The sequence below is a fragment of the Enterococcus sp. HY326 genome (assembly GCF_026157065.1).
GTDB lineage: Bacteria > Bacillota > Bacilli > Lactobacillales > Enterococcaceae > HY326.
Genome location: NZ_JANLGQ010000008.1, coordinates 57,429 through 114,696 on the forward strand (window position 1 = coordinate 57,429; position 57,268 = coordinate 114,696).

Genomic DNA, 57,268 nt, shown 5'->3' on the forward strand with positions numbered 1-57,268 from the left:
AATAAAATCAGCATGAAAATAAAGGACCAAACAATCCGATAACATAAAATATCAAACGAATTGACTGTCGGCAACAGCCGCCAATACAACGGAATAATTCCCCACAAGACATAAGCACTGATTCCAAATAACAAACCTTTATTTTTTTCCTTCATGTTACACCTTCACTTTTTTAAATTTAAAAGCAGATCCCGCTACTCTAGCTAGTTTTCCAGTAAAATTTTATCTTTTAGTATAGCATATTTTTCATGGCTACTATAAAGAAAGAAAAATGCTAAAGCCAAAAAGACTCTAGCATTTCAAAATTTTATTTATTTCTTCTAAACAATGGGCTCATCGGACGATTTTCATGAATCCGTTTAATCCCCTCGCCCATCAATTCTGAACAGGAAATAATCGTTAAATTTTTGGGATGGCGTTCATCAGGAGTATAAACTGAATCGGTAATACAAATATCTTCAATTTCTGAATTTTCCAGTACCTCTTTAGCAGGTGGAGAGAGCAAGCCATGGGAAGAGCATGCATAGACCTCAATCGCACCGGCTTCTTTTAAAATTTTGGCAGCTGCCGCCAACGTCTCGCCAGTATTTAAAATATCATCGACTAAAATTGCTTTCTTTCCAGCCACATTTCCGATGACATAACCGGTCAGCTCACCATCTTCTTCATACTGATCGACAATTGAAAGTGTTGAATCCAAATAATCTGATAAACTGCGAGCCCGCTGCACGCCACTATTTTTCGGAGAAACGACAACCACGTCATCACCATACAGCCCCTTATCTCGATAATAATCGGCAAACAATGGCATCGTAAATAAATTATCCACCGGAATATCAAAGAAACCTTGCACTTGAACTGTATGCAAATCCAGCGTCAGCAAGCGAGTTGCCCCAGCTTCTTCTAATAGGTTAGCCACTAACTTAGCCGTGATGGGTTCATGGGGACGAGCAGTTCGATCCTGTCGCGCATAGCCGTAATAAGGCAAAATAATATTAATTGTTTTTGCACTCGCCCGCTTCAGCGCATCAATCATAATCAACAATTCCAAATAGTGATCATTCACCGGCGCATTAGTTGATTGAATCAGGTAAACATGATGCCCCCGAACACTCTCTTCAATGTTGATGGCAATTTCACCATCACTAAACTGCTGCACACGACATTTGCCTAACTCGGTTCCAAAAACCTTGGCAATTTTTTCCGCCAATGGCTGATTGGAATTTAAACTAAACAGCTTCAATCTTGAATCGTGGTATTTCTTTCCCATATGAACCTCCGCATTTTAATTTCACCCCCATTCTAACACAGAAATCAGAATTTTTGGGGGTGAAAGGGTGAATCACTCTTTCAGGCACACAGCTTTATTCAAAAAATAAACGCTGCTCAAAATTCAAGCAGCACTAGCTTTCATTACATTTAATTTTTAAATATAGGTGAGACATTAGCAAACACAATACAAATAAAGACAACAATCGTCAACACAATCGCCGAAACATTTTCATTAAAGTCTAAAAAGCGCGTCCCTAGTATTATGAAGTCCGAGAAAAATAACATTGCAGCCATCAATTTCCCCAAATTTCGACCATTTATTTTTTCCCGCTCATCTTTCCCCGCAGTATTATAGCCAGCAATCAGCATCAGCCACTTGCCCCGCAGCAATTGCACCGCAGCTATGAACGTAGCCAAGAAAACAACCAGTAATAAAATATCTGTTCCTTGCATAGCCTCCACCCCTTTTCTTCTATTATATCATGGAAGGAGACTCTGCTCCAAAAATGATAGTTGAAGAACTATTTATGACAAATCAACTTTCCCCATAATCTCCAAGCTAAATTTTCTACGGCAAATAGAGAAATGAACAAAAATAATAAGCAACGAGCTAAAAGAATTCAGACTCATCCAAAAGAAGGTCGAAAATTTTTTCAACTTCAATCAAAAAACCTCAGTGATGACCTACTCAACCTCTTTGAAGTAAAGAATTATTTTATCCTGCAACCATGCGAAGACCAATTAGTGTTTGTCTCAGTCGGTTACCAAGCCATAGACTTTACGCCTCAAAAGACAGATTTATAAAAGCCAGCCCTAAGATAGCATGCAAATTTCTCTATGTACGGATAAATTCAATAAGACTTTGACTAGTAACCTTGTAATGGTGAAGAAATGACATACAAAGTATCACAAGAAAAACTCAGTGTCATACACTTCATTAGTCTTATTGATATGGGATACTAAAAAATCTGGTCTGGCCTCTCTCAATTGGCATAAAGAAAATTTTGATGGGCTAGTTAAAGATTTGTTGAATTTTGAATATGGGCGGATAAATCAATAGATTACTATTGGAAATTAGGAAAATAGTTCATCGTTAAAAGCACCTAAATTCCAACTTGATGACTCAATTAGAGATTTAGGCGCTTCATTAGTTTTAAATTATTTAAGGTGCAGTAATTTTTCCAAAGGTATTCATTTTGTAATCCCAATTATAAAATGGAATGTCGGCACTATTGGCAATAGTCGGCTCAATATAAATCGTCACGTAGTATTTACTACCAGCACTAAAGTCTACAGAAACTGTAGCTGGTGCACTTTCTAGTGTAGCAGCAGCATGACTTTCTTCAGTAGCAGAGATACGATAGCCGTAATATTGATACATTTCTGGTAGAATCGGATTAATCGTAAATAAATCTTTTCCTGTTTCTGTTTGGAGCTGTACCCGTTTAAACCCGATTGCCTCCCCAGTACCTGAATTCACTAACATATTATATTCTTTGCCAGAATCGGTTCCATCGGTATTTTCTAAAGTGAAGTATCCTTGACTTGGAACAACTATCTCATTATTTTGACTAGAAATTACTTGTCGAAGGAATAATTCAGCTTGACTATAATAAATGATAACTTCCATCGTGCTGATATTTCGGTCAGATATTGTGTTAAATACAATTTTTTTATCTGTAAAATTTTGTGGACTCCCGCCATCAACTGTAAAGTTAAGCGGCGTAGCGCTAGGCACATCTACTGGAACTCTAGACACAGTAATCGTAGTACCTGCATTTGATTTTTTAACCGTTTCTTGATTACCAGATATCCCTTCATTTCCTGCAATACCATCCATTGTGTATGGTGTGATATCAATTGAAGAACCATTCAAGCGACCTTTATAATTGATAGTTACCCAACCATTTGGATCTCTTTCATAATCAAAGGTATGCGTAAATTTGTTCGCTAAAAGATAATCAATACTATCTAATGAATACTTTACAGGCGTCAAATTACTATCTAGTAAATACCAACCATCAATATACTGGGTATATTCTGGATCACCGGATTCAAAAGCTCGTATAGCTACTTCATCATATCCAAAAGTTGGATTGACGATAACAGCGCCATTTTTATCCAAAGGTAGACCATAAACCGTCATGTCTTCATCGTCAGAGTCTTTACTTTCGGCCGTTTTAACAATGTATTTCTCTGTCGCAGCATAAATTTCTTCATTAGGCAGATCTACATTTACTCCATCATGGTAAACAATTGTATTTGTATAATAATTGTCATAGACTTTTCGAGAGATATTGGCTGTATCGTCTGAATATCCATGGGTAACGGTCATCACCCATAACACACAATTATCGGTTACTACAATGTGCTGATTGTCTGATAGGCGTTTACTTGTATCTGGACTCTTATTGATTAAATCATCTGCCGTCCATCCATTTAAGGTAATCAAATCACCCTTTTCATAGCCATTAGTTCCATCATTATACGCTGCTTCAAATTGCTGTTGAGTCGGCTCAGTGATTGTAGAGTTAATATCATTAGGGTCGAATGGAATCTTAATATACTTTGCCTGAGTCAATTCTGGCTCAATCGTAATATTTAGTTGGTCATTGACCACTGCTGTTCCCAAAGTGATTCTGACGTCGGTGTTTTGTTTTTGACTCTCTTGAGACTCTGATTTATAAATCTTACGAATCGGACTTTTGATGTCTGTTGTTGTCGGGTTAATTCGCGGTGCTCCCCGCATAAACATCAATTCGTAAGTATACATATCAAATAGTCCGTCTACAGCGTGCCGGGCTTGCAAGCCATTTCCATCGCTATAAAAATGAGAAGCACCGTTCCACTCATACTGTGGCATATAATCCCAACCCCAAGCAATAGTTCCAGAACCATCTAAGGCTGAACGATAAAGATTACCAGATTTATCGAGAATCATGACATAAGATTGATAAGTATAAATTTTATCCGCATATGGAGCTGCTGCGTTTTGAGTACCAGTAAAATCATTGGCTTCTCCATCAGTCACAGCCTCAATCCAACCACGTTCATCTTCTTTAACCTTTGGTAATGCAGTTTCGTTGGTAACACCAGTAGGAAGACTGCTACTAGCTGTACTTGCATTCAAATCAGTAATGCCAGATCTATTAACAAACCAACTACCTGAATAGCTATCCTCCGCGACATAAAAGTTTCCGCTATAGCGATAAGTTGAGGTACTATTACCAGTTCGTAAAACGACATAAACCAATTTCCTACCATCCTCATCAACAAAATAAACTTTGTCATGTGAGTTCGCTTTTACAGCGTCTGACGGTGCAACAGATGTTATATCCAATAAATCACCAGTTGTTTCATAGTATCTTTTATCATAAATCGTCGGGTGGCGATTACCACTATCAGCTGCTGGTAGCAATTGGTTTGACCACATGCCGGCACTACGCCATTTGGACAAGGTTTGACCAAGTTGATAAACTTGATTAGTCCCAGATAGATCACTAAATACTGGTGCCTTCACAGGTGTATTAGGATTAGCCGTTGTCCCTCCCGTTTCGTATTGAGTATCTCCATCGCCTAGCACTGTCAATACCTGTGTTGCTTGTAATAAGCGCTTAGCTAGTTTACCATAGTTTGGATTTTCAAAATGGAATAATAGATTTTCCCCTTCAGTTCCTTTACTGGGGCCATCCGATCCGTACTGATAGGTCATATTGGAAGCCCATGCCCAAACACGACCGTATTGGTCAATCGCTAACTCAGCATATCGACCAGCCTGAATTTTTTTAAAGATTGGTGTATAGTTGGCGGATGTTAAATCAATTTCTACTTTCGTTGGTGTTCTTATGATACTGGCCGCTGAAGCCCCAGTATTATTGTCTGCTTTGATTAACCCAAAATTATATACATCTCCGGTATCTGTTAAAGCAAGAGAATCATCCGTATTAGCACTTACTTGTATCACTTTCAAATTATTATTACTAAAGAAAGGTATCTCATTTAAAGTATAGACTGATGTAAGACTTCCTATTCCCAATTGACCTGTCCCATTTAATCCCCATGAATATGCTTTTCCCGATTGTGTCGCAACTAAAGCATGGGACCCCCCTAATGAAAATGAAACTATTGGATCCGACTTGTTTAGTGTTGACAAGGGCTCAATGTACTGGGGAATCGAAATAGTTGACCCAGTGACACCCGGACCAGTCGCCCCGTTATTTGGCAAAAAGCTATTGGGAATTCTGTAAGTGGTACGACTACCAAAAGCATAATAATTTCCGCTCTCCATCTTAATGTATACAGCTTGATCTTCCTCTCGCCCAACATAAAGCTCATCAACTACTTCTCCTGTTGGCATACCCGTCATCTCTACTGGTTTGTTATTGTGTAATTGAAGAGTGTTATTACCCATATTCCCCTTGTCGCCTCTGCCCCAAGCATACATCTTATTATCTTCCGCTAAGGCATACATTGTATGGTATGCACCCCAGATTTTTTTAATCTTAATATTATTTTCGGTAAAATAAGGTACACGTTTCATCCCACCATTATACCGATTTGTCCCCCCTTGATTCCATGCCATATCAATACCCATAACACCGTACATATTGTAGCCCCACATCCAAACAGCACCTTGATCATCTAAGGCACCGCCACCTAAATAAAGTGCTACCGCATCAATAAATTTAACCGAAGAAAGCAGCCCCGGATCCGTCGCTTCAATCGGATCAGCTAAATCTAATGAATCAAGGTTTGTTACCTGTAATTCCGGTGGTAAATCGATACTATTACCGGCTTTTGTTTCAGTTGGCGAAGTGCTTTTTATCAATAAGACACAAGCTACACTAAACAGAATAATAACTGATAGGATTCGTAAAATTTTATTTTTTTTAATCTTTTTCATTTGACTCTTCACCCCTCTTTTACCCTTATCAACTATTCACAACTGTCGCCAAAGCAGTATCGATTGTTACCAATGGTTCAGCTTGTGGTGTTTCAGTCAAGCCCAAATTAAACCAGGCTTTACGATATTGGTAGTTTGCAGCAGTCACCGTTTCGCTTTTAACTTGAATAGCAAAATCTGCACCATTGTATTCTGTACCTAAATTATCTGCTAGTGAAATATTATTAAAGAGCGAAGTTGTCGTTCCTAAGGCACTAACTTCCCCTAAATAATAGTAGTAGCCATCTTCTCCATACTGCCAATTTGTTCCCACAGTAATTAAGACTTCTTTTCCAATAGATGCTGGTAACCGACCATCATCTATACTCGGATGTTCTATTTCCGGAAAGACCATTACTCGTACTAAAAAACCAGTACTTCCAGTATTTTCGATAATAATATCTTTCGTCTGTGTCCCACCGACAGCAATCGGTTCATTTGGTGTGAAGGTTTCAACGATCTCTCCTTTTATCGTTGGAACAGAGAGCTTATTATGAACACTGTCATTCTTCTGTGTGGCTGCATAAATGACTGCAGCAGCAATTGATGTAATCAAAATCATTCCAAGAAGAAAGGAAACCAACCACTTCTTTTTAATTTTCAACCTCTTCGCCTCCTTATTTGAATCTTGTATCTTCTTGGTACATCGTCAAATAGCCACCGTCGTTCGTCCATGTTTGAAGACCGGATTGAGTTGCTTCCACACCCTCAGCTTCTATCTCAATATCATAAAGAGCCTGTTTGTATTGATTAGGAATGCTTGTATTTGATAACATAACAGACTGTAATAAATCAATTGTTGTCGTCTCTCCACTTTCTAAGACTTGTGAATAATAAAAATATTCACCGTCAAAAACCCAATATGGTGTTGAAACAGCATTTTGAGGCACACTATGAACGGCCGGATTAAGATTCCAGCTAAAGTACTGTAAAGCTACTGGACGAGAAGCATTACTCCGATCAGTTTCACCCGTATATAGTTGGTTTATGATTACCGGGCTGTCAGCTTGATAATAAAGAGAATCAGCGCCATCTTTTAGGCCGGAGTCGAGGATGTTACCACTTTCCCAAGTAGACAAATCATCTAAGCTCAGCTTAGTTTCACCGTTATCTTTCACCAGCTTTATATCTCCATTGCCGTTGCCTTCACCATCGTTCATATCCATCTCAAAGGGTAAAATAGACTCATAAAATCGCACCCGAATAATAGCATTTCGATTGGAGAGGTTCTTGACTTTGACTGATTTTTCAGTTTCTTCTTTAAATGATAAAATACTTTCTTGCTTGAAAGTTTCTGTTACTTTTACCGAAACTGACTCAGGGTTAGACTGGGTATGATTTTTTACCCATTCAGAATAACTCGACCAGGCTAATGTCGCATTTACTAGGATAATCAATGAAAAAACTGTAACAAAAATCCCGAAAAACTTCTTGTTCTTTCTTAGCGACAACCCTCCCCAACTCAGTTTCTTTTTACTCTTCCTTTTCATTTCCCCACTCCCTTTGAATTGAATTCATCAATGAACCGGACATCCGATGGATTCACTCATGAAATCAATTCAATACTAAGATCAAATTGATTTCTTAAGACATTAATTTTGTTGCTCATCTTTGCGTTTTTTTAAAATAATTAAAGCGATGCCGATTAAAATGAATCCGGCAACCATTCCTAATAAGACATTTCGCCAGTCTTCCCCAGTTTGCGGCAATTTTCCAGTTGGTGGTAGTGAAGGTGTTGTAGAAGTTACTGTGGAGCTTGGTTCTCTATTCGCAAAAAAAACCCAATAAAAATCAGCCTTACTTATTTCACGCCAACTTGTATCTGGATACTCGTCACTGACTGTAAAATCTGCTTGAATATTACGAACCTCTCCAACTTCTAAAGTCCCTAAATCAATCGGTTGTTGTCTTTGATTGGCTACAGGTATTCCATTTCCATCAATTGTCCCTTGATAAATAACTTGCCCTTGATAAGTCAATTTGACACTGATGACTTCCAATAGATTTAGCTCACCATTAACCTCTTGCAAGTGGTCTTCATCATTAGGATTCATGACAAATTTCAAAGCAAAATCTCCGTCACTTGTTGAGTAATTGCTTAGTGTTATTGTTCGAGAAAAAGTCTGTCCAGGAGTAACATTATTATTAACTATGAAGTATTCTCCTTCGGTCCCGACTTGAACCCCTGTATCATCACCAACTAAAAAGCCAGGAGGAAGGGTTTCAGCATGGGCACGGCCAGCAAAGCCTAATGAAAGTAGCAGTGACACCATGAAAAAAAGTATGAGTTTAACCATTTTTTTCATATCTTTCTTCCTCCTAACTCATGTACTTATTATTCTACGACTGTTGCAAGCGATTCATAGTAAGCTGTTAATTGTGCATCAGTTAATCCCCAACCTGAACCATTGGAAACCCAAGTTTTGTTTCCTTCAGTTTGGACTGAGCCAATCAAAGCACCATTATTTGAAGCGGCAGTTACTGCACTACGAGCTGCTGGAATAGATTCTAAGCCAACGTACAAGTTGTAACTAGCTAATTTGTAGTCTTCTCTATCAGTAGCACTTGGGAACTTAATTGCATCCATCATTGTTGCTGATGTAGTTGAACCAGATGGCAATACTTTTGTATAGTAGAAGTAACCATCAGTACTGTCAAAATACCAATCAGCAGCCGCTGCAGAACCAGCAGTTGGTTTAGTAGTTGTTACGTTTGGTGTAATAAATGAAATATCACTACCTGCAATTGCAGATGTTGTTGAAACGCCTGGTGTAACAGTCCCTTGAGAAAGTGCTGTTGGATTAGGAACGTTTACATTAGCTCCAGCCCAATCTGCATCTTCTTTAGCACCCAGACCAACACCATAGCCCCAATAAGCTAGAGCAAGGTCAGCAGATGCAGCTGTTTGATAAACAACATAGTTCCCTGCAGCATCTTTGACTACTTCACCAGTCACCTTTTGGGCAACAACAGCCGTATCTGCGTCAAATGAGCCACTTAGAACTGGCATTTTTGCAGAAGCTTTGTTGTAATCAAAGTCTGTAGGTAATTCAGCAACCTTCAAAGTTCTTTCATTGATTAATACTGCATTCGTATCATCAGCAGACACATATAATTTTAAATTGCTAGGTACAGTTTGCGAAGTACCACCAACTGTATCATAGATAACTAAATCTGCAGTTTTATCTGTGTAAGTTGTTACATATTCTGTTGCATTAATAATTACTGGGAATTCCGCTGCTGATTCACTAGCATAACCCATGCCAGCAGCAGTATCTTCCAATTTGTGAAGCATTTCTTCAAATGATACCCGAATAAATGCGTCGGTACTTGAAGTATTTACGACACTTACTTCTTTGGTAATTTCACCATTAACAGCTTCGTCAATTGGTGTTTCAGGATCAAATTTTTCGACGATCGTTACCCGACCTTCTTCATAACCCCTAGATTGCAGATGGTTTTTTACCCATTCTGTGTACGATTGCCATGCAAACGTCCCCGCTAAAACTGTTAATAAGGCTACTGAGGAAGCCACAATAGCAGTTTTCTTTTTTCCGTTTTTCCGTTTCATTGGAAAAACCCCCTTTTTCTTTTTTTATTTGTAATCTTGCAATGCAAGAGAACACACCTAAAAACACTTCATTTTTCAAATGAGTACATAGCCCCATCACGGGCTTCCCATCCGTAATTTTTCCATCGTCCGCTCTCCTTTTTACTTTTTTCAAAACTTCTATATCCATCCAATTATTTCTTATTGGTGTGCTCTCACTTTTCTTTTTTTCTTGTTTACTTGTACAGCTTCATAGTTTCCCAACCCTATGTAATATTTCAATGTAACGAATAGTCCAAAAAGTGTAGCTAAGAAAATTGCCACCACAACCAAATTATCTCGAATAAAATTCAGAAAATTGCCAATGAAAGGGATTGTAAGAACTACTTTTCCCACTACTTGGCTACCACTAATTGGAATATCAGCGCCTGTGTTTGCATCCCCTTGGGTTTGAATGAAAAATCCTTCTTCACCATCTAAGTTGTCCATCGTTTCGACTACCCGGTGAGTTAAATAAGATTCAGTATTTCCTGGTACTGGATAGAAAGTGATAATATCACCATCTTGTAAGGTCTCAGGATTAACCTGCTGAATAATTATGATAGATCCACTTGTAAAACCATTTGTAAGTTCCGGCTTCTCTGGATTAGGTGCCATTGAGTTTGTTAATACAGTCATAAACCGATATCCAAAAAATGATTTATCTGGACTATCATTAAAATTAAAAAAGATTGCTCCACCGATAATCAGAATTAGAAAAGCATAGAACAAAACATCCCATAACACCTTTAAAGCTTTATTAGTTTTTGAGGGAGGAATCTCCCGATATTTTTTCTTTGAAGAATGCTTGCGTGATTTTTTCTTAGGTGTTGCTTGATTTTTAGTTTTTGCGGAACTCTCTAACTTTGATTTATTTGAAGACTTTGTCCTATTTATCGATTTGCTCGGACTTGGCATATTACTTGAATGCATAGCTTTCTTTTTTTTTTCTTCTACCTTGGTAGTACGTTTATTTGCCCGCTTTGTTTTCTCATTGCTATTGCTTCCCATCCAATCCCCCACCTTAAGACAATTTGAAGTCTTTTTATTTCTTAATCGATGAAGTAAATACTTTCCGTCACAGCTTTATCGCTTCTTACCTTTAGTAAAAAAGCAGAAGATTTATTTACTTGAAATCAGATCATCGCCTATTAGGCTCAACCACAAATTAGTTTAACTAACTGCTTTGATGAACTTTTTTTGTGAATCAATTGGTAAAATTTCAAAAAAATCTTGTGATAATGAGTAACCACTGCGCCAATGAGTCTCTAATAGATTGCCATCAACACCGAAATGCTCCATCTTTTTTCTAATTCTTTGAATCAACTGAGATAGTTGAGTTAATGTTGAGTGATTTGCACCTATCTTCCACAACTGTTCACAGACATCAACTCGTAAAATAATTTCACCTTGGGCTCTACATAGGATTTCAAATAAACCTGCTTCCTTTGGTGATAAGTTGTTCAGCAATTTTTTTACAGCCTGTTTACTTTTTTCTTTATCCGCTGTTGAACTCGATTTTTTTAAATCAGAAAAACTTAAGTTTTGGTCAGATAATTCTTCTCTCAACTGTGATAAAGAGACATCATTCGATAGCCACTTCTTTAATCCAAGAGAATGCCAGTTTCTCCACATCTCATCAGTGATACTCTCTGAATCAAGGCGAATAAAATTTACATCCCTATCTTTTGATAATTCCAATAACTGATGAACTTCATGATTGCTTAATGTTTCACTAAATATCACATTGTAAAATAAAGACAAATAGATTTTCCCTTCTCCTTGAAGTAGTTTGTGAACAACCTGTTCTGAGCAAAAAACTTCATAGCCTAATTTCTCTAAGATAGCTTTTAGCAAGTTCTCACCTAGGCTATTCTTAGTTAGAATCATAATCTGCCTCATTAAATATCACCTGCCTGTTTATTCAAAGTTGTTACACAATCCTAAATTTTTTAGTAATTCGAGGAACCAAGATGTTTGTTACAATCTTGAGAACGAATGATTAAGCAAAAATGAATCTTTTCTACAACGAAAAAATTGGAGACTTTAATGGCTTTCTATGGTAAAATAATTGAATTATCCATTTTTAAAAAGACTCAAATTGTCTTTTAAAATAAAAAAAAGAAATTTTTGTTTGTTAGTTTTTCTTGTAAGTATCAATTACAAGAAAAACTAACAAACAACTATTTTTATAGTTGATATTTTATAATCATGACGGCTTTTATGACGGCTTTTAGACAAAAAAACTGCCAGAAAAATCTGACAGCTTTTTTTGGAGACTATTCAAAATCATTTGTTTTGATAAATTGAATCAATTTTTAAGATTTCTTTTTGACGTTGCTCCATTAAAGAATCACTATAGGTATCTAAAGTCAGCTTAATAGATTGGTGCCCTAAAATCTTACTAAGACTCGCAATATCCATTCCCAGCTCTAAACTACGTGTAGCAAAAGTATGTCTTAAAATATGAAAATGAATGTGAGCAAAGGAAGTTTCACTGATTATCTTCTTAAATCGATAATTTATCACTCTTGGTTCAGCTAGACTCCCTTTGGCACTTACTAAATAGTTAGAAGAACTGATTGATTTTTCTTCTAATAAATAGTGTTTTAGAGTATTTGATAATGGAACATAGCGATCTGAGTTCTGGGTTTTAGGATCATCGATTACTATACGTGTTTTCCCATTAGAATTATTTTCATCGGTAATTCGAGCAACTGTTTTGTTTACATGAATTATATTTTGTTCAAAGTCAATATCCTGCCAAGTTAACCCGCTGATTTCACCAATTCGTAGCCCTGCGTATAAAGATAAAATAATTGGAAGCCCATATTCGCTTCTTGATGCTATAATTTCTAGTTCTTTTTGCTGAACTAAACTTAATGGTCGAATTCGAAGTTTCTTTTCTCTTGGAAACTGAATACTTAATAGATGTCCATCCATGACATATTTTCTTTTTACAGCTTCTTTATAGGATTGCTTAACGAGACTAAAAACTAATCTGATAGTATTGCTACTCAGCTCTCGTCCTACTAAATAGTTAATAAATCCTTGGAAAATATTCTCGCTTAAATCATCAAACTTTAATTCATTAAAGTATGGAGCTATGTACTTTTTTATTAAGCGTTGATAATTAGAATATGTTGAAAATTTAACTCTTTGACGGATTCCCAACAGAAAGTCCGTCAATAACCAATCACAATAGCTTGATTGATAATGTGACAAATTACCTTGAGAGCGATTTGCTTTTTGAGCAATAATTAAATTAAGCTTCTGTCTAACATCTTGATACTTTCTGCCATAGATATAGCCATAAACTATTTTTTTATCCGATGTTCGATTTTTTATGTAGCGTCCTTCCCAACGCCCATCTTTTCTTTTGTAAATATTTTCTCCTCTTTTGACCACACGCTTTCCTTCCTTACTTGACAACTTTTTTGACGGCTTTTAATCTGTTTTACATACAGAAAATAAAAAAACACTTGAAAAGACCAGCTTTCTTCTTTCTAATTAATAGTTCTCTCTACATTCACTTTAATTTTCTGTACTGTCTATTTCAAAAGTTAATATCAACTTCATGATATTAAATAATCAAAAATAACAAAATAACACAATAATCTCCAAAATATTAAAAAAATTAAACGAAATAAGATTGACAATACAATGTAAAAACATTAAGATTTAATTGTAAGTTATTTATATTATTTTTTTGTGCTTTTCTTGTAATTGATACTTACAAGAAAAAAATTTTTTGCCCTTACACAGGGAAGCCTTCCATAAAATCGAAACTCTATTCAAGCATTACCTCTTTTATTTACGCTTATCACTAATAAGATTACACTATTTTGAAATAATTGCTATTATTTTTTCGATTTTTATAACATTTAAAGTTGCATATTTACAATAGTGTTTATCTTTTCAGATGACCTCTACTGTTTCATCAACGCATATGAAAAACTTTCATATTGATTTCAAAAAATAAAACCTCATATGCTAGATTGAAAATAATAATCTTCTCTAGCATATGAGGTTTTATTTTTGCTATTATCTTATGAAGTAAATCGAATGCCTAGTCTAATTACTTTGAATTTTTCGATTTCAATTCATTGCTTTTTTTATTCTGTTACAGATATACTTCGACTTCATCCACTAAAGTAACATTATCTAATCAGCTAACAACTCTCTACTCTCCAACTTCACACAAATGAAATCATAAAGCCCTTCTGGAATCATTAAGCGCTCGTTTTCGATAGTTAACTTTTCTTGATTATGCATGAGTGTTGCTTGAGAAAAGTTTTGACTAAAGTCAGCTAGTGGGATACTGTACTTTTTACCGTCTCCTTTGAAAAAAAGGAAAATATTTTGATCTTTTTGAGTTAGATAGCAATGTGCAAGCCTTACTCCATTGACTGGTCTGGTATCATAAATCGCTTCACCATATACAGACAGCCACTTACCTAATTGATTCATTAACTCAACTGCTTCATCGGGGAGGGTGCCATCGGGTTTCGGTCCAACACCCAAGATAATATTTCCACCTAGAGACACCACTTGAATCAAAGTCTCGAGAATCTCGGAAAAAGATTTATAAGTATCATTAGGAACAAAACCCCAATTTTTTGCTAGAGGAATATTCGTCTCCCAAGCCTTCTTTGGTGGGTTATCAGGGACCTTTCTTTCTGGTGTTACATAGTTTTCATAATCACCACCAATTGTCCGGTCAACCACTAATAAATCTGGTTTGATTTTCCTTAGTTTACTTACAATTTGATTCATTTCTAAAAATTCGTGATTCTCACGATTGACCCACCCCCCATCTAGCCATAAAATATCTAACGGTCCATAATTTTTAGTAATCTCAATCAATTGATTTTCAACAAATTGATTAAACCGTTGCCATTTTTCTGGTTTCTCTAATGGATTATAGCTAGCATATCTACCAACTGGGTCAGCATCAGGCTCCCAATAATAAGGATTGTGCCAATCCGCCTTTGAATAATATGCCCCGACTGAAAGACCTTTTTTGTTAAACGCCTGATTGACGTATTTCAAAATGTCAGCTCTGGGATTGGTGTGAAATTTGCTATGACTGCTAGTAATTTTAAAATCACTGTATTGAGTATCATACATGTTAAAACCATCATGATGCTTAGTCGTAAACAGCATATATCTGAAACCTGCATTTTTAGCTACGTCTGCCCATACATCGGGATTAAAATTGATGGGATTAAACTTTTCTGATAATCCCCAATAATCTTCTCTTAAAGTGGTCAGCTTATCACGCCAGGCTCCTTTTTTGCGAGCCCAATCATCTTCTTTTGACAACTGCCAAGATTCAACAATACCGGCCTCTGCATATAAGCCCCAGTGGAAAATCACACCAATTTTTTGATCCTTAAACCATTCAATTTTTTTTTTTATTACTGGAGATAATTCTCCATATCCTTCTTGTTCGCTAAAACTATTTTCTTCGATATCTTCACGAATTTTCGTCATCTCATCTTCATTCCTTTATTGAATCTCGCCACAAAATTTCATTTGGCAGCACAAACGTTTCGCCAGTTAGCTGAGGATTACGGATTCTTTCAAACATCCGTTCAACTGCCATAATCCCCATTTGATTAACCGGCTGACGGACAACTGTCAACTGTGGGTAGACAATGTCACTGACACCCGGATAATCATAGCTGGCAAAGGAAATATCTTCACCAATCTTTAAGCCGCTTTCAAAAATATATTGAAGTGCTCCTAGAGACATATTGTAATTGGTGACAAAGAATGTTCTAATTCCACGTTTAATCAATGCCCGCATTCCTTCGTAACCAGTCTTCTGAGAATAGTCACCATAATAAATTTCCGCATTTTCTAAAGGAAAGCCTTCTTCTTCAACAGCTTCCAAAGCACCAGCTAAACGGTCTTTGGCGACAGAAGCCGTCTGTGGTGCCGAAATAATCCCAATTTGCTGATGGCCGGCTTGGATAATTCGCTTAACAATCTTTTTTGTGCTCTCCCGATTATTTACAACAATTGAGTCAACATTTGGATAGGCGAGTTTTGTATTAATTGAAATAACCGGAATTTCTAAATTCTCCATTCTTGCCAATACTGGCCAATCATTTTCTATTTCAAAAGCAATCAACCCATCCACGTGTCGGTCCACCAAAAAATCAAATTTTTGTTCCAACATTTCTGGTCTATTTCGATAACTGTTCAGTAAAATACCATAATTATGATAATCCATTTCTTCTTCAATCTGACCAATTAATGTTGAAGAAAAAACGCTTTGCATATTATTCATCAAAACACCGATAGATAAGGTCTGGTTGCTTTTGAGACCTTTAGCAAATAGGTTTTCTCGATAATCCAAATCATCAATTGCCTTTTTGATTTTTTTCATATTCTGTTCCTTCAACTGATGTCCATTTAAATATCTGGAAACACTGCCGACTGAAACACCTGCTCGTGCAGCAACCTCTTGAATGGTAACCATAACCTACCTGCTTTCTAATGAGCCGTTTTTATTCTAAAGTTTCGCCTTTAAGTCCTTTATTACTTGCCATTACAAACGGCATGTACAAGAAAATATCAAGTACAAAAAGTACGACTGATAAAAGTGTAGCGGGAATATCCCCTGCCGTTGTCACCCAAGTTGTGATAATTGGAGGTAAAATCCATGGTGGTATCACGACACTTTTGGCTACTAGGCCAAGAGCCGTCAGCGGATATGCGATTGCCAAATTAATTAACGGTACACAGATGAAAGGAATCACTAGGAAAGGATTCATTACAACAGGAATCCCAAACATAATGGGTTCTGAGATATTAAAAATACTTGGTAATAAACCAATCTTACCGATATCCCGATAATCTTTTCGTTTAGAAACCAAGAAGATAGCAATCAACAACGGTAAAATAGCTCCCGTTCCCCCAAATAAAGTATACATCCCAATCCAAGGATTTGTCACAATATTTGGAATCGCATCCCCAGCGGCAAAAGCTTCAACATTTTGTTGGATAGCCGTCAGCATAGGTGGTGATGTGACAGAAGATACAATATTTTGACCGTGTAAACCAAAGAACCAAAAGACTTGGGTAAATAGTTGAACTACGAACAAGCCAACCGGACTTTCCATTGCATATTGTAAAGGAGTAGAAATAATTGATTGGATAATCGCCGGAATTGTCGTCCCGGTTACCTTAACTATTGTAAATGTTATTGCCGCAAAAACCAAGATAACTAAAACTTCTGGAATTAGAGAATTAAAAGAACTCGCAACTGCTGGTGGTACGCCATCCGGCATTTTAATTCTTAGCTTTTCATTTTTTGAAAGACGCAGCAGCATTTCAGTCCCTAAAATCGCAGCTAGAATTCCGACAAATAAGCCACCAGAAGAAGTTAAGCTTTGCAGATAGACCCCAGCAACTTCAACTGAGTCAGTTGCTCCAACTGGTACGATATCATTAAAAAGTGGAAACATTATTAGTGCTAAAGCCAAACTCAAGATACCAGCATGCAGCTCATTAAAATCTTTTCTTTCGATAGTTCCCTTATTTATATAATATCGCGCCAAACGATAGCCAATTAAAAAAGTAACAAAAATTGTCATGACGCCCATTGTTCCATTGTTGACCATAGTTCCCATATCCGTTAAGAAAACTAAATCAACATATTTATTCAAGGTTTCATTCGTAAAGACAACAGCATTTAACAAAGTGAACAATGAACTAGCCATAATGATTGGCATGATATCAATAAAACTATCACGCATAGCAACTAAATGTCGCTGATTCGCCATTTTTGATGCTAAAGGCATAATCAACTTGGTTATTCTATCCGTAAACGACATAATTTCTCCTGCTCTCAACTTTATTTTTGAATCGATTCAAAAATAGTTTATCATCAAAAACAAAAAATGCAAGCGTTTTTTTGAATCGATTCAAAAATACAGTAATTCCTTGTGAATCTCTCTTAGATACTGCTGTGTTTATTAATCAAAATACAGAAAGATTACTTTTTACTTGTTGGTAGGAAATTTTGGGAAATTGCTTCGTAGGATTGATGTGCTCATTAAAATTAGTCACAACAAAAATTAATCAAGTCTGAACTCATTCATCACTTGCTAAATTACTCAACAAAAAAATCTTTGAAAAGTTAGCTCAGATGATGCTATCGTGCAGTATAGCATTATCTGAACTGTCAAATTTATAAGTATAGCTGTTTTTTAAGAAAAGAATTTTTGAAATGATTAAAGATTTATATTACGACATTGCAAAAAATGAGGCAAGTAGCATAGATGAAATAGATTGTTTGATTAAAGAATACAAGAATATTAAAAAGAAAAACATTCCAAATACCTGTGCTTTAATACTTTGAATTGAAAGCCTTTTATTAGTTACTATAACTTCTTTATTTTCAGCTCAATCAAGTTTACAAAGTTCACTTTATTTTAAACTAGTTAATCTTTATGCTCTTGATTGTAACGATGATTTTGAAGTCCTTGCAGATTTTAGTGACTTTGGATTTTCTTAAATAATGGAACTATTTGGAAAAACTTTAGGATATTTAATATTAGCTAGTTCCGTTTTAGCTATTGTTATATGGATTTACAATAATTTTAATCAAAAACATTTGTCAGGTTTCTATCAATATAAATATGAATTGCTAAGAAATAAAGGGGAGTTACAGCTCTTTTTACTTCAAATAAAAAAAAGCTAGGAACACTGTCATATCAGCGTTCCTAGCAAATAAAGTAGACTTACCCCACAGACCCTTCCATTTAAGGATTTTCAACACGGATATTCACAAATGTTGATACATCAGTCATAAATTTCAAATGATTAAAGAATTAAAGTCGTATATTCACTTATATTTTTACAAATAGATAGTTTTTAGATAGCTTTTTTAGCTGGGGGCATTATCTATCTTCTGAAATGGTAGGTATTTCTTTATGTCTTTTCTTCTAATTTTAATTTTACTTTTGTAAATTTTACCGAACGAATCAATTGCTTGAAATTCAAATATTATCTGTTGTTCTTTATTTTTATCAATTTTAGGTATTATTTGCGCCTTAAGGAAGTTCTCAAATAGATATTTACTATACATCCAAGTGTCAACCTCAAATGGTTTAATTACCATTGTCAATTTTGATAATGGCCCTAAATCATCATCTGTAAGAAAGATCCCCCCACTTATGTAATCCTCTTTTATAAATTTTTTTTTGAATACTTTAATTTTTATTGTTGAGATAGTGATAGGAAATTTGCTGTAATTATAAATCTCAAATGAAATAACCTCAATTGGATCTACAATTTTTCTTGTAGGATGCATAATAGCAGTTTGTTTTTTTATTCCATTAACTTTTAACTTCCCTTTTCTTTTATCTTCGCGAACAGCTAACCACAAAGAAACCCAAACAGCCCCAATTGTTCCAATAGCACTTAACCAATTTACTAAATGTTGATTTTCCCAAATATTTTTTACTAACCACTCCACTTATATCACCTCAATTTATTATAACAAATCATATTTACTACATAAAGCTCCTAGGGGGAGGGGGAGGGGGGAAAAACTTCGTTGTATTTGCAGAATCAACCCCATCCACCGGTTCCCCGTTTGATAATTTTTAATCAATTTTTTTCGATGGGGGCATTATAACTATTGATATAAAAGAAAAAAGAGATGTTCTTTCAAAAAGAACACCTCTCTACTTATCTATCTTATAGTTACAATCTTTATAAGCTATTTACTACTAAATAGGAACAAACAGACCTAAACTCCACATGCTTAATCACTATTCTACTTGATATCATCAAGAATAACAAAGTGTGGTTCTTAAATCGTTTGTACATCTGCACGCAAGTATGCACGAATCTTAAACTTAAGATTACTAAAGGCGTCGCCAGCCACACGAGTAACCTCTATTGTCACACCAGTTAGGACACCATACCATAACTTAGTAAAGTCGCCCACTACGGCAAAGCTTCCATCATTCTTAGCTCCTAAGTCATTTGGTACTTGTGTAGTTGTAAGTTTGTGTGTCAAGTTCTCATAACTCTTAGGTGCATTTAAAGGTTGGCCGCTAACATCAGTCAAAGCGTCTAACTCTCCATAGGTTCGTGGTGAATAGATAACGCCGTTTGGTGTTCCGTTTGCTGACAAGATTGAAGTGACCGCTTTGCTAAACTCTTTATAATTTTCTAATGCTTTACCCACTACTTGTTTTTGAATACCATCACGATTATAAATCCCTTTTGGTTCTATCTCTGTTCCAGCACCCAACAACCCGACTCTGTCTAATTCTAACGCTAGTGCATTGACTATGCTTTGAGTAACAACTTGATCAATGTTTAATGCATCTTCTAACAATTCAATGGTGATATCTGACATTCCCACCAATGTTTTTGCTTCAAACTTCACTGGCTCGAAGTCTGCGTCAGTCTGAATGATTGGCTCGCCTTCTTTTTTCCAGTGTGGTTTAATATCCCCTGTTTGTTTGGCAAAGACTAGGGTAGATGAAGTCATGGGAACTGTTCTAGCACCAGCGGTCATTAAGACTGATTGTGCACGTACCATATTAATTAATTCGTTTGATAGTGGAGTTGGAATCAATACGCCGCCACTTCCGTCCCGATTGGCTGCGACTACCTGCTGTTCTTTTTCTGCCCCGTCCCTTTTACCAGTTGCCATGCCTTTTACTAGTTTGCCAATACTCATATCAGAAAATTCTTTTTGTTCATATCTACTTTGATTAGGTACGGTGATTTTTTGTTCAGGCGAAAGAACTTGTACTTTTTTTCCATCTTTGTAGAAATGTTGCTGCTGTTCTTTCACGTTTTCCATTTTTAACTTTTGTTCATCTTCTTCATTCTTTTGTTCTAGTTTTCTGATTTCAGCCTGTTCAATCTTGCCTACCAATGAATTGTAAAATGGGTAGTCATTCAACAATTGTTCATGCGTGCAATCCTTATGCTCGTTGATAAATTCCTCTTGTTGTGCCTTCAAGTCTTCCAATCGATTTCCATTTAATTTGATTGTCATATTTTTTACCTCTTTCTTTTCTTCTAATTTTATTGGATTATTTTTTAAAGCATTAATACATGTTGAATCGTTGAATTTTGCTACTAATTCAACTTGGTTTGTTACTTCATCACAAAAGCCATAATTCTTACATTCCTCAGCGCTAAGCCAAGTTTCATCATCAAGTAAGTCGATAAGTTTTTCTCTTGTGATTTTGCCGTTAGATTTGGATAGATATGCTTCAATTGAGCTTTCTCTAATCTTATCTAACGTATCAGCCATTTTTCTTAGCTCGTTAGAATTACCGTATGATAACGACGACATAGGGTTATGAATCATCATCATACTATTTGAAGGCATGATGACCTTATCCCCAGCCATTGCGATTACAGTTGCAATACTACAAGCCACGCCATCAATGTAAACAGTAACCATAGCTTTATAATTTTTTAGCATGTTATATATCGCTACGCCACTAAAGACACTGCCGCCATAAGATTGCACCCTTACTTCAATTTCACTAACTAAAGGTATGGCTGCTAATTCATTTCTAAAACTCAACGCACTAACATCACTTTCAGAATAATTTTCATCTGTGATATCACCATAAATATATATGGTAGCCTTGGTTCCACTTGTTTCTATTTGAAAATATTTTTCCATGTTACCCCTCTTTCCTATGATAGATTTTTATTAGATTTGGTTTTGCCCTTATCCTATTGATAATCCCACCCCTTTTTTTAGTATTGAATATACTACATAATCAATACTCCTTCTTATTCGTTCTATCCTATGCCACATAAGGCTTTAAGCTTCTTTTTTAAAAATCATTAAACTAGGAAAAAATACAGTGTATCGTCATGGACTTTTTTGTCCAACACGGCTAAATCCACTCCTGTTAGTGTACCCCTGCTAGAAGGTCAATTTTTATGGACATGTTGGACACACCACTATAAAAGCTGATATATCAAAGTTTACAGAGCAATAATTTTTATTTTATCTATTTTTTCGTTGGACACCCACTTGGACACTTTCCTTACCTGTCCAAATAGGTGTCCAAGCGTTTTTTTTTATTAATACAATTTCCAAGCCTACAAAGCCCGATAAATCAACGTTTAAAGATACCTGTCCAAACTGTCCAATAATTATCACCTAGATATAGGGGTATACTCATTTTTTAATTGCAGATGTTTGTACCTCCATAATCTAGTACCTTTTACACTCTGCTTAATCTTAATAATGCCCATTTTTTCAAGTTGCTTACTAAATCTTGGTTGTGATAATTCATGTAAGCTTTCTTGGTAACAGAATTTTTGATATTCCTCATAAATCATTTTTGAGGAGTCGCCATCATTTTTCGTAGTATCAAAAATACATTTTTCTTCAATAAACCGTAAGACGTGATTGGAATCTTTCAACCACTTTTCTTTTGCTTGTTTCATCTTGTCAGAAACGGTCAGCTCTTTACGGTCTAACGCTTCTTTAAACATACTTATGCAATAGGTGGCGAATAGTGGAATCTCTTTTTCAATCGCCTTTAAATCGTGTGCGGTTTTGAAGTCTTCATCTATTACACAATCAAAAGGAACAACGTATAACCGTCTTTCAAAGCCGTGTGTGAAGTCATTGAATGCTGGTAACTCGTTGGCTGAAAATATCAACTTCGCAAAGTTCACAAACATAAAATGGTCTTTCCCTTTAAACTCAGCAGATAAACGATCCCCACCAGTAAGAGCTTTGAGTAACCCTGTTGACTTGAGAAACTCTGAATCAACGTCCGCAAAGAGATTGGCTTCCTTCTGAAATAAATTCGCACTGGCAAACCTATTCTGCTTATTGCCTAAGTCTTGTAAGGTCATGTTGCTAACATTATCCGCCCCTAGTAGTTTCGTTAGAATTTCTAAGAAAGTAGATTTCCCGTTTTCCCCTGACCCTTGTAAAATGGTGATGGTCTGAAAAGGGGCATAGCTCCGATAAAAGCAGTAGCCGATTATTTCCATTAAATACTTAGCGCTGTCACTATCACCAGTTAAGGCTCTCAACCATTCAATTGTCTTGATGGGCGTTTGCTTGGTGGCTAGATCAATAGAATAGTTGTGACTTTGCAAAATATAGTCCTTTGTATCATGGGGCTTTAAAACGCCTGTCTTGATGTTATACGTGCCATTTTTAAAATTTGCCAAGTATGGCTTACTACGATTGAACGGATTTTCTTTTAAGCTGGAATCAAATATTTTAATGAAGATAAATTTCTTCGTCTCGCTTAATTTCTGCTGGCTCCACTTGCCAACGGACTCTAATTTTTTTGTGATATAGCCATCTAAAAAATCACTCAAACTATCTAAGCGCCAAGACCCGATTTTTTTATCGAATCTTGCGCCATAAGCTAATTCATTGGCTCGAATCATAGGAACTTCGTCTATGACTTCATAGCCTAATAATTGAGCGTTGACTTTCATAGTGCCGTTCTCGTCATAGTAAATCCATTTTGGTAGATTGCTTTTTTCTTCTTGGCGTTTCTTTTGAAGTTCCATTAAATCTACTATTTCACTCAATCGGCACCAAGCTCCTTCCTGGAAATTGAAAAGAAGGTTTCTTCCACTTCTTCTTCTGGTAGTGGTTCGTCAAAATATTGATTAGCTACTTTCACCAATTCAAAGATAGCCGTAACATTTACCGCCCTTGCTAATAGCCCGCCCGTAATGGCTGCTATCCGATTGTTGCGGTTTCCCACTTCACCACCAGACACCAGACTTTCAAACAGTTCTGTGGTGGCATTGCGGTAACGTGACCCACCTTTTTTAAACTGGTTCAGGTTCTTAACTGGTTTCCCCTTAGTTTGCGATACAACCCAATTCTTAGCGGTTTCTAACGTCTGACTTAATCGGAATGGTGTTTCTACTTCGTGGATAATAACTTGCCCCTTGTGAACGTGTTGAGTAAAAACTGGTAGCAATTGAATCTGCGACCAAGTGCCATTGGATAAGTCCACATTCTTTAACACGCTTTTAAGCAGCTTTTCAGAGAAGAAACGGACTAACAGCTTATAATCTGCTTCCTTTACAGCACCATCTAGCGGAATAACTAACCGATAGCGGACACCTTTCAACCCGTGGCTGATAGTCGGGTAAAGGACATAAGAGACATCACTTAATAATTTACGGATCGTTTGAATTAAAGTTTCTTCTGATACACTCACATCATCTAAATCTAAAATTAGACAATCCCGATAAACTAAGTTCTCATTCTTACGGACGAGTGCCGACATCTTACCAGCAATAAACCCATCTACGCCCATTGTTTTTAATTTCTTTTGTTCTTCTGGTGCATCAGGTACTTGTACTGTAATTGGTTGATAGTCCTTGAAAAACTCAATCACCTTTTTTTGAGTAGGTTCTTCCATAATAGACGGAATAACTTTTCCTTTATAAATCATTTAACCACCGCCTCACTCTCGATAATATTCGCTAGTCTGTTTAAAAATCCTTTGACAGCTGGAGTATCATTTTCTTGTACTTTATTCCGAATTGAATTTGCTAGAAGAATCTTCCCATCATCATCTAGTTGGATAGCACAAATTAATACTTCTCTAATTAATTCGGAAAGTTCACTGTTGAATAGTTTTTCAATATTCATCAATCCAAACCCCCTACCAATTCAAGATTTTTCTCTACTACAATCGTGTTCCCTTGTTCGTTACGGCATAAGAAAATTCCTTCTTGAAGCTCCATTACAATCTCAACAAACGCCCCTGTAGTTAAATATTTTGACTTTATCACTCGGCAAAAATCACCTTTTTTAATTGTTTTCATGGTCTTTCCTCCTAAAATTTGATATAATAGAGAAAAGAATAATAGGCATGAAACCCTATCGTGTAGCCATTTGCTGAACTCGCCAAAGTTTATACAGCAAAAGGCTTTTTTCTTTTCTCCATTTCATGTTATTCCTCTATAAATTCCACAAATTCTAACTTCTCAACTAACTGTTTAGCTGCCTGCAGTTCATCAATTGCAATCTGAATTTTTTCACTGCTAAGTTCAACAAGCTCGCCGTCTTGCATTATTGCTGAACTAAGGTCACCAGCTGCTTCGAGACACCCTTTTGCCGTTCCCATAATTGATTCCCATTTCGCCCACTCTTGATCATACTTTTCTTCATTGATTTTCATTGTGATGTTCTCCCTTCAAATCCTTATGCAACTAATACTTGACTAACTGACTTCCACTTTTGCCCCCAGCAATTAATTAATTTTCAAATTGTGCCATCCATTCATCAACTTTTTTACGATTACAACGCTTCGTTTGGTTGATTACAGACACTGGAAAATCTAACTCTTTGATAAACTTAGATAGGTTAGTCCGTGATACTTGTAGATAATCGCACGTCGTTTCTAAATCCATCCAATCGGGGACAGTACGTTTCTCAACTTCACACTGCATTGTCTCCGCCCATACACGACTAGCAACTTCTGTTAATTGCTGTTCGATTGTCGGCGATAAATCTACTTCTAATTTCATTAAATCACCTCATTTCAGCAAAACATTTCCCAACTTAGTGATTAAAAAAAATTTCATCAATAGTTACGTTGGGATTAACTAATTTGAATTTTTCTTTCATTATTTCTTTCTCGGAGTCTTTAAAAGGAATATTGCCTCGTTCTTTTTCAGAATAGGCTTGTCTCGATATATTCAAAATGGTAGCCATTTCCTTTTGCTTCATTCCTACCATAACACGATAGCCAGCAACTTTATTCATTAATATCACCTCGCTTTTACTTAAAAACATTTCCCAACTTGACTTTAGTATAAGCCCAATTTATAATGGTGTCAAGAACATTTCCCAACTTTTTTTTATTAAGGAGATTTTTTATGAGTGATAAGCAAAATAATATAGCAATCGGAACACGAATTAAATCTATCAGAATTTCTCAAGGTTTAACTATGGAAGATTTTGGGAAAAAATTTACCCCTAAAGCCACCAAAGGAACCGTTTCGAATTGGGAAAATGGAAACTATCTTCCTAACAATGAAAGACTAAAGCGTATTGCCGAAATTGGCAACGTTAGTATGGTTTACTTGCTTGAAGGCAAATATATGTTAAAAGATATTCATATGATGCCTAAAGAAGAACAAGAAAAATTAGCTCAATCTAGAGGCTCCGCATTTGGAACTGATTCCGAAAACGAGTATTTTTTACAAATGGCCAAGAAGTTTTGTGATTCTGTTGACGATGATCATATTAAAAAAGATTTGGCCTTATTGCTTAACGGATTAATTGAAATTAAAGAAGGTCTTATCCCAAAAAAACAACTTAAAAATGAACTAAGTAATTTATCATCTGAATTATCAAAGATTCCATTTAGAATTTCTGAACTAAAATAACCCTCCACTTGCCCCCAGCAGTACAGGAGGAAATATCATGGCGAAATTTGAACAATACAAAGATAAGAACAACAAAAGAAAATGGTTATTCACTGGATATATTGCTACTGATCCAATATCTGAAAAAAAGATTGTTACTACCCGCAAAGGTTTTGACACTAAAGCAGAAGCTAGCCTTGAATTTGATAAATTGAAGGCAAGTATTTTGAAAGGGTCTAAGAAGAAGCGTGCAATCACCTTTCAAGAACTTTACGCCGATTGGTTGGAACAGCACCGTAAAAGTGTTAAGTCGTCCACCGTAGCCACTAACAGACGTTTTATTGAAGGACATGTACTTCCTAAATTTGGAAAATTAAAATTAGACCAAATAACCGTCTCTTTTTGTCAAAAGTGTGTAAATGAATGGCACAGCAAATTTAAACAATATCATTATATAAGACGTGCTGCTGCACAAATAATGAGTTACGGTGTATCTATGGAACTTATGGAAAGTAACCCTATGAAAAAAACAATTCTCCCTCGTAAGAAGGAGGAAGAAAAGAAGCCGAATTTCTATAGTAAGGACGAACTAAAAGAATTTATGGTGTATGTTGAAACGCTTGATAATTATAAGTATTATGCTTTCTTTCGTCTGCTAGCAATAACTGGTATGCGTAAATCAGAAGCGTTAGGGCTATATATTAAAGACCTAAACATATTTAATAAGACAATAACAATCGGCAAAACGATAGCAATTGATGAATATGGCCAAGTTATTTTGCAGACACCTAAAACAAAAAATTCATACCGCACCATCAGCCTTGATGATGAAACGATACGGATTTTGAAAAAGTGGTTCAGTATTCAAAAAGAAGATTATTTTAAATTGGGTTATAACACATCGAAACCTAAACAGCTTATGTTTAGCAATATGAACAATGATTTGTATTATCCACAAGTTGTAAACGACTGGCTAGATTGGATTTATGATAAATCCGAAAAAGAAGAATTAATTCTAAAAAGAATAAGTCCTCACGGTTTTCGTCATACTGCTTGCTCGCTTATGTTTGAATCTGGTGCAACGATTAATGAAGTTCAAAAACGCTTAGGTCATAAAGACGTGAAAACTACCATGAATATTTATAGCCACGTTACACCGGAACAAGCAGAAAATACCAGTCAAAAATTAGCAAGCTATTTAGGTTTCTAACAAATAGATAGTTTTCCAGATAGTATTTATGAAACAGAAGGCAAATAAAAAGCCAAGAACGCTATAATATCAACGTTCTCAGCTTATAGTTAGGACTTATCCTACACTGCCTTCCATATTGGAATCGGCTTCTCAACTAGTGTCATTAACTATCAAACCAAGTTATTAAGAGTTCTTATAGAAGTTTAAAGAATCAATATTTATCATTGATTGTCAAATTAGGATGGTCAAAATCTGGTCAATTTAGATATGTTATTGGGAGCAACCCTGTCTTTATTTACTAAAGATAGGGATTTCTATTTCTTTAAAGATAATAGTTCACTAACTAACGCAGAAACATTTGTGCAAGGATTTTTTTTTGAACATGGACATCCACAAAAATCATTAAGTAATTTTTCCGAGTTACTTATTGCTATCTCAGTCTTATCAACTAAAAAATCAAAAATCCCTTCATCAGTTTTTGAATATCCTTTATACCCTTCTTTTTGTAAATACTTATCTAATTTTTCCTGATATTGTGCTCTAGTAATTGCAGATTGAAGATATTCAAAATGTAATAAATACCATAATTCAAATGAATCATTAGACCATGCAACTTTATAACCTTTAGATTTTGCCGATTCAATAGCATTATCAAAATAATCTAACGGTATGTCATCTAAATCAAATAAAATCCATATATTTTCATAAATTTTAGGCGACTTTCTCAAATAGTTTTCAACGTCTTCTATCAACCTAAAATTACTTGTTCCTACTCCATGAATATCAAAAGATGGTACATCTTCAATTGAAATTTTCCCATCAAGAGCTTCATACCCATCAATTAGCATTTCACTAAACTTGGTAAAATATATTACCTCTGTCTTCTTCCCTTCACTTCCTATGAAGTAACTTGCAGGTTCTCTTTTTTTCTTTTTTTTTTCTTTTTTTCCTATTTTAGCCAATTAATCATCCTCTATCTTTCTTAAATTAGGGATTGAATTATATCTTCCTAAAATATAGTCTTTTCCATAACTAGCATCATTTCTAATTTTTTTATTGTCTTCATCTACATAGCTATCCAATGAATACAATTCGGAAGATCCAGCATCATCCTTATCTACGAACCAAATTTCATCTCTTCTAAACGTTTCTTTATCTAATGTAAACACTTCTTGTGTAGAAAATATTAACTGAGCATTTTTTTTATTTAAATTATTATCATGGAACATTATGATTATATACCTTAAAAGTAAAGGATGGAGTTTAGCATCTAATTCATCAACAAACAAAGTATGCCCATATTTAAGTGATCTTGAAATATCAGCATATAACAATAACATTTTTATTGTACCACTTGACTCAGATGTAATTGGAGTAATTTTCAATTCTTTAGTATCTGGATTTTTATGATAACTAACTACTATTTTCCTAGTTAGCTTTTCTTCTTCGAATGAATCTATTTCTTCCTTAACACCTAATTTTTCAATACCAACATCTATTGATTTTATGAAATTTTCTAATTTCTCTTTCTCATCAATATCTTCTATAATTTGAACTAAATCCGATTCAATTGAATTACGCATAGGGCCATATCCTCTTAATTTTCTTAGCCCAAACGCTTCTCTATTAGGATTTCCGTAATCTATTGTTTTAGTATCTTTAAACCACTCTATGACATCACTAATACTCTCTATCTTTAATTGAGATAGGACTGAAATATACAAAGTTTCATCGCTTACTAGCTCCAGTAATTTTGATGTTTCGTTTACATCTTTAAAATCATTTGCAACTCTAATCTGACTATTTTTTCTATTAAAAATAGGTTCAAAATCTTCTTTTTTTAATTTAGGATTTCTCTTGTATAAATATTCTTCAATAATTATATCGTTTTTAATAGAGAATCCATACTGATATATATTATTTTTTTTTGAAAAAAGTACACTAAACTCAGTAGGGACTGTTTCTTTTTCAAACCAATGTCCTTCCACACTATGAAATAACTTAAATTCAGAACTAGAAAATGAATTTAATACTAACAACCTCATCATTCTAAAAGCTTCTATAATGTTACTCTTTCCAGAAGCATTTGCACCATAAATTGCTGCAACTTTAAGTACTTTTTCGTCAAAGCAATCAATAACCACATCTTCCACATGCTCTTTTATTGGTGACGCCAACATATCTAAGGTTACTTCCTCTTTAAAGGACTTAAAATTTTTAAAACTAAATTGATGTAACATCTTTAATCACCTCTTATTTCAAATACTACCTTAGTTTATTCCTTTTTACAAGTATTTGAGAAATTTTCTCATATTATTATCTGTAATATTTGCAGGTCTGTTTCATCTGCACTAACTCACACAACTATGTAGTACTTTTTAATGATTTTCAGCCAAAAACTATTTTTCGTTTCATTTACATATGAAACATAGAAACCCTTGTATATCAATATTTATAAAGCTATGTTTCATTTCGTTTCATGTCTCAAAATTTATTAACCTTTTGCAAAAGTCAAAAAAAGAGTACCCCAAGTGAACACTGTAGCTCATTTAAAGGGTACCCTTAGTACGGTCAAATAACAACGGGGTGGGGTTCTCTATCCTATTCAATTCCTTGTATCATTCTGCCAAAGATATGATTAGCTTGAGTTGGTTCTCCATCAGTTAGAGTAAGGGTGTACTCCGTTGCCAGTGGCTCTTTTAAGCTCACTTTTATCCCTTCTCCAACCTTCTGCTGAACAGATAGACTAATTGCTTTCAGATGTTCAATTGCTTCTGATATAGCTTGCTGATCATTTTGAATAGACTCATCAACATAATAAGTAATCCTTGTACCATTGCCATCATTTTCAGTCGTTAGATAGCCTTTATAAGGCAGTTGACCATAGTTGCTGATAAAGTAACTAAGTTGTTCATCTTTGGTAAAATTTGATTTAACATCATCAAAAGTTACACTACTATTCACAATATTACTAAAACCATCTCTAAGCTCTTTATTCTCTGTTTCTTTAAAATATAAGTAATTATTGGGATTTCCTTGATTCTGACTAGTTATTAACACTTTGGGTACTCCCGAATTAATGGTAAAGAAGTAAACATGCTTCGATAAATAACCTTGTGCCCCTGCATCGGAATAAACAGCCACTAAAGAATAACCTGATTCTTCTTCACCATTTTCTGACCAGTTTAAAACTATTGGCGTGTTACCAATAACCGCCTGCCACTTATTGTTATTCAGAACCGAGTCAGGGAGTTTTAAACCGTATAAATCAACATTATTATTCGGACTGTATTGTTTATACGTCTGATTCATTGTTTGTCCCCAAGTATTCATAAAGTCATTGAGCTTTTTATCCTTATCAGCATTCCATAACATTTCATCAACTATCTTATCTTCTGTTGAAGAATTACTGACAGAGCTCTCTTTTACAGAACTAAGTCTGTTAGTAGTTTCACTATAGGTAGATGAGATAGGCTGTTCTTCTTTATTTTGACAGGACACCATCAAAATAGTGGGTAGTAGAGCTAATAACACCAATGCTTTTTTCATTTTGTTACTCCCTATCAAATTTATCTGGATTTTTTTCTATATAATCATTGTAAAGCACAGTTGTCATAGAAACAATCGTTTGCCCTGCTTGAATTTTTTCGATATCTTGCTCCAGTATCCCTGTTCTTATTTTATCTATGCCCTCATAAAGAGTTTCATGAGAATCCTTAATCTCTTTAGGTAAAGCACTTGTAGGTTTGATGTTTTTCAATTTTTTCATTTGTTTACCTAAATAGTCTGCTGTATCCTGCATATCTTCATCAGAATAGACATCTGTCTGCTTGATTTTCACGTCACTATCAACGACTATATTCACAACTTCTTGTACGTATTCTTTTTCTGATAGCCCCTCCGAACTAAATAACATTGAAAAACAACCTAATAATAGCAAGCCCCCCACTATCAGTATTTTTCTTCTATCCTTTGGGTGATGATGTGTTTTGAGAAGCTTTCTTATTGCAATTGCGAAAAAAATAAAACCTATCCCACCTAATATTTTTGTCATCTTTAAACCTCCTCAATATCCAGATGATAAGCCCAGAAGCGTTCCTAGAATACCACCTGCTACACCTGCAATCATTAAAATAGTTCCATGCTTTTCATCATGTTCTCTATACAAATACCCCATAATAACTCCAATAGCACCAAATAATACAGGAATAAATAGGAGTGAGATGACAACTGAAATCCATCCAGCAATCTTATACAGATTTCCACTCTGCTTTCCCTTACTAATCTGGTCTTTTACTTCACTGAGAGATTTTTCTATCTTAGGGCTTATTTGTTCTGTGTATAACTCCTTATTTTCCTGCGATGCACCACATGATGGGCAAAACTTTGCTGATTTCTCCATTTGACTTCCACACTTTCTACAATACATTTGTTTCTTCCTCCCTATTTACATTAAAAATATCATGAAAGAGCTCATCCATATCAACTTCTAACACTTGCGATAATAGCTTCATTTGGTAAGGTTTAGGTACTGTCCTACCAGTTTCCCATGAACTAATTGACTGCTGAGTGACAGACATTTTCTCAGCTATTTCAATTTGAGAATACCCTTTTGCTTCTCTGTATAAACTAAGTCTTCTTTTCTCTTTCATAATCTTTTTCCTCCTCACAAACATTATATACATCGTTTTGTAGTATTTCAACAATAATTTGTGATTAAACACCATTTTTAACAAGAATAAACAACATTTCGTTGTATAGTATAAGTATCGGAGGGATAGACTAAATGAAACAATATGCTAAAACCATACGAGAAAGCAGAAAAAAATTAGGTTGGACTCAAAAACAACTTGCTGAGAAAATCCATGCCTCTCAGCAAGCTATTGCTCGTTGGGAAAATGAAATTACTGAACCTCGAACTGAAAATTTACAAGCACTTTCAGAGGCTCTGGGAGTCCCTCTAAGCCATTTTATAGATAGACAAACAGAAATAGCAGATGACGATTTCAACGCTTTGTATCGCTCCTTATCGCCCGAAGATAAGGTTAAAACCTTAGACTATATGAGGTTATTAAAGAGACAAGAAATGGAACGAAACAAATTTAAAGATCACCCAGCCAATTAAGAAGGGTGATCTTTAGACTTTAAAACTAGATGGACTCATCTCCAAAGTTATTTTCCAAAAAAATCAATTAATAAGCTATACATTTTTCTCCTTCATTTTTTGAAGAACGCCTTTTACTTTGATTTCCAACCTATATACTCTTTTTTTGAAGGTTTCCTTAGAAATTTCATGTTTCTCGCATATATTATCTTCGTTAAGTAATAACAAATCCAATATAAGCTGTTTTTCTCTTGTTTTCAGCACTTCTGATTCTATCAACTCTTTTAATAATTCAACGGTTTCTACCTCCTGCATATAATCAGTTACATTATTATAGTTATTTTCTACGCTCAATATATCTCTTGAGCTTAATTTCAATTTAAGTTCATATTCATTGACAAATATATCTTCATGAGAAAAAATGTCTACACCCATTCCATTGTGAGTTGGGCTCATCACTCTATAATAGTCAGGCTTCTCCTTTTTTTCTCTGGCTAACTGTTCACTAGACTTTCTTCTATATCCATTCCCAAGCATTAATTCTCTTTTTAAATTTCTCTCTGCATTTTGCAGCATATTATATTTTAACTTCATTGACTCTTCAGATTCTCCCTGTAGTAATAAATGAAATTCCCAGATATCTTTATTGTTTTGTTCCTGAAGCTTCACTCTTCTACAATATTCTATCCATAAAGAGGCTACATACATATCGTATGTATCTTTATATTTAGGCATGTTAACAGGTACAGACGTAGAACGATACACTTCATAAACATAAGTTTGGATATATGGCTTAATTAACTTAAAAAAGTGAACCCATACAATTTGTAAATCTCTTACATATTTTTCCCTTGGCGATACTTTTCTATCTAGTAATTTCTCATTTTTTTCAATTTTATTCATAATCTTCTCCTTAATTGTCCAAATTTATATTTTTATTGGGCATTATTTATTTGTAAAACTCTTTTGAAATGTTCTTTCATCTTAGTCCCTTCTGAAAAACCTTCATCATACTAAAAAACTACTAACCTTTTAATCAAAATCCTTTATATATTTGATTGTTTTTGAATCTCTTTAGATTAGTAGTTAAATAGAACTTAGAATTGAAAGCTGAGTGATTTTCTCAGCTTTTTACAGGTTTTTTAAGGGGCGTGCCCCTTGAATAGCTACCTTTGTGTTCTTTTTCAAAAAGAACCCTCAAGCTAACTTCTGTGACTTAGCATAAAAACATCTAAGTCAGATTTAGAAATTCTTTGAATACCATCAATTTTAGTAATAGCTAGATCATACTCAGAAATATATCTTTTCAATGTGTTTAAAGAAACATCTAAATATTTAGATGCATCCTTCAACTTCATATATTCAGAATACTTATTACTAGTGTTCAGTAAAAAATAGATATCCTCTTTTAACTTTTCAATCTCCCCTTCTAACACTTGTTGAACTGTCTTAGTAATGACACTATCAATTGTTATGTCTTCTGTTAACATAAATTCCATCCTTTCATTAGTTTTTTGTATCTCTCTTTTTAAAATCACTAAAAAAGCACAGACTCCCCCTCTCATCAAAATAAAGTAAAAAAACTTTAATTAGACAAGAAGCATTGAAAGTCTGTGCTGTAAGCTTCTTTATATATTACATGATTACTATACCACGAAACAGGGCGTTTGTCAATACCCTGTTTACGATTAATTGCTATTTAAATTAAATCATTTTAAAATACTAGTATTCAGTGTGCTATTTTTCAAAAACGTAATACAGGGTATTTACAAACACCCTATTATATTGTATACTATTTGCAAGGAGATGATAATATGACTAACTCACTTCCTCTAACTTCTAGTGACAGAGACAAACACCGAGGTCAGAGAATTAAAAAAATTCGTAAAGAATTAAAATTGACTCAAGTAGACTTTGGTATACTTGTCTCTAAAAATAAGAGTATGGACAGAAAAACTGTTTACGATTGGGAAATAGGTAAATTTTGTCCTAATGATGAAAGTTTAAAAAAAATAACCAAAATAGGAAATATTAGTATTGAGGAACTCTTGTTTGGATCATTTGACAGCTACATTTTAGGATTGATTCTAAATGGTGATACATTAATTCAAAATGAATTTAGTTCTACAGATTTATCACTCTATGATTACCTAAAATTTTCAAATAGACCTGTAACAGCTAGTCTATTTAAAAATTTAGATATAGAAAAGAAAAAAGATATCTCTTATAAGACACTCGAAATTTGCCGTAAAAAAAAGCTAACACACTATGATACTAAAAAGATTAGCGATATTTTTACTGATGTTGTCACAAACTACACAGAAGGAGATATTTCTTATCTTACCTTTTCAATTTTAGAAAATTTAAACTTAATTGAAACTGAATGGCTACCAGATCAAGTTAGGGATAATTCTTCTGAATCAAATAAGTTTTCTGACGATGGGTTAATTGCAATATCTAATGCCATTACTCATTTTAGACATGAACTAAATATCATTAACAACCAGTACAGTAATCTAAAATAACGGAGGTGTATAAGATGGAGCGATACTAAGCGTAACATCTTAAAATAAACAGAAATTAATACTTAGATTTACTCCTACTATTGCTCCCAATAGACTATATCTATTGACCGATATCTAGGAGGAAAGAAAATGGCAAAAATATCAAAGTACAAAAAGAATAACGGTCAAGTAGCATGGATGTTCAAAGGACATGTGGCCACTGATCCACGAACTGGAGAAAAAGTAAATACCACACGTAGAGGCTTTAAAACTAGGCAAGATGCAAAAAAATCACTTGATGAACTAGCATACGAGATAAAGTATGGGGTCAAGAAGAAAGCTTCTGATATGACTTTCGAGGACTTATATGAAGAATGGATAACCCATCAACGATCAAGTGTTAAGCCTTCGACAGTAGCTATATCTGTTAGATTTGCTAAAAATCAAATACTACCTGAGTTTGGTAAGTTGAAGTTAACGGATATTTCTGTCCCATACTGCCAGAAAGTCTTAAGCAAATGGCATGCAAAATATAAGATGTGGGATTCTATTCGAAAACAGACTGGACAGATTTTAGCCTATGGCGTTTCTATGGAATATCTTGATAGTAACCCTATGAGAAAAACAATGCGTCCTAAGCATAAAGAGTATGAGGAAAAACGAAAGTTCTATACTAAAGATGAATTGAATACCTTGCTAGATGCATTCAAGGACTTTGGAAACACTAAGCAATATGCTTTCTTCCGATTACTAGCATATACTGGGATGAGAAAAAGCGAAGTTCTTGCATTACAGTGGAAAGATATTGATATGTTTAATAAGGAACTGTATGTTAACAAAACAGTTGCGATTGATGAACATAAGAATATCATAATCCAAACGCCTAAAACCAAAGCCTCAAGAAGAACGATTTCTCTTGATAAAGGGACTTTAGCAATCTTAAACGACTGGAAGATGCAACAAAGAACTGAATATTTTAAACTAGGCTATAATACGAGCTCAGAAGAGCAATATGTTTTTACAACACTTAAAAACACTCTATACATTCCAAACACTGTGAATGATTGGTTAAGATATATTTTGAAAAAGTATAACTTACCTCGTATTACGCCTCATGGATTCAGACATACCCACGCTAGTTTGTTATTAGAAGCTGGAGAATCTGTTAAGGTAGTTCAACAACGATTAGGGCATGAAAATAGTAAAGTGACATTAGATATCTATGCACACATTACAAACAACGCACCTAAGAAAACGGGGCAAGAGTTTGCTGATATGATGGCTCATCAGTAAAAAAGCTGGTCAAAAGCTGGTCATTTCTAATATCAAGGTAAAAGAAAAAAGCTAGAACCCTTATATATCAAGGGTTCTAGCTCCTATAATAGGTTTAACCTACACTGCCTTCCATTTCATAACTGATTAAACGATTTAACTCTACCGCATATTCCATCGGTAATTCCTTCGTAAATGGTTCGACAAAGCCCATGACAATCATTTCTGTGGCTTCGCTCTCGGTCAGGCCACGGCTCATCAGGTAGTAAAGTTGTTCTTCAGAAATTTTAGAAACCTTGGCTTCGTGTTCTAAAGAAACTTGGCTGTTGTGGATTTCATTGAATGGAATTGTATCGGATTTCGATAGTTCATCCATGATAATTGTGTCGCATTCAATGTGGGAAATTGAACCGGCACTGTCTTTGTTAAAGGTTACTTGACCACGGTAGTTTACTTCGCCGCCGTCTTTGGAAATTGATTTTGAAACAATGGAGCTGGAAGTGTTTGGTGCGTTGTGAATCATTTTCGCACCTGTGTCTTGAATTTGTTTAGCTCCAGCAAACGCAATTGATAACATAGTGCCACGAGCGCCACGGCCATCAAGATAAACACTTGGATACTTCATAGTAGTTTTGGCGCCTAAGTTTCCATCAATCCATTCCACGGTTGCCCCTTCTAGAGCTTTTGCCCTTTTAGTAACTAAATTATAGACATTGTCTGACCAGTTTTGGATAGTCGTGTAACGCGTGTAGGCATCTTTCAAGGTAAAAATTTCTACGATGGCTGCATGCAAGCTATTGCTAGAATAAGTTGGCGCTGTACAGCCTTCGACATAATGAACGCTGGCACCTTCGTCAACGATGATGAGCGTCCGTTCAAATTGACCGGTATTTTCAGCGTTGATTCGGAAATAAGTTTGCAAAGGAACATCAACTTTGACACCTTTTGGCACATAGATAAAGGTGCCGCCAGACCAAACTGCTGAATTTAGTGCAGCTAATTTATTATCTGTTGGTGGGACTAACTTGGCAAAATATTGTTTGAATAATTCTGGATATTCCTTTAAAGCAGAATCTGTATCCGTGAAGATGATTCCTAATTTGGTGAACTCATCCTTCATATTGTGATAAACAACTTCTGATTCATATTGGGCAGAGGCGCCGGCTAGATAAGCCCGCTCTGCTTCTGGAATCCCGATGCGTTCAAAGGTTTCTTTGATTTTATCCGGCACATCGTCCCAATCTCTTTCGGGACGGTCGCTGGCTTTTTGGTAATATTTTATTTTAGCAAAATCAATATCTGATAAATCTGGACCCCAGGTTTGCATTGGCATTTTGTTGAAGGCTTCTAAAGACTTCAAACGAAATTCCAACATCCATTCTGGTTCTTCTTTTACTCGCGAGATTTCCCGGACGACTTCTTCGGTTAACCCTTCACCCGTAGTAAAAACGGGTTTGACGTCGTCATGGAAACCAAATTTATATTCTTCTAACTCGGGTACTCCCATGGTCCCACGCTCCTTTTCTGATTGGTGTAATGGAAAAGTATTGAGGACTTTTCTTGATTACATTGGAAATTTTATTCTGCCCCGTGAAATTGATGAGCCACGCCATGACCCTCTTCTTCATCGATGGCCTTGCCTAAAGCTTTCCATGCTAAGGTTGCACATTTGATACGGGCAGGAAATTTGGAAACGCCTTGGAGCATGGCGGCATCGCCGAGTTTTTCTGCCTCAGGGACATCTTCGCCTAAAACTAAATGAGAAAAATCATCTGCTAATGCTTCGGCTTCGACCACTGTTTTGCCAACAACGGCGTCTGTCATCATTGAAGCACTGGCGGTTGAGATTGAACAACCACTGCCGCTGAAGGCGATGTCTTTAATCACGCCATCCTCAATGGCTAATTCCAATTCGATGACATCGCCACAGGTGGGATTGTTCATTTCAATTGCATTGGTGGACTCCCCTAATTTGCCATGATGATGGGGATGAGCTGAGTGATCGAGAATGACTTGTCGGTATAAATTATCTAATTTAGATAGCGCCATTTGCAAAAAACTCCTTTGCTGCCATAATCGCTTCGACTAAACGGTCGGCATCGTTTTTCGTATTGTAAAAGTAAAAACTAGCTCGAGCGGTTGCGGGAACGTTTAAATAATTTAATAATGGTTGCGCACAGTGATGGCCAGCTCGGACAGCAACGCCCTCCATATCAAGTGCAGTTGCTAAATCATGAGGATGGACGCCGTCAAGATTAAAGGCGATAACACCGGTATGCTCTTGCGGATTTTGTGGTCCGAAAATCGTAAGGCCTCCAATTTCCTGCAGCCGTGGTAAAACATAAGCAACTAGTTCTGCTTCGTAATTGTGGATATTTTCTAAACCAAGTTCACTGAGGTAATCAACGGCGCTGCCTAAAGCAATTGCATCGCCAATATTAGGCGTGCCGGCTTCAAATTTCCACGGTAGCTCTTTCCAAGTGCTATCCTGCAGATGAACAAAATCAATCATCTCGCCACCGAATTCGACAGGCTCCATCTGATCTAGCCATTGGCGTTTGCCATACAAAATACCAATCCCAGTTGGGCCGCACATTTTATGGCCGCTAAAGCAATAAAAATCAGCATTGATTGCTTGAACATCAACAGGCATATGAGGTACAGACTGGGCACCGTCGACCACCATTACAGCACCATGTTGATGAGCTAATTCTGCTAATTTAGCAACACGATTAATCACGCCTAAAACATTTGAGACATGGGCGATTGAAACAATCGCCGTTTTATCGGTAATTTGTTCTTTGGCACTAGTCATGTCCAAAAAACCTTCTTCGGTGATCTCAATATATTTTAAAACAGCTTTTTTACGCTTAGCTAATTGTTGCCAGGGAATAATGTTGCTGTGATGTTCCATATAAGAAATCACAATCTCATCGCCTTCTTTGACAAAAGCGTCGCCATAGCTGCGGGCCACCCAGTTTAAACTGGTGGTTGTTCCCCGTGTAAATAAAACTTCTGCAGCTTCATTGGCGTTAATAAATTTTTGAACTTTTTGACGAGCCGCTTCAAATTCAGCTGTCGCTCGTTCGGCTAAGGTATGGACACCCCGGTGAACATTAGCATTGTCCCGTTCATAATAACGATTGAGACTTTGCAAAACCGCCCGTGGTTTTTGAGTGGTTGCCGCATTATCTAGATAAACTAAAGGTTCGTCGTTGACTTCCTGATCTAGGATTGGAAACTCTTGACGGATTTTTTGTGCATCGATCATGCATTCAACTTCCCTTCAATAACCTCAATAATTTCATTTTGGACTTCTCGAACTGGAATCGCCGTAATGACTGAACCTAAGAAACCTCGAATAACTAAACGTTCTGCTTCTTCTTTGTGTAACCCACGACTCATCAGGTAATACATTTCTTCTGGGTCAACTCGACCAACACTGGCTGCGTGACCAGCTGTTACTTCGTTTTCGTCAATTAATAAAATTGGATTGGCATCGCCTCTTGCTTTATCTGAAAGCATTAGGACTCGGCTTTCTTGTTGGGCATCAGCGCCCTTGGCTTTTTTCAAAATATGGCCAATGCCATTAAAAGTTAACGTACCACGTTCACGAATCACACCGTGTTGCAGGATATGACCAATCGTATGAGGTGCTTTATTGGTTACCCGGGTATCAATCCCTTGTGTTTGGCGGCCGCTGCTAATCGCAACAACTTTCACTTCAGAATGGGCACCGTCACCAACTAAATCAGAATCAAAATCGGCAATCACATCGCCGTCATTCATCACGCCAATTGCCCAGTCAACGGAAGCGTCCCGCATAATGTAGCCACGACGATTTAAATAGGTCGTCATCGTTTCGCCTAATTGGTCAACGGCGGAATATTTGACTTTCGCACCGGCTTTGGCGATTAATTCAACCACGATGTTAACAGAAGCTTTGGTTGTATCTTCACCAATTGTTTGAAAACGTTCCAGGTAGCTGAACTCACTATGTTCGTCAGCAACAATTAAAACGTGTTTGAAATAATGTTGCTGGCTGCTAGTATCATTTAAAAACAGTGCTTCAATCGGTTCATCAATCACGACATTTTTAGGTACATATAAGAATACGCCACCGTTTAAAAAGGCGGTGTGGTAAGCTGTCAATTTATCTTCGTCTGCTAAGACAGCCTTGGTCATAAAATATTCTTTGACTAATTCAGGATATTCTACTAAGGCTGTTTCTAAACTGGTGAAAATCACGCCTTGATTGGCTAATTTTTCTGAAATTTGTTCAAAAATGGTTTCGGAACCATTTTGCACGACCGTCGGATTGTCTTTCATTTGATCAAAGACGGGCACCGTGCCCGCTGCTGTGGTGACCATATTTTCTGGTGTCACCTTGAAGAGCGGCCAACGGTGAAATTTCACCCGTTCAATTTTTGGTAACTCTAGCTCATCCATTTTGGCTAAAGCCGCTTTACGCAATTCTAAAAACCAAGCTGGTTCGTTTTTTTCAGCAGAAAAAGCGGTAATGGCCTCTAGATAAGCTTCATTTGTTTTTGTCATCAAGCTTGGCCTCCTTATGCTTCTTCTTCTTTGTATTCAATACCTAATTCTTTACTGATGCCAGCGTAGCCTTCTGCTTCTAGCCGTTTTGCTAAATCGGCATCACCGGTTAAGACAACCCGACCATCCATCATAATGTGGACAACATCTGGTGTGATGTAATTTAATAAGCGTTGGTAATGGGTGATGATTAACGAGCCGAAATTATCCCCTCGCATGTCATTAACCCCTTTAGCCACCACTTTTAAGGCATCGATATCTAAACCAGAGTCGATTTCATCTAAGATGGCAAAGGTTGGCTCCAACATTAACAATTGCAAAATTTCGTTGCGCTTCTTTTCTCCACCAGAGAAGCCTTCATTTAAATAGCGTTCTGCCATTTCTTCTGGCATGTTCAGCAATTCCATTTTAGCATCTAATTTTTTCAAAAATTCCATTACAGAAATTTTGTGGTCTTCATCTCTTTTAGCGTTGATGGCCGCCCGCATAAATTCGGCATTGGTGATGCCGGGAATTTCACTTGGGTATTGCATTGCTAAAAATAAACCTAAGCGGGCTCTTTCATCCACTTCTAACTCTAAAATATTTTCACCGTCAAAAAGAATTTCACCCTCGGTTACTTCGTAGTTTGGATTGCCCATGATGGCAGCAGATAAAGTAGACTTACCAGTTCCATTAGGTCCCATGATAGCGTGAATTTCGCCAGTCTTCATCGTCAGGTTAACACCCTTTAAGATTTCTTTATCCTCAATAGCCACATGGAGATTTTTAATTTCTAAAACAGACATTTAGTTCGACTCCTTCTTTAATTTCTCAGTTAGCGAGAGATTTCTTTCGTCATTCTCAAAAAACCTGTCGAAAACCAAATTATTCTAAGTTACATTCTAGACCAAATGGTGGTCAAGCGCAAACCTCCAAGCCCGCTTTTTGCGAATAATTAGGAATTAAATCGGAAAAATCAAAAAATCCACTCGCTTTGCTGTTATTTATAATCAATCTAAATAGAAAAAGAATTTTCAAAGGTTTCTGCTTAAAAATTATCTGACGGACTCACACTGTTCCGTCACCAACTTTAAATAAAAAATCATACGAAGCTTAATAGCTCCATATGATCTTGGAAATAGATGAATGACTGTCTTGTATGCTTCAAAAAAACAATTTTCTAAAATTTTAAACTAGTGACTAAGTTTCTAGCTATCTGATAGTGGTAAAAAAGCTACATCATATAAAAATTAATTGCGTAATTTTCTTTTTACCAAAAATAATACTATCACAAGTAAAAATACACCGCTGATTAAACTAAGTAAGGCGATTATCGGACGCTCACCAAGTTGCGGAAGATCACTATTTCCCTCTGAGTCTATCGAAATCTCATACATCGTGCTGCTAATTTTTGGAACTTCCTCTGAAATACTTGAACTACTGGTGGTTTCAGTTGTTTCAGTAGGCGATAAAGTTCCGGCAATCGTTACGGTCCCTTCCTTTGCGCTTCCATCTATCGGGAAACCTCCACTGATAAATGCAACGAAGAGAAGGCCAAGTAGAGCAACTTTATATTTTTTCATAGATACTCCTCTGTAGAGTATAGTTTTTTACTCCCAGCTTTGAGCTGCAAAGGTTAATGTCATTGTGAACGTTGGGGCAATTGTTTCCGAAAGAGCTGAAGATAAAGTCCCGTCATATTGGAACGTTGCAGCATTATTTGTAACGGTACTACTGTCTGTGGCCGCTTCATCTGTACTGGCAATTTGACCAACGTTATTCGCTAAAACTAAGCTAGTCGCACCAGTCACACCGGTAGTTCCATCTGTCACTAAAGAAGCTGTTGAAGAAGCTCCACCATCATTTCTATTTAAGTTCACTGCTAATGAAGAAATCGATGAAATATCTACACTGTTGGTTTGCGTAATTCCTGTGGCAACAACACTGACCGGACGTCCAGAATTATTGGTAATATCATAGTCTGGCGATTCGATGGTGGTACTTCCTGCTGTATTGTAGAAGATTGTCGCTGTATCTAAAGTTACGTTAATCCACTGGTTAGAGCCTTCATTGATAGGTGCTTCAGGATCGGTATTACTTTGACCTAGCGTTCCGTTAATTTGAACATCTCCGGTATTGGTCCCATTATTGATAGTTTCAGCGGCATGAGCTGTTGTCGCTCCTAATCCAAGTGTAGCCAGTGTGCCTATTCCTAAGATTGTACCTAAAACTTTTTTATTCATTATGTGTTGTTCTCCTTTATAATTTTTTTATCAAGTCACTGTGAAGCTAACTGTTGCAGCAACTTGACCTTTCGCTTCTGAAGTTTCCGCATCGTACAATTTGAATAAGGCCGTCCCAGTATACGTACCTGCATCCAAATGAGTATCTAGCGTGGCATTTTTGACTTCATAACCAACGGCAATCGCTCCCGAGCTATAGACTACCGTGCCGTCATCTAAGGTGATAGTGACTGCAATGGGATAAGCGTTAGTCGGCGGATTTTGAATATAAAGATCGCTTGAATCATCCTGACTGTCTACTTGAATTTCTGAGCCGATAATCATTTGAAATTGACTCGCATCAACTTGTGCTTGAGCGTAAGTGGCAATTTCATCATTGGTCATTGCGGCGGCATCTTTGCCCTCAGGTAAAAAACTACCAGCGACAACTGTTGCTGTTTTTTCTTCTGTTTTTGAAGAGAAATACCAATAAAGTCCACCACCTACGATGGAAACCAGTAAAAGCAGTAGTGCTAAAATAAGCCATTTTTTCCTTTTGGTTGTTTTGCTATTTTTTTTCTTCAATTTTCTTTTCTCGCTTTCTTAGCTGCCAATCACGACAGTCAATGTATATTGAATATCTTGAACACTTGTATAGCTAACCGTTCCGCCGTATTGCCCGACAAGATTAAAGGTATCCTCGCCACCGAAGCCATTCATTGAAAAGCTGTTCGTTGTGCTTCCATCTGAAATGAACGGGATTTCAGACGAGGTATCGGAGGTATCTCGTAATGCTAAATACAAGGGGTTGGTTGCCGTTGTATTATTGACATCATTCACTAAGGTGATGTCAGGAACACTGGTCACCGATTGAATTCCCATTGTTGCAGGATAATTGGACTGATTCGTTACGGTGTAGGAATCGGCAGATGTGAATTCAGCATTATCTATGATTGAAAATGTCATTTCAATTGGGATTGAAACAACCAACGTACTTCTATCAACTGTCACTACCTGCAACACCCAATCTGTTGTTTGCGTCAATCTTCCTGAAGATGAAGTTGCCGTGCCTCTCACAAAAACCGTATAAGTTCCCGCAAGAACCTCTGTTAAAGAGACTGAGCTGGCGGTTGTCTCGCCAGCGTAACTTGCATTTGAAGCGTTGGTTATAATACTTTGATTGCTATCGGTACTGAGATCGGCGTCATCACTCAGTGGCGAAGTGCTAAATATTTTATATTCAACATTGGTTAAACTGTAGGAGGAACTAGCATTCAAATTGGCAATATCAAGATTACTTGTGGCTTTGGTATCGCCTGTTCCATCGGCCACTGTGCTTGTTGCATCAAAGGAGAGAGTTGACTTTGGATAATAAACGACTTTTGCTACGTTCGTTGCAAATCCGCTATCCGTCAAACTAGTCGCAGTGGTAGCTGCACTTTTTTTAGTCGTCACTCCGCCAACGGTATAATCCCAAAGATAGGCATCAGTGGTTGTCGGGGTCAGTGTCGATGTACTAGAAAACAAGCCAGTACCCGAAGTGTTCTCGAAGGAAATTTCAGCAGGTGTTGTGGCATTGATTGCCATCGTTGCTGAACCAGAGCTACCGACTCGCCCTGCCCCTTCCAGTGATAAGGTTGCGTTATTTCCAATGGTATAAGTCGATGTTGTTCCAGTACCGTTAGCTGGGTTGAACCCATAAGAACTTGCAGTGTAAAGAAAAACTGCTGAATCAGCTAGATTCAAATTCACATAGCTGCGGTCGTAAACAAAATAGCGCTTATTGGTAGTAATATTGACGTAGGACTCAACGTTGATAGTTGTTGTTTGGTTTGAATTTGTACTAGTAGAGTTGTAAATAAATGCGGTGTTACCTGAACTAGTTTGCTCAATATTTGTCACGCTGTCGGCTGCAAAGGTTAGGTTCGCCCCCTCCATGAACTCTTGGGAGTTGCTACCAGAAGCAACAGTAAAATTGTTTTGCCCCTCAAAAGTGAACGTCGTATTGCCATTATAATTACACAAGGGCTGTCCGCCATTAGAACCAAAATAGTCAACATTTCTAATTGTTAAATCAACTTGCGCATTATAATTTAAGATGATGCCATAGTAGGTCTGGTAATACGTATACGAACTATCACCGAAAGAGAGGTTTTCATAGGTGACATCATAACCGCTGGCATTGACATAAAATCCAGCAGTTGAAGTGATAGTCGAAGTTCCGGTTTTTAACATCTTATAGTAAGAACCTGCTGTATTATTCTTCAAGCCATTTATCACTACATTGGAGTAGATGATGAAGCTGTCAGTATCGGTGTAGGTGATATCATTATTGAGTTGAATGTATAAAGTCGAAGCTGAGCCGTCGCCATTTTTTAAGGCTGTTGTCAAATCGGCGGCATTTTCAACGATATATGGGTCGGATTCCACTCCCGACCCGGTAACCGCAGCAGAGGCTTTTTCTGGAGTTAAAACAATGAAGATACTGCAGGCAAAGAATAAGAAAAAAATTATAGACAATCTATTTTTCATTGGATTCACGACTTTCTGATTTCATTTAATCAATACAGGTTAAAATTCATTGTCGTAATCGTAATAAAATAGATTGATTTAGTAACCCGTTTGGTTTTATCCTTTTTACCCAAAAAAATAAAATTAAAAAGCTTTGATTAGAAAAAGGGCGTGAAATAAGGATTTCTAACCTATTGGACAAAATCGAAGTGGACTTTTCTTATTTTTGAAAAAAAAAGAAATTAATGATTTTTCCTTGAGGAGTATTTTGAAGAGATTTTTCTGAAATGATGATTATATCTGATACTCAAATACCGCTAAAGTTTCTAAAAACTGTGTTCTAGTGCACTTTTTACATTCAGCAGGAGCATATTTATCAGTGGGATTGCCACAAATTTTACACGCTACATCAGTTTTAGGCACAGTCTTTTGTAAGATTAGTCCATGACCATGAATTTTCAAAAAAAGACAACACAAAAAAACAGCCGATAAAAGAGGTCATGCCTCCTTTATCGGCTGATTTACTATTTATTATTCGTCAACTGGTTTAACAGCGCCGCCCCATTTGTCAAGAATCCATTGTTGGATTTCATCACTGTGGAGAACTTCCATTAATTTAACGATTCGTTCATCATCTTCATCGCCGGAACGAACTGCGACAATATTCGCGTAAGGCGAGTTGTCACCGTCTAAGGCGATTGCATCTTCTACAGGATTTAAACCTGCTGCATAAGCTAAGTTAGCATTGATAGCAATTAAATCAGCTTCATCATTTTCATAGGCCTGCGCCAAAATCGTCGTGTCAATATCACTAGTAAAAGTCAGATTTTTGGGATTTTCATCAATGTCATCAAAGGTCGCTGTTTCTGGATCAACACCATCTTTTAGTGTCAATAAATCATTGTCAACAAAAATTTGTAAAATCCGACCCCAGTCAGAAACTGAATTTGAGGTAATGACTGTTGCGCCATCTTCAAGATCATCTAGGCTGGTAATTCTTTGAGAATACAGGCCCATTGGTTCAATATGGACAGCACCAGCGCTGACAATATCATAGCCGTAATCTTCAATTTGTTGATTCAAGTATGGTAAATGTTGGAAGTAATTGGCATCCACATCACCTGCATCTAACGAACGGTTCGGGATATTGTAGTCATCTGTCACCGTAATATCTAACGTCACGCCCTCTGCTTCTAATAATGGCGCAGCTTCTTCTAAAATTTCAGCATGGGGTGTTGAGCTGGCAGCGATTTTTAATACCTGTGTGTCACCGCTAGCAGAAGCATCTGTGCTAGAGCTTGCTGTTGAATTTGAGTCATTCCCGCAGGCAGCCAAACCTACAACTAAGGCTGCCGATAAAGCAAAACCAAATAATTTCTTCTTCATAAAATAAAATCCTCCATTTTTTCTATTTTTAGCGTTTATCTAAACGTTTCACTAACTGGTCACCGATAAATTGCACGATGAAGACAATTACTAAAATCGTAACTGTTGCAACTAAGACAATCGTTTGCTGATTACGGGCATAGCCGACTTGATAGGCCCAGCCCCCAAGACCACCACCGCCAATTGGACCGGCCATTGCCGTAAATCCAATCATTGAAATAGTGGTTAAAGTAATATTGGCGATAATACTCGGCAGACTTTCTGGAATCAACACCTTTCTAATCTTTTCAAAAGGTGTCGCCCCCATTGCATCGGCGGCCTCCAACACACCGCTGTCCACTTCTCTAAAGGAAGTTTCCGCTAGTCTGGCAAAAAAAGGTGTCGCTGAAATAATTAAAGCGGGCAGTGCCGACTCAGCACCGATACTTGTACCGATTATTTGCCGGGTAAAAGGCATTAACAAAAGTAACAAAATAATAAAAGGAATTGAGCGGAATATATTGCTAAACAATGAAACAATGCTGTAAATTACTTTTGCTAAAGTTGAAGTTCTGCGGCCTAATAAATAGAGCAGCAGACCTAATAAAAAGCCTAAAATAATCACAAACAGCATCGAGATAATCGTCATATAAAGAGTTTCCACGGTCATGTCCAAAAATGTTTGAGGATCAATTTGTGTAAAATCAAAATAAGTTTCTACGAAGCCCTTATTCAAAATCGGTCACCTCCACATCCTGTAGTTTAAAGAAGTCAATTGCTTGGCTGATGGCTTGATCATCCCCTGTTAACAAAACAGTTAATGTTCCAAAAGAAGCGTCCTCAGTCCGTCTGATGCGACCGGCTACGACATTGATGTCGATTGGAAATTGCCGAATTGCCTGAGATATAACTGGCTCATTGGCATTATTTTCTTTAAATTCCAAAGTGACGATGCGACCTTCTGGATTAGCCGCCACAAATTCTTGAATCAGCTGTTCATCGCTATTGGTTTCCGGCTGCAGTTCTTGTTGCACAAATCGCTTGGTGACCTCTTGTTGTGGATGGCGGAAAACTGCGGAAACTTGTCCGTCTTCGACAATTTTTCCTAATTCCATGACGGCAACTTTGTTACAAATTTTGCGCACCACATGCATTTCATGAGTGATTAAAACAATCGTCAGCTTTAATTCATGATTGATTTTTTCTAAGAGATTCAGCACTTCGTCTGTCGTCTGCGGATCAAGAGCACTGGTTGCTTCATCACAGAGTAAAATATCAGGGTTATTGGCTAACGCCCGAGCAATTCCCACCCGTTGCTTTTGACCACCGGATAGCTGGGCGGGATAAGCATCCCCCCGCCCCTCCAAGCCGACTAATTGAATCAATTCATTGGCTCTTTGACTACGGTCATTTTTGGCAACACCGGCTAACTCTAAAGGCAGTTCAATATTTTCTTTAACGGTACGGGACCACAGCAAATTAAAATGCTGGAAAATCATACCGACTTTTTGACGGAAGCTGCGGAGCTCTTTATTTTTTAAGTTGGCAATATTTTGCCCTCGGACGATGACCTCACCTTTACTTGGTTTTTCCAAGCCGTTTAATAACCGGACTAAGGTACTTTTACCGGCTCCAGAATAGCCGACAATACCGTAAACGTCCCCCTGCTCCACATCTAAAGAAACATCCGCCACTGCGTGAATGGCGCCGGCTTTACCGGAAAACTCCTTTTCGACATGGTGTAATTCAATAAATGACATGTTGACCCTCTGCTTTCTTTTTTTTCATTAACCTTCTTATTAACATTGATACTTTAAAATAGCTGCTGACTTTTGGCACTAAAAAAGCCTCCGCCCTTTCAATGAGTATGCCTCACCAAAAGGACGAAAGCCTAACTTTCGTGTTACCACCTTAGTTTGTTATCTTCTCACGAAAATAACCTCAATCAGTACTTGATAGAATTATCGCAGACTGCGTTGCTATATCGGGCAATCCCGTAATCAGCTCGCCTGCGCTTACTGATTAATGCTCAAAGACCATCTTCCATCTCACTAGTGTTACCCTTTTTCAGCGGCCGGGCTCTCTTGAAACTTTCATGAGGATGTACTCTTCTTTTCAAAGCATTTCTTATAATGTCAGAATTATAGCAGTCGCTTGTTCATCTGTCAAACTTTTTACAACTGTCCGAATTGATCTTCAGGAACTTCCTTGAAGGATAGAATCCACGCATCCAACTCGTCTTCACTGTCTAAAATATCTGTACTGCTGTCTAATTTTTCATTTACAGAGGAGATAGTGCCAGTCAAAGGGCTAAGAAATTCACTGACGGCTTTTTCTGCCTCCACTTCAATAATACCTTCCCCTTGTTTCACTGACTGACCGACTTTTGGTAAAGAAAGAAAAGTGATGTGACCCAGTTCATCCTGAGATTCTTTGGTCAGCCCAATGCAATATTCTTTGCCATTGTGTAAAATCCATAGACCATCTTTTTTCTTTAAATGTGTTTCGCCAACCATTGTCTCTTCCTCCGAGATTTCAAATTTTATCCGAATAAATTTTCGTATTCCGTTTCTTTAAAGCCGATTGCCTGCACTCGGTTGTCTTTGATTAACAAGGGCCGCTTGATTAGCATGCCATCTGTTGCCAAAACTTTGGCAGCTTCTGTTTTATTAAAGCCATCCAGCTGATCTTTTAAGCCCAGCTCCCGATATTTTTGACCGCTCGTATTAAAAAAACGGCGCAGTGGCAGTTCACTATTGTTCAGCCACTCCTCCAGCTGTTGTGCCGAGGGAACGTCCTGAATCATATCAACTGCTTGATAATCGACTTGGTGATTGTCTAAAAAAGCCTTCGCTTTCCGACAAGTAGAACACTTCGGATACCATAAAAAAGTATACATCCAAATTTCCTCACTTTCAAATTTCCTAAGATAAATCCCTGTTGATGAAAACTTTTTCTCATAATTTTTTCATCAAAAGCTAGTTTAAATTTGATTTGGATTCGTCTGATAACGCATCGACATAATTAAGCCAATCCCAATCATGTTCCCTAAAATGGAGGAACCCCCTTGACTGATAAACGGCAGCGGAATTCCCGTTAAAGGCAATAGGCCGATATTCGCCCCAATATTTTCAAAAATATGGAAAAGCAGCATCATAATCAAACCAGTTGCAATGTAGGTGTAAAACTCATTGTTCATATCAAAGCAGACCCGCACCATGCGGTAGATTAAAACAAAGTATAAAAAGATGACGATGGTGCCGCCGACAAAGCCAAAATTTTCACCGATAACACTGAAAATCATATCGGATTCTCTAACGGGAACATAGACATCGCTAACATTAAAGCCTTTACCCAACATGCCGCCGCTAGCAATTGCCAAAAGTGCCCGGGCTAGCTGATAGCCAGAACCCTGCGAGTCGGCAAAAGGATCTAGCCAGGCATCAATCCGGTTAAACTGATACTGTTGGAAGCCGACTTTTGTTAACAATTCTCGCCCTAAATCCGTCGTAACCAAATAAATCATAAAAGCCACAAAGGCGACCGCTAAAAGAATCAGCGGCAAGAGAATTTTCCAAGTGATGCCGGACATTAAAAACATGCCGGCAAAAATTGCTAGAAAGACTAACATTGTCCCAAAATCTTCCTGGGCTAATACTAAGCCGATAACCGGCAAAGTGACTAGCATCATTTTACCAATCAGCAATAAATCAGATTTTAACGTTCTGACAGCATATTTGACATTGTGCCCGGTAATGACATAGGCCAACATTAAAATCAAGGCAATTTTCATAATTTCTGATGGCTGAAAGCTAAAGCCGGCAATATTAAACCAGTTTTTTGAACCCGTTTCACCATATAAAACTCGATCGTAAAATTCCAAAAGAAGCATCATCACAAGTAATCCAAAGGCATACAGTGCCGGCGTCAGCTTCCATAGCCATTTTGATTTAATATGCATAATAATCACAATTGATACCGCACCAAGAAAATACCACAAGCCTTGCCGCAGTAAATTTGAGGTGATTGGCGGATTGCTGATGTCTTGGCTTAAAGCTACATAGACGGAGAGCAAACCAATTAGGCAGAGGAGGAAGACGACTAAGATCACACCGTAATCAATCCGGTTGTCTCTAGAAGCCGGTTTTTCTGCTTTTTCTTTATATAGTTCTCTGCGATTCTCCAAATTTTCATCTCTTTTCTTGAACATACTGCTGTTTATTATATTATTCCTCCCCCAGAAAGAAAAGTCATTTTCCGCTGAATGCAAAAAAATTTAAACTTCCCTAATGATTCTTTTGACCATTTTTTTAGAAAACAATTTTTTTCTGACGAGTTTTTTCTTAAATATGATAAGATAAACACAACATTTTAAAAAAAGAGGGTTGGAAATGGAAGTAGTCAATAAATTTTTTGCCGCACTTGGCAGAATTCATCCGCTTGTACCGGGGGTTTTGTTAGCTGTCTGTGTCGCTGGTATCAGCCGCTTATTAGCTTTGGTGATTCCAAATTTAGGCGGGGCAACCATCGCCATTTTATTAGGAATTTTGTTGGGCAATACATTCTTTAAACAAGAGAGTCTGCAGGCGGGGACCAAATTTTCTGAAAGCAAGCTCTTAGAAATCTCAGTTGTTTTATTAGGGGCGACTGTCACCTTTCAAACGATTACTCAGATTGGTTGGCAAGGTGTCCTATTTATCGTTTTACAGATGTCCATCACTATTTTTGCCGTTTTAATGATTGGCAGCCGCCTACATTTTCCACTGGTGACTCGCTTATTAATGGCTGGGGGCAACGCAGTCTGCGGTTCATCGGCGATTGCCTCAATTGCTCCGGTGATTGGCGCAAAAGAAGAACAAAAGGGCCAAATTATCACTTTAGTGAATCTGATGGGAACCGTTATGATGTTGACACTGCCGTTTATTGGCAGTGCTCTTTTTGGTGGCAATCTGCTGGCTAAAAGTGCGCTTTTAGGCGGAACATTGCAGTCGGTTGGCCAAGTTGTTGCTGGTGCTAGTATGCTAGACACCGATGTCGTACAGTACGCAACGTTATTTAAAATTATGCGGATTATGCTTTTAATAGTGGTCGTCTATGCCTTTAAAAAAATTGCCCAAAACAATCAAAAATATCACGGCCAGCAGGTAGAGACCAAAGAAAAAAGCAGCTTTAAGCTGCCTCTTCCTTGGTACGTATTGGGCTTTTTATTGTTTTGTATTCTAAACAGCTTGATTGAATTACCAGTACTTATCGATACAAGCGCTCATGCTATCAGCGGCTGGTTTGAAATAATTGCTCTAGCGGCGATTGGGCTGCGCTTGGATTTCCGCAAGTTTATCAAAGAAGGGCCCCGCTTTTTAATTTACGGTCTTTCTGTAGGCAGCCTGCAAACTGTTTTGGCTTTGATTTTGATTTTCGCCTTAGGGATTTAACCCAAGAAGGGAAAATCCCTCAAAGACGGCACCCTGAGCTTATCAATCTTTCGCTGCAATTCCGATAAATTTTTATAGGATGGAATATCCTCGACAATAAATAAATCATCAAAGGGCACATCCTCCATCGAAAAATTCGCCACATATAAATCCGCCTCTGGTCGAGGATAATCCTTCAAATAATAAATTGAGGCGGGTTGGATGATGATTTCTACCTTTTCCTGATAGACAGATTTTAAATAATTCCCTAGAGATTCCGCATGGTACATGCCTAAATCACTAAATACAGCTACTTTGGCAGGTTTTCGCAGGCTGTCAATCTGCAACGAAAAGTCCTTCCAGCAGGAGGAAATCATCACCAACATGTGGTCAAAATACATGCTGTACCAAGGCATTTTCGTTTTTTTCTCTAAGTCCTTTAAAACTTTTTCCAACACTTCTTTAAAGAGGGGCGCGTAACTTTGTAAGACATTACTAGCAAACCAGTTGCGATCGTAAAAAATATAACGGGGATACGGGTAAACTTTATGGCGCATATAACTTTTGATAAAGCTGTCTTGAATTTTTTGCCGACTCTCGGGGTCAATTGTTAATCCCAGAGCTTCAACAATTGTATCAATGAACTCATAACCTAGCTTATGTAAGCACCGCTCCTCTTCAGGATTGTCCCACGCAAATTCCCACCAAAAAATGGTTAAAATAAAATCTTCTTTCCAACCCTTCGGCATCTTATAGCCCAAAGGCCGAATAATCCGTTCAATATCTCCCCGATATTTTTCCATCGAATTAATTAACTCCCGATGCTTGTCGGTAAGATTCGGATCAGTTAACAGCAGATGCCCCTGTTCACTACGAACCAGAGAAACCCCAATGGCAAAAGCCAAATCAACGCGATCAACATCTTCGTGATTCCAATGAAAATCGTGGTTCAATTTTTCAACAAATTCATTGACGGCCTCTTGATCAAAGGCAAAGGGCCAATCGTGAATCCCATATATTTCCCAGAAAAAACGTTTAAAAAAGATTTGTATCTGACGCTCGTTACTGCCTTCAACGGCATAAGGTGTGCGATTCAGCCGCATCCCCCGGGCACTCAAATCTGCTTCTAAACGATGTGTCAACCGATACAATGAAGACTGACTTAAATAAAATTTGCTGCCCCAATAATCACGATTTTCTGTCGGGTCAAAAAAAACTGCCTCCAATAATTTAAAGGCACTCGACTCCTTTAGCATTGTCCGATAAATATCATGAATGGAGTAGTGGGTGGACTGCCACAAACGCACGCCGAATTTTTCTTGATAGTCAATGGTTATCCTGTCGGGCCAACGTTCTGCTAAATAATCCAAGTCCCGCATAATCGTTTTCCGGGACGCCTCCATTTGTTTCATCAGCTGTTCGATTGTCACCCAGCCATTTGAATTGTGTAACATGTGCAATACATAAAAACGCCGTCTCATGCCGGTGGATAAAATTGTTTCCATAACAACACCTCCTCAAAATAGCAAAGTCTCATTTTCAATTTTAAAAGCGCTCTCTTTCATTTATTATATCACGATTCGTCAAAAAGTGTCCTTTATGTCATTTGTATTATTCTCACATTTATTTTTTTTATTTATAAATAATGAAAAATATTTTTCTGTTTTAAGTAAAAAGTTTCTCATCATTTCCGATTTAAGGGGAATTTCTGACAAAAAAACCGCTAACCCTTGACAGTTGTCAAAAAATTAGCGGCTACAATTTTGATACCAGAGGCTTAGAGCATGGTCCCTTAACCAGTTCATGGGATGTAATTCCTCCGTCATTTTTCTAGTAATTTTTGTTCAGCGGCTTCAATCGATAACATAGGCGGGAATTTCTCTATTGTCACGAAATTCCCAAAAAACCATCAGACTAAAGCGCAGAGTCACTTTAACACTTGTTAAAAAATCTAAAATTGCTGTCATTGCACTCAACTCCTCTTTAAACAATCGAGGAAGGCTAACTGGACTTTTTTAATAGCCTCGTCTTTTTTGGATACCTCGATAGGTCATTAAGACAATCAAACCTGTTGCAGAAATTGCTGAACCAACTGAAATAATTTTTTTCATGGGAAACATCCTTTCTATTTTTCAAAATTATGCTTATGCATAAAAGTGGATGGCAGGATTTGAACCTACAGCACAGATGAGTACCAACACCGATTCATCCACAAATTGTTAACTGACTCTATCTTAAGCCTGAAACCTAAAATCAAAATTAAAAATACTTGAAGACTTTTCGAAGAATTGCAAAGTTTTCTTGAAGGTTCCTATAAAAAGTTTAAGGAGCTAAATTTTTTCTCTTTACAAACAGAACATTTGTTCGTATTATAGAGATAAGCAATAGCAGTTTTGATATGAGCGCTTAAGGAGGTTGTTTCTATGGAAAGTTATCATGGTGTTGTGACAAAAATTCGGATTATCAAGCAATTAGAGGATCGACCACTTTTATGGTTCGGTCTGACTTTAGTCGATCAAAGTCAATTGAACTGCTTAATTGCCAGCCATAGTTTAAACTTTTTTGCAGATGTCACGGAAGGCATGAAGCTATCCGTTTACGGCAGCTTCAATCAACGAAAACAATTTGTCGTTAAAAAATATGCTGTCCAGGGTAAAACCAGCATTATGCTGGAATTTGAAAATCTAACTCGCCAGCGCTCCTAATTTTTGTTTGTGGATAATTCTTATGAAAACCATTCCATTTGTTTCACAATTTTAAACTCAGCGGTAAGTCCCCCTAACAATTCGCCTACTAACCAGTTTATTTTTGTGAAACAATTTTTTTTAAAAAATTTTAACCCCAACATAAAAAATCATCTGAGACTGAATGTGTCAGCAGCCTTGTGAACTGCCGCCAATCATTTCCTTCTCAGATGATTCTTTTTTTGAATTTCATATCAAATTCTGTTACGGATGCCAGCTGCAGGAATCGAACCTGTGACCTACGCGTTACGAGATAGCTAAATAGCACAAAACAGGATTAAGATTATTGAATTTAAAGCATTCTAAGATTGCTATTTTATCAACTTTAGTTAACTTCAACTAGTTTCTGCCCCATTTTCTGCCCCAAAAAAAGTCTTGTTATGTGTTATTTAAAATAAGTATGGTCATTTTATCCCTATTCACCCACCCCGCCACTTTTGGTAGAAAGGTGACAAAAATACTATTTCTGTTTTTTACAACTATCGCACAATTTCAGCTTGATTTTCACAACCGAAGTTTAGTACAACAGTCTTTCTACCGTTCATCAACTTTTATACAATTTTCTTCCATAAACATCAACTGAGTTTGTTTGACCAACATTAAAAAAACTCGCTTTTTTTGCAAATAGGAATACAAAGCTGCTATCTTATTTAACCAAAATGCCACTTCTGGTAAAATAGCTGTGAGGTGAACTCTATGGACAAGCACACGGGATTGTTGACGAAGATTAGATTAATCAAAGAGGAACCGCTTCTGGTGCGTTTTACGCTAGATACTGGCGAGGAGTCGATTAATTGTATTGTCAGTAGAGAAATACTGGCTAAGTTGGTTCTCATGCTTCCGGATGACAAGTACAACGTTACTGTTAGAGGGCACATGAATACTCGTAGCCAATTAGTTATACGCTGGTTAGCTGTGGATAATGTGGATAAGTTTACAAGGGAGTTGGGACTGTAAAAATATTAATTTAAATTAATATTTTATTGAAGTGATATTTTTGGTATGATTTATACAAGCCCGGTGAAAAACGGGTGGCTGTTTCTTTCTTTTGTCACCTAGCGGAAACTGGGTGGCTCTTTTTACGCAAAAAAAGACCCTCCAGCTGTCCATCAACAACAAGAGGGTCAAGAGCAGAATTTGCTCAATGGATTATCTTTACTTTACCATAATATTGTTACAATTCAAGTTTTTTGATATACTTTTCTCAGAGTTTGTACATTTAGTCGTCTAGCGGAAACTAGGCGGCTATTTTTGTACAAAAAAGTAATCCCGTAACTGAGGTGGTCAATTACGGGATAATGAAGAAAACTTTTTAGTTTGTGCAGCTTGGGACTTAACTTAGTATATCATCCATATATTTTAATGTTGTAAAATTTATGTAAAAAATTCTACTCTCAAGAAGTATATATCTGCTTTTGTTCATGCTATAATTTTGTTGTGGCTAGCTTTTTTCGAAAATAATATGATGAGTTTTTGGTACAATTAGCCACACTGCATTTGGCGGAAACCTAGTGCAGACCACACAACAGGGGCAGTCTTAATTGGCTGCCTTTTTTTGTCTTTAATATTTGTCTATCAAACGTCCGCATATTTATAATAAAAAAAGACCCTCCAACCGTGAGCAAACGGAAAGAGGGGCCGAGCAAAATGCTAAATGGATGTATGAGTTATACCACGTATTATTCACATTACAAGTAATATGCTATGACAATGCGACCAAATATGTTTTATATTACCTCGAAACAGAAATTTGGAAGTATTCTTTTATAATGATATAATCTACTAGTGGCTATTACATTTCTCCTAAGTAATGTTTGATTCATAGCCACACTGCACAGGGCGGGAAACTTGTGCACTTCTTTTGACAGGGCAGCCGGTTTCGGCTGTCTTTTTTGTTTCGGAAAAATAAAAAACCGTATTTTAAATACGGTTTAAGGACTTTTATATTTTATAAAGTATCTTTTACTTTAAATATATTTGTATTTAGCGTTGGGAGCAAAATCGCACTCTCAGAGTCTAAGCTCGACACAACTGATAAAATACTTCTAAGCAGGACTCGAACCTGCGACCGGACGGTTATGAGCCGTCTGCTCTACCAACTGAGCTAAAGGTACGTGAATTGATTATAACACAAGAAAGCCGCCACTCACTTAAGAGTAGCGGCTTGATTGTTGAATCCTTTTCTAAAATTAGGTTATCCCAAAATGCCAGCAACTGGCTTTTGACC

Annotated in this window: 54 protein-coding genes and 1 other annotated feature (1 of these 55 running past the window's edge); of the genes, 7 read left to right on the top strand and 47 right to left on the bottom strand. The window is 36.8% G+C overall.

Annotation, left to right across the window (positions count from 1 at the left end; translation table 11 throughout):
• The 23 genes from rarD to ORH16_RS16940 all read right to left on the bottom strand — a co-directional run.
• Positions 1 to 155 carry the 5' end (the start) of an EamA family transporter RarD gene (gene rarD, locus ORH16_RS16830; RefSeq protein ID WP_265460054.1) on the bottom strand. Its footprint begins 754 nt before the window's first position, so 155 of the gene's 909 nt are visible here — the first part of the coding sequence; it begins with the start codon at positions 153 to 155; its stop codon lies beyond the left edge, outside the window.
• 152 nt (positions 156 to 307) lie between these two features.
• Positions 308 to 1,270, bottom strand: a complete 963-nt coding sequence (locus ORH16_RS16835) for a ribose-phosphate diphosphokinase (protein ID WP_265460055.1) — start codon at positions 1,268 to 1,270, stop codon at positions 308 to 310.
• Positions 1,271 to 1,419: 149 nt separating this feature from the next.
• Positions 1,420 to 1,725, bottom strand: a complete 306-nt coding sequence (locus ORH16_RS16840; protein ID WP_265460056.1) for a DUF3784 domain-containing protein — start codon at positions 1,723 to 1,725, stop codon at positions 1,420 to 1,422.
• A 709-nt stretch (positions 1,726 to 2,434) separates the two neighbouring features.
• Positions 2,435 to 6,175 (bottom strand): RCC1 domain-containing protein, encoded by a 3,741-nt coding sequence (locus tag ORH16_RS16845; protein ID WP_265460057.1) that lies wholly within the window; start codon positions 6,173 to 6,175, stop codon positions 2,435 to 2,437.
• A gap of 28 nt (positions 6,176 to 6,203) precedes the next feature.
• Entirely contained in the window at positions 6,204 to 6,818 is a 615-nt protein-coding gene (locus ORH16_RS16850) for a hypothetical protein (RefSeq protein ID WP_265460059.1), read from the bottom strand.
• A 13-nt stretch (positions 6,819 to 6,831) separates the two neighbouring features.
• Entirely contained in the window at positions 6,832 to 7,704 is an 873-nt protein-coding gene (locus tag ORH16_RS16855) for a hypothetical protein (RefSeq protein ID WP_265460060.1), read from the bottom strand.
• Between the two features lie 102 nt (positions 7,705 to 7,806).
• On the bottom strand, positions 7,807 to 8,520 hold the full coding sequence (locus tag ORH16_RS16860; RefSeq protein ID WP_265460061.1) for an LPXTG cell wall anchor domain-containing protein: 714 nt from the start codon (positions 8,518 to 8,520) through the stop codon (positions 7,807 to 7,809).
• Positions 8,521 to 8,549: 29 nt separating this feature from the next.
• Positions 8,550 to 9,785 carry a hypothetical protein gene (locus tag ORH16_RS16865; protein ID WP_265460062.1) on the bottom strand — a complete coding sequence of 412 codons (1,236 nt, stop codon included), beginning with the start codon at positions 9,783 to 9,785 and terminating at the stop codon, positions 8,550 to 8,552.
• A 180-nt stretch (positions 9,786 to 9,965) separates the two neighbouring features.
• Positions 9,966 to 10,814 carry a signal peptidase I gene (locus tag ORH16_RS16870; protein ID WP_265460063.1) on the bottom strand — a complete coding sequence of 283 codons (849 nt, stop codon included), beginning with the start codon at positions 10,812 to 10,814 and terminating at the stop codon, positions 9,966 to 9,968.
• Positions 10,815 to 10,976: 162 nt separating this feature from the next.
• Positions 10,977 to 11,693, bottom strand: a complete 717-nt coding sequence (locus ORH16_RS16875; RefSeq protein ID WP_265460064.1) for a winged helix-turn-helix domain-containing protein — start codon at positions 11,691 to 11,693, stop codon at positions 10,977 to 10,979.
• A 399-nt stretch (positions 11,694 to 12,092) separates the two neighbouring features.
• Positions 12,093 to 13,211, bottom strand: coding sequence for a tyrosine-type recombinase/integrase (locus ORH16_RS16880; protein WP_265460065.1), 1,119 nt, complete (start codon positions 13,209 to 13,211; stop codon positions 12,093 to 12,095).
• A 756-nt stretch (positions 13,212 to 13,967) separates the two neighbouring features.
• Positions 13,968 to 15,299 carry an alpha-L-fucosidase gene (locus ORH16_RS16885; RefSeq protein WP_265460066.1) on the bottom strand — a complete coding sequence of 444 codons (1,332 nt, stop codon included), beginning with the start codon at positions 15,297 to 15,299 and terminating at the stop codon, positions 13,968 to 13,970.
• Between the two features lie 7 nt (positions 15,300 to 15,306).
• Entirely contained in the window at positions 15,307 to 16,293 is a 987-nt protein-coding gene (locus ORH16_RS16890) for a LacI family DNA-binding transcriptional regulator (RefSeq protein WP_265460068.1), read from the bottom strand.
• Positions 16,294 to 16,321: 28 nt separating this feature from the next.
• The gene (locus ORH16_RS16895; RefSeq protein ID WP_265460069.1) at positions 16,322 to 17,650 is read right to left on the bottom strand and encodes a PTS sugar transporter subunit IIC; all 1,329 of its coding nucleotides are present in this window, start codon (positions 17,648 to 17,650) and stop codon (positions 16,322 to 16,324) included.
• 1,055 nt (positions 17,651 to 18,705) lie between these two features.
• On the bottom strand, positions 18,706 to 19,296 hold the full coding sequence (locus ORH16_RS16900; RefSeq protein WP_265460070.1) for a hypothetical protein: 591 nt from the start codon (positions 19,294 to 19,296) through the stop codon (positions 18,706 to 18,708).
• A gap of 339 nt (positions 19,297 to 19,635) precedes the next feature.
• On the bottom strand, positions 19,636 to 21,483 hold the full coding sequence (locus ORH16_RS16905) for a head maturation protease, ClpP-related (protein ID WP_265460071.1): 1,848 nt from the start codon (positions 21,481 to 21,483) through the stop codon (positions 19,636 to 19,638).
• Positions 21,484 to 21,968: 485 nt separating this feature from the next.
• Entirely contained in the window at positions 21,969 to 23,375 is a 1,407-nt protein-coding gene (locus ORH16_RS16910; protein ID WP_265460072.1) for a DNA primase family protein, read from the bottom strand.
• A complete protein-coding gene (locus ORH16_RS16915; RefSeq protein WP_265460073.1) occupies positions 23,372 to 24,223 on the bottom strand; it encodes a primase C-terminal domain-containing protein in 852 nt (283 codons plus the stop codon). The genes ORH16_RS16910 and ORH16_RS16915 overlap by 4 nt, the downstream gene beginning before the upstream one ends.
• Positions 24,224 to 24,252: 29 nt before the next feature.
• On the bottom strand, positions 24,253 to 24,456 hold the full coding sequence (locus ORH16_RS16920) for a hypothetical protein (protein WP_265460074.1): 204 nt from the start codon (positions 24,454 to 24,456) through the stop codon (positions 24,253 to 24,255).
• Positions 24,456 to 24,632, bottom strand: coding sequence for a hypothetical protein (locus ORH16_RS16925; protein WP_265460075.1), 177 nt, complete (start codon positions 24,630 to 24,632; stop codon positions 24,456 to 24,458). Before ORH16_RS16925 ends, ORH16_RS16920 begins: the two co-directional genes overlap by 1 nt.
• 128 nt (positions 24,633 to 24,760) lie before the next feature.
• Complete coding sequence (locus ORH16_RS16930; protein WP_265460076.1) at positions 24,761 to 24,988, bottom strand: hypothetical protein; 228 nt, start codon at positions 24,986 to 24,988, stop codon at positions 24,761 to 24,763.
• 76 nt (positions 24,989 to 25,064) lie between these two features.
• Positions 25,065 to 25,337: a hypothetical protein gene (locus ORH16_RS16935; protein ID WP_265460077.1), complete on the bottom strand. Its 273-nt coding sequence runs from the start codon at positions 25,335 to 25,337 to the stop codon at positions 25,065 to 25,067.
• Positions 25,338 to 25,371: 34 nt separating this feature from the next.
• On the bottom strand, positions 25,372 to 25,575 hold the full coding sequence (locus ORH16_RS16940) for a helix-turn-helix transcriptional regulator (protein ID WP_265460079.1): 204 nt from the start codon (positions 25,573 to 25,575) through the stop codon (positions 25,372 to 25,374).
• A gap of 113 nt (positions 25,576 to 25,688) precedes the next feature.
• On the opposite strand from ORH16_RS16940, the gene ORH16_RS16945 reads away from it, so the two are divergent.
• Together ORH16_RS16945 and ORH16_RS16950 are read left to right on the top strand one after the other, a co-directional pair.
• Complete coding sequence (locus tag ORH16_RS16945) at positions 25,689 to 26,201, top strand: helix-turn-helix domain-containing protein (RefSeq protein WP_265460080.1); 513 nt, start codon at positions 25,689 to 25,691, stop codon at positions 26,199 to 26,201.
• Between the two features lie 37 nt (positions 26,202 to 26,238).
• Positions 26,239 to 27,390 (top strand): tyrosine-type recombinase/integrase, encoded by a 1,152-nt coding sequence (locus tag ORH16_RS16950; protein ID WP_265460081.1) that lies wholly within the window; start codon positions 26,239 to 26,241, stop codon positions 27,388 to 27,390.
• 296 nt (positions 27,391 to 27,686) lie between these two features.
• Here ORH16_RS16950 and ORH16_RS16955 read toward each other — a convergent pair whose 3' ends face one another.
• The 6 genes from ORH16_RS16955 to ORH16_RS16980 form a co-directional block, all read right to left on the bottom strand.
• The gene (locus tag ORH16_RS16955) at positions 27,687 to 28,334 is read right to left on the bottom strand and encodes an RloB family protein (protein ID WP_265460082.1); all 648 of its coding nucleotides are present in this window, start codon (positions 28,332 to 28,334) and stop codon (positions 27,687 to 27,689) included.
• A complete protein-coding gene (locus ORH16_RS16960) occupies positions 28,335 to 29,612 on the bottom strand; it encodes an AAA family ATPase (protein ID WP_265460083.1) in 1,278 nt (425 codons plus the stop codon).
• Between the two features lie 361 nt (positions 29,613 to 29,973).
• Entirely contained in the window at positions 29,974 to 30,921 is a 948-nt protein-coding gene (locus ORH16_RS16965; protein WP_265460084.1) for a DUF4767 domain-containing protein, read from the bottom strand.
• Between the two features lie 4 nt (positions 30,922 to 30,925).
• The gene (locus ORH16_RS16970; protein WP_265460085.1) at positions 30,926 to 31,426 is read right to left on the bottom strand and encodes a hypothetical protein; all 501 of its coding nucleotides are present in this window, start codon (positions 31,424 to 31,426) and stop codon (positions 30,926 to 30,928) included.
• Between the two features lie 12 nt (positions 31,427 to 31,438).
• Complete coding sequence (locus ORH16_RS16975; RefSeq protein ID WP_216453658.1) at positions 31,439 to 31,801, bottom strand: zinc-ribbon domain-containing protein; 363 nt, start codon at positions 31,799 to 31,801, stop codon at positions 31,439 to 31,441.
• Positions 31,791 to 32,024: a helix-turn-helix transcriptional regulator gene (locus tag ORH16_RS16980; protein WP_265460087.1), complete on the bottom strand. Its 234-nt coding sequence runs from the start codon at positions 32,022 to 32,024 to the stop codon at positions 31,791 to 31,793. Before ORH16_RS16980 ends, ORH16_RS16975 begins: the two co-directional genes overlap by 11 nt.
• A gap of 134 nt (positions 32,025 to 32,158) precedes the next feature.
• Between ORH16_RS16980 and ORH16_RS16985 the strand changes: the two genes are divergently transcribed.
• The gene (locus ORH16_RS16985) at positions 32,159 to 32,497 is read left to right on the top strand and encodes a helix-turn-helix domain-containing protein (RefSeq protein ID WP_265460088.1); all 339 of its coding nucleotides are present in this window, start codon (positions 32,159 to 32,161) and stop codon (positions 32,495 to 32,497) included.
• A gap of 75 nt (positions 32,498 to 32,572) precedes the next feature.
• On the opposite strand, the gene ORH16_RS16990 is transcribed toward ORH16_RS16985, so the two are convergent.
• On the bottom strand, positions 32,573 to 33,379 hold the full coding sequence (locus ORH16_RS16990; RefSeq protein ID WP_265460089.1) for a hypothetical protein: 807 nt from the start codon (positions 33,377 to 33,379) through the stop codon (positions 32,573 to 32,575).
• 299 nt (positions 33,380 to 33,678) lie between these two features.
• On the bottom strand, positions 33,679 to 33,966 hold the full coding sequence (locus ORH16_RS16995; RefSeq protein ID WP_265460090.1) for a helix-turn-helix domain-containing protein: 288 nt from the start codon (positions 33,964 to 33,966) through the stop codon (positions 33,679 to 33,681).
• Between the two features lie 324 nt (positions 33,967 to 34,290).
• Here ORH16_RS16995 and ORH16_RS17000 point away from each other — a divergent pair, with 324 nt between their 5' ends.
• Together ORH16_RS17000 and ORH16_RS17005 are read left to right on the top strand one after the other, a co-directional pair.
• Entirely contained in the window at positions 34,291 to 35,001 is a 711-nt protein-coding gene (locus tag ORH16_RS17000) for a helix-turn-helix transcriptional regulator (protein WP_265460091.1), read from the top strand.
• A 129-nt stretch (positions 35,002 to 35,130) separates the two neighbouring features.
• Positions 35,131 to 36,273, top strand: a complete 1,143-nt coding sequence (locus tag ORH16_RS17005; protein ID WP_216453664.1) for a site-specific integrase — start codon at positions 35,131 to 35,133, stop codon at positions 36,271 to 36,273.
• Positions 36,274 to 36,367: 94 nt separating this feature from the next.
• Here ORH16_RS17005 and sufB read toward each other — a convergent pair whose 3' ends face one another.
• The 15 genes from sufB to ORH16_RS17080 all read right to left on the bottom strand — a co-directional run bounded on the left by sufB (position 36,368) and on the right by ORH16_RS17080 (position 51,072).
• Positions 36,368 to 37,759: a Fe-S cluster assembly protein SufB gene (gene sufB / locus ORH16_RS17010; protein ID WP_265460093.1), complete on the bottom strand. Its 1,392-nt coding sequence runs from the start codon at positions 37,757 to 37,759 to the stop codon at positions 36,368 to 36,370.
• Between the two features lie 71 nt (positions 37,760 to 37,830).
• Complete coding sequence (gene sufU, locus ORH16_RS17015) at positions 37,831 to 38,301, bottom strand: Fe-S cluster assembly sulfur transfer protein SufU (protein WP_265460094.1); 471 nt, start codon at positions 38,299 to 38,301, stop codon at positions 37,831 to 37,833.
• On the bottom strand, positions 38,288 to 39,523 hold the full coding sequence (locus tag ORH16_RS17020) for a cysteine desulfurase (RefSeq protein WP_265460095.1): 1,236 nt from the start codon (positions 39,521 to 39,523) through the stop codon (positions 38,288 to 38,290). The genes sufU and ORH16_RS17020 overlap by 14 nt, the downstream gene beginning before the upstream one ends.
• A complete protein-coding gene (gene sufD / locus ORH16_RS17025; RefSeq protein WP_265460096.1) occupies positions 39,520 to 40,806 on the bottom strand; it encodes a Fe-S cluster assembly protein SufD in 1,287 nt (428 codons plus the stop codon). The genes ORH16_RS17020 and sufD overlap by 4 nt, the downstream gene beginning before the upstream one ends.
• A 14-nt stretch (positions 40,807 to 40,820) precedes the next feature.
• The gene (gene sufC / locus ORH16_RS17030; protein ID WP_265460097.1) at positions 40,821 to 41,594 is read right to left on the bottom strand and encodes a Fe-S cluster assembly ATPase SufC; all 774 of its coding nucleotides are present in this window, start codon (positions 41,592 to 41,594) and stop codon (positions 40,821 to 40,823) included.
• Between the two features lie 444 nt (positions 41,595 to 42,038).
• Entirely contained in the window at positions 42,039 to 42,371 is a 333-nt protein-coding gene (locus ORH16_RS17035) for a hypothetical protein (protein ID WP_265460098.1), read from the bottom strand.
• Between the two features lie 27 nt (positions 42,372 to 42,398).
• Complete coding sequence (locus ORH16_RS17040) at positions 42,399 to 43,031, bottom strand: hypothetical protein (protein ID WP_265460099.1); 633 nt, start codon at positions 43,029 to 43,031, stop codon at positions 42,399 to 42,401.
• A gap of 30 nt (positions 43,032 to 43,061) precedes the next feature.
• Positions 43,062 to 43,595, bottom strand: coding sequence for a hypothetical protein (locus ORH16_RS17045; RefSeq protein WP_265460100.1), 534 nt, complete (start codon positions 43,593 to 43,595; stop codon positions 43,062 to 43,064).
• A gap of 18 nt (positions 43,596 to 43,613) precedes the next feature.
• Positions 43,614 to 45,542, bottom strand: coding sequence for a hypothetical protein (locus tag ORH16_RS17050; protein ID WP_265460101.1), 1,929 nt, complete (start codon positions 45,540 to 45,542; stop codon positions 43,614 to 43,616).
• 510 nt (positions 45,543 to 46,052) lie between these two features.
• Positions 46,053 to 46,907, bottom strand: a complete 855-nt coding sequence (locus ORH16_RS17055; protein ID WP_265460102.1) for a MetQ/NlpA family ABC transporter substrate-binding protein — start codon at positions 46,905 to 46,907, stop codon at positions 46,053 to 46,055.
• A gap of 28 nt (positions 46,908 to 46,935) precedes the next feature.
• A complete protein-coding gene (locus tag ORH16_RS17060; protein ID WP_265460103.1) occupies positions 46,936 to 47,622 on the bottom strand; it encodes a methionine ABC transporter permease in 687 nt (228 codons plus the stop codon).
• Entirely contained in the window at positions 47,615 to 48,646 is a 1,032-nt protein-coding gene (locus ORH16_RS17065) for a methionine ABC transporter ATP-binding protein (protein ID WP_265460104.1), read from the bottom strand. Before ORH16_RS17065 ends, ORH16_RS17060 begins: the two co-directional genes overlap by 8 nt.
• A gap of 116 nt (positions 48,647 to 48,762) precedes the next feature.
• Positions 48,763 to 49,014 (bottom strand) — a binding site (T-box leader).
• 46 nt (positions 49,015 to 49,060) lie between these two features.
• Entirely contained in the window at positions 49,061 to 49,402 is a 342-nt protein-coding gene (locus tag ORH16_RS17070; protein WP_265460105.1) for a glycine cleavage system protein H, read from the bottom strand.
• Between the two features lie 26 nt (positions 49,403 to 49,428).
• Positions 49,429 to 49,785, bottom strand: a complete 357-nt coding sequence (locus ORH16_RS17075) for an arsenate reductase family protein (protein ID WP_265460106.1) — start codon at positions 49,783 to 49,785, stop codon at positions 49,429 to 49,431.
• A gap of 84 nt (positions 49,786 to 49,869) precedes the next feature.
• Positions 49,870 to 51,072, bottom strand: a complete 1,203-nt coding sequence (locus ORH16_RS17080) for an FtsW/RodA/SpoVE family cell cycle protein (RefSeq protein ID WP_265460107.1) — start codon at positions 51,070 to 51,072, stop codon at positions 49,870 to 49,872.
• A gap of 205 nt (positions 51,073 to 51,277) precedes the next feature.
• Between ORH16_RS17080 and ORH16_RS17085 the strand changes: the two genes are divergently transcribed.
• Positions 51,278 to 52,318, top strand: coding sequence for a YeiH family protein (locus tag ORH16_RS17085; RefSeq protein WP_265460108.1), 1,041 nt, complete (start codon positions 51,278 to 51,280; stop codon positions 52,316 to 52,318).
• Here the strand turns inward: ORH16_RS17085 and ORH16_RS17090 are convergent.
• Positions 52,315 to 53,802: a helix-turn-helix domain-containing protein gene (locus ORH16_RS17090; RefSeq protein ID WP_265460109.1), complete on the bottom strand. Its 1,488-nt coding sequence runs from the start codon at positions 53,800 to 53,802 to the stop codon at positions 52,315 to 52,317. The genes ORH16_RS17085 and ORH16_RS17090 overlap by 4 nt on opposite strands.
• Positions 53,803 to 54,720: 918 nt before the next feature.
• Between ORH16_RS17090 and ORH16_RS17095 the strand changes: the two genes are divergently transcribed.
• On the top strand, positions 54,721 to 55,002 hold the full coding sequence (locus ORH16_RS17095) for a hypothetical protein (RefSeq protein ID WP_265460110.1): 282 nt from the start codon (positions 54,721 to 54,723) through the stop codon (positions 55,000 to 55,002).
• Positions 55,003 to 57,268 lie beyond the last annotated feature (2,266 nt).

Bases quoted from the DNA above. Each gene is read 5' to 3' on its own strand.
- ORH16_RS16855 (WP_265460060.1), bottom strand. From the start codon at position 7,704: ATGAAAAGGAAGAGTAAAAAGAAACTGAGTTGGGGAGGGTTGTCGCTA.
- ORH16_RS16875 (WP_265460064.1), bottom strand. From the start codon at position 11,693: ATGATTCTAACTAAGAATAGCCTAGGTGAGAACTTGCTAAAAGCTATC.
- ORH16_RS17070 (WP_265460105.1), bottom strand. From the start codon at position 49,402: ATGGTTGGCGAAACACATTTAAAGAAAAAAGATGGTCTATGGATTTTA.
- ORH16_RS16970 (WP_265460085.1), bottom strand. From the start codon at position 31,426: ATGACAAAAATATTAGGTGGGATAGGTTTTATTTTTTTCGCAATTGCA.
- ORH16_RS16975 (WP_216453658.1), bottom strand. From the start codon at position 31,801: ATGTATTGTAGAAAGTGTGGAAGTCAAATGGAGAAATCAGCAAAGTTT.
- ORH16_RS17005 (WP_216453664.1), top strand. From the start codon at position 35,131: ATGGCAAAAATATCAAAGTACAAAAAGAATAACGGTCAAGTAGCATGG.
- ORH16_RS16840 (WP_265460056.1), bottom strand. From the start codon at position 1,725: ATGCAAGGAACAGATATTTTATTACTGGTTGTTTTCTTGGCTACGTTC.
- ORH16_RS16930 (WP_265460076.1), bottom strand. From the start codon at position 24,988: ATGAAAATCAATGAAGAAAAGTATGATCAAGAGTGGGCGAAATGGGAA.
- ORH16_RS16905 (WP_265460071.1), bottom strand. From the start codon at position 21,483: ATGGAAAAATATTTTCAAATAGAAACAAGTGGAACCAAGGCTACCATA.
- ORH16_RS17040 (WP_265460099.1), bottom strand. From the start codon at position 43,031: ATGAATAAAAAAGTTTTAGGTACAATCTTAGGAATAGGCACACTGGCT.
- ORH16_RS16870 (WP_265460063.1), bottom strand. From the start codon at position 10,814: ATGGGAAGCAATAGCAATGAGAAAACAAAGCGGGCAAATAAACGTACT.
- ORH16_RS16885 (WP_265460066.1), bottom strand. From the start codon at position 15,299: ATGACGAAAATTCGTGAAGATATCGAAGAAAATAGTTTTAGCGAACAA.
- ORH16_RS16935 (WP_265460077.1), bottom strand. From the start codon at position 25,337: ATGAAATTAGAAGTAGATTTATCGCCGACAATCGAACAGCAATTAACA.
- ORH16_RS17050 (WP_265460101.1), bottom strand. From the start codon at position 45,542: ATGAAAAATAGATTGTCTATAATTTTTTTCTTATTCTTTGCCTGCAGT.
- ORH16_RS16995 (WP_265460090.1), bottom strand. From the start codon at position 33,966: ATGTTAACAGAAGACATAACAATTGATAGTGTCATTACTAAGACAGTT.
- sufU (WP_265460094.1), bottom strand. From the start codon at position 38,301: ATGGCGCTATCTAAATTAGATAATTTATACCGACAAGTCATTCTCGAT.
- ORH16_RS16915 (WP_265460073.1), bottom strand. From the start codon at position 24,223: ATGGAAGAACCTACTCAAAAAAAGGTGATTGAGTTTTTCAAGGACTAT.
- ORH16_RS17000 (WP_265460091.1), top strand. From the start codon at position 34,291: ATGACTAACTCACTTCCTCTAACTTCTAGTGACAGAGACAAACACCGA.
- ORH16_RS16890 (WP_265460068.1), bottom strand. From the start codon at position 16,293: ATGGTTACCATTCAAGAGGTTGCTGCACGAGCAGGTGTTTCAGTCGGC.
- ORH16_RS16860 (WP_265460061.1), bottom strand. From the start codon at position 8,520: ATGAAAAAAATGGTTAAACTCATACTTTTTTTCATGGTGTCACTGCTA.
- ORH16_RS17035 (WP_265460098.1), bottom strand. From the start codon at position 42,371: ATGAAAAAATATAAAGTTGCTCTACTTGGCCTTCTCTTCGTTGCATTT.
- ORH16_RS16920 (WP_265460074.1), bottom strand. From the start codon at position 24,456: ATGAATATTGAAAAACTATTCAACAGTGAACTTTCCGAATTAATTAGA.
- ORH16_RS16945 (WP_265460080.1), top strand. From the start codon at position 25,689: ATGAGTGATAAGCAAAATAATATAGCAATCGGAACACGAATTAAATCT.
- ORH16_RS17095 (WP_265460110.1), top strand. From the start codon at position 54,721: ATGGAAAGTTATCATGGTGTTGTGACAAAAATTCGGATTATCAAGCAA.
- ORH16_RS16960 (WP_265460083.1), bottom strand. From the start codon at position 29,612: ATGTTACATCAATTTAGTTTTAAAAATTTTAAGTCCTTTAAAGAGGAA.
- sufB (WP_265460093.1), bottom strand. From the start codon at position 37,759: ATGGGAGTACCCGAGTTAGAAGAATATAAATTTGGTTTCCATGACGAC.
- sufC (WP_265460097.1), bottom strand. From the start codon at position 41,594: ATGTCTGTTTTAGAAATTAAAAATCTCCATGTGGCTATTGAGGATAAA.
- ORH16_RS16940 (WP_265460079.1), bottom strand. From the start codon at position 25,575: ATGAATAAAGTTGCTGGCTATCGTGTTATGGTAGGAATGAAGCAAAAG.
- ORH16_RS16845 (WP_265460057.1), bottom strand. From the start codon at position 6,175: ATGAAAAAGATTAAAAAAAATAAAATTTTACGAATCCTATCAGTTATT.
- sufD (WP_265460096.1), bottom strand. From the start codon at position 40,806: ATGACAAAAACAAATGAAGCTTATCTAGAGGCCATTACCGCTTTTTCT.
- ORH16_RS17065 (WP_265460104.1), bottom strand. From the start codon at position 48,646: ATGTCATTTATTGAATTACACCATGTCGAAAAGGAGTTTTCCGGTAAA.
- ORH16_RS16985 (WP_265460088.1), top strand. From the start codon at position 32,159: ATGAAACAATATGCTAAAACCATACGAGAAAGCAGAAAAAAATTAGGT.
- ORH16_RS17085 (WP_265460108.1), top strand. From the start codon at position 51,278: ATGGAAGTAGTCAATAAATTTTTTGCCGCACTTGGCAGAATTCATCCG.
- ORH16_RS16865 (WP_265460062.1), bottom strand. From the start codon at position 9,785: ATGAAACGGAAAAACGGAAAAAAGAAAACTGCTATTGTGGCTTCCTCA.
- ORH16_RS16965 (WP_265460084.1), bottom strand. From the start codon at position 30,921: ATGAAAAAAGCATTGGTGTTATTAGCTCTACTACCCACTATTTTGATG.
- ORH16_RS17075 (WP_265460106.1), bottom strand. From the start codon at position 49,785: ATGTATACTTTTTTATGGTATCCGAAGTGTTCTACTTGTCGGAAAGCG.
- ORH16_RS16950 (WP_265460081.1), top strand. From the start codon at position 26,239: ATGGCGAAATTTGAACAATACAAAGATAAGAACAACAAAAGAAAATGG.
- ORH16_RS16835 (WP_265460055.1), bottom strand. From the start codon at position 1,270: ATGGGAAAGAAATACCACGATTCAAGATTGAAGCTGTTTAGTTTAAAT.
- ORH16_RS17090 (WP_265460109.1), bottom strand. From the start codon at position 53,802: ATGGAAACAATTTTATCCACCGGCATGAGACGGCGTTTTTATGTATTG.
- ORH16_RS16925 (WP_265460075.1), bottom strand. From the start codon at position 24,632: ATGAAAACAATTAAAAAAGGTGATTTTTGCCGAGTGATAAAGTCAAAA.
- ORH16_RS16990 (WP_265460089.1), bottom strand. From the start codon at position 33,379: ATGAATAAAATTGAAAAAAATGAGAAATTACTAGATAGAAAAGTATCG.
- ORH16_RS17055 (WP_265460102.1), bottom strand. From the start codon at position 46,907: ATGAAGAAGAAATTATTTGGTTTTGCTTTATCGGCAGCCTTAGTTGTA.
- ORH16_RS16980 (WP_265460087.1), bottom strand. From the start codon at position 32,024: ATGAAAGAGAAAAGAAGACTTAGTTTATACAGAGAAGCAAAAGGGTAT.
- ORH16_RS16895 (WP_265460069.1), bottom strand. From the start codon at position 17,650: ATGTCGTTTACGGATAGAATAACCAAGTTGATTATGCCTTTAGCATCA.
- ORH16_RS17020 (WP_265460095.1), bottom strand. From the start codon at position 39,523: ATGATCGATGCACAAAAAATCCGTCAAGAGTTTCCAATCCTAGATCAG.